Below are 54000 nucleotides of genomic sequence, written 5' to 3'. Positions count from 1 at the left end.
GAGGTCAACAACCGTTTCAATAAAATTGAGTTTCTACGGAAGAGTTAATGCTGCCGCGTTCCTTTTTCGAGACAGACCCCCTGGCGCTGGCCCGCGCGCTGATCGGCGCGCGGCTGCTGGTGGATGGAGTGGGCGGGATCATCACCGAGACGGAATGCTATACGGCGGACGATCCGGCCTCCCACAGCTTTCGCGGCCCCACCCGGCGCAATGCCGCCATGTTTGGCCCCCAGGGCCACGCGTACGTCTACCGCATCATGGGCCTGCATTGGTGCTTCAACGTGGTGTGCGGGCAGCGGCCAGGCGAAGGCAGCGCCGTGCTGATCCGCGCGCTCGAGCCGACGAATGGCCTCGATATCATGGCGCAGCGGCGCGGCCTTGCCGACCCGCGCCGCCTGTGCGCCGGGCCGGGGTGCCTCGCCCAGGCGCTGGGGCTGACGGGCGCGCATGACGGCTTGCCGCTGGATGCCCCACCCTTTCGCTTTGAGGCGCGGGAGACGGAGCCGGAAATTATCGCGGGCCCGCGCATCGGCATCACCAAGGCGGTTGAGCGGCCGTGGCGGTTCGGCCTTCAGGGGTCGAAATTCCTCAGCCGGCCTTTTCGCTGAGGCGGGGCGCGGCAAAAACCCCTCTGTGCGACAGCCTAAGTTGCGCCTATAAGCCGGGCAGCGCGCGGCTTCGACCTTGTCCCTTGTCTACTCAGAGATTGGCTTTCCGGAATTTTTCATGCTCAGCTTCAACAAGGTCACGCTGCGGCGCGGCGCAAAACTCCTGTTCGAGAACGGCACGTTCAACCTTAACGCTGGCGAGAAGATGGGCCTCGTCGGCGGCAACGGCGCGGGCAAGTCGAGCCTGCTCGCGCTCTTGCGCGGGGATATTCTGCCCGAAAGCGGCGACGTGGAGTTCCCCTCCAACTGGCGCGTGGCGCACGTGGCGCAGGAAATCGAGGAGACCGACCGGCTGGCGCTGGAGTTCGCCATCGACGGCGACGTGGAGCTGCGCCAGCTCGAGGCCGAACTGAAAAAGGCCGAAGAGGACGACGACGGCTACGAGATCGGCCGCATCCACGGCGAGCTACTCCGCATCGACGCCTATTCGGTGGAGGCGCGCGCCGCCGAACTGTTGACCGGCCTCGGCTTTTCCGAAGACGCGCAGTATGAGCCCGTGTCCTCCTTCTCGGGCGGCTGGCGCATGCGCCTCAACCTGGCGCGCGCGTTGATGTGCCGCTCGGAATTGCTGCTGCTGGACGAGCCGACCAACCACCTCGACCTCGAGACCGTGATGTGGCTGCAGGACTGGCTGAAGTCCTACGAAGGCACGGTGCTGCTGATCTCCCACGACCGGAATTTCCTCGATGCGGTGGTTGACCGCATTCTTGAAATTCGCGGCCAGCAGCTGACCCTCTACACCGGCACCTACAGCGACTATGAACGCCAGCGGGCCGAGCGGCTGCAACAGCAGCAGGCGATGTTCGAGAAGCAGCAGCGCCAGATCGCCCACATCGAGAGCTTCATCGAGCGCTTCCGCGCCAAGGCCACCAAGGCCCGGCAGGCGCAGAGCCGCATCAAGGCGCTGGCCAAGCTGGAGCGCGTCGCCGCCGCCCACGTGGACAGCCCCTTCACCTTCCAATTCCGCGAGCCGGAGGCGATGTCGCAAACGCTCATCGAAGCCGAAAAGGTGGCAGTGGGTTACGGCGAGAAGACCATTCTCAAGAACATCAGCCTGCGGGTGACGGCGGGCACGCGCGTCGGCCTGTTAGGGCGCAACGGCGCGGGTAAATCAACGCTCATCAAGCTGATCGCCGGCGAGCTGGAGGCCAAGGAGGGGCGGCTGACGCGCGACAAGCGCATCAAGTTCGGCTACTTCGCCCAGCACCAGCTGGAGTTGCTGCGCCCGGAGATGTCTGCCCTGTGGCACATGCAGCAGGTGGCCCCGACGACTCGCGATCAGGACCTTCGCACGTTCCTGGGCGGTTTCGGTTTCACCGACCAGAAGGCGTTTCAGGCGACCGGCGAAATGTCGGGCGGCGAGAAATCCCGCCTCGTGCTGGCGACCATCGTGTGGCAGCGGCCGAACCTCTTGCTGCTGGACGAGCCGACCAACCACCTTGACCTCGAAGTGCGCGCGGCGCTGACGCTGGCCTTGCAGGACTTCGAGGGGGCCGTGGTGCTCGTCTCCCACGATACGGCGCTCATCGAGACGGTGGTCGACCGTTACTGGCTGGTGGACAAGGGCAAGGTTTCTGTCTTCGACGGCGACCTTGCTGACTACAAGGCCTATCGCGCCCAGGCGGACCGGGAAAAATAGGCCGGGAGAAGTAAACCCCTCCCCCGGCCCGGCGGCGCATCAGGCGGCGGCCTTTCCCGCGGCCGTGAGCACCGCCTCGGTCGTCACGATGGTGGCGAACTCCTCGCTCAAGTCGCTGAGCGCGGCGTCGTGAACGTCTTGCGCCGAGCGGAGGCGACCATCCAGATTTTTGCGGGCATGGGTGGCGGTGGCGTCCGAGACCACATAGGTCTCAAAGCCAAGGTTGCCCGCCATGCGCGCGGTCGTCGAGACGCAGTGGTTGGTGGTCAGGCCGACGATCACCAGCGTTTCGATACCGCCTTCGCGCAAATGCTCCTCCAGCTTCGTGCCGATGAAGCCGCTGTTGACGCGCTTGTGATAGACCGGCTCGCCCGGCAGCGGCTGCGCCTCCGTCTTGGGCAGATTGCCCGGCGTGCCGGGGCGAAAGCACCCCGTCGGCGACTGGCTGTCGTGGTGCACATGGAAGATGGGGCGCTTCGCCTGCCGCCATGCGGCGAGCAGGCGGGCGATGTTGGCCTCGGCCTGCGGGTTGTTGCGCTCGCCCCAGCTGGGATCGAAAAAGCCCTGCTGCACGTCGATGAGCACGAGGGCGGCGTTCAGCGGCAGGGCCAGGGTCGAGGATTGCATGGTCTTCATCCTTTCGGGCGGTTGTGATGTCTGGACGCGTACAATCGCCTCGGGCACAACCGGTTGCGAGCCGTAAGGATGACGGTTTAAGGGCGTGAAAATGACGGAACGAGACTTGCAACCGGCCGATGCGCTCGACCCGAAGGACCGGGTGCTGATCGCGGCGCTCAAGGACAACGCGCGGGAGAGCATCGTCGCGCTTGCCCGGCGGGTCGGCCTCTCACGCAGCGCGACGCAGGACCGCCTGAACCGGCTGGAGAAGCGAGGCGTCATTCGCGGCTATACGGTGCGGCTGGAGGCAGGCGGCCCACAGCAGACGCGGGCGCTGATGGCCCTTGCCTTCAAGCCCGGCTTCCAATGCGAACATGTGCTGCCGCACCTAAAGGCCTACCCGGAGATCCGCTCCTGCCTGGCGCTGGCCGGGCCCACCGACCTGATGCTGACGGTGGAGGCCCCTTCGACCGCCGCCATGGAGGCGATACGCGCCGGCATTGCCGCCATTCCCGGCATTGCGACGGTGAGCACGCATTTCATATTGAAGGCGCACTGGACGGAAGGCTGACGCCCCCGCCCTATCCGCCGAACCGGCCGATCAGAACGACTTGCGGATCTTGCCCATGAAGGTGGTGCCGAGGTAGCGCTCCACGCTCTCGGTGTTGGTGACATAGCCGTTCGAACCGACGATCTTGGGCGTGGTGCTGGTGATGTTCTCCGCCTCCAGCGAGAGCATGACGCCGTTCAGGATCGTGCCCTCCCAGTCGCGCGGATTGAAGAACTTGAACACGCGGACATCGACCGAATAGTAGCTCTTGATCCGGGCGAAGCTGCCGGTGGTCAGGTCGCGGTTGATCGTCTGGGCGGAGTTCCACGTGCCCTTCAGCCGGATGCCGGCGCCCGCCTTGAAGTAACCCAGCTGCGCCTCGATGGTGTGGGGCGAGGTGCCGCTGCGCGAGCCCGCGCCCTCGCCGTTGAGCAGGTCCAGCGTCTGCCCGCCTTTGTAAAGCTGAAGTTCCTGCTTCAAATTCCAAGTGTGGTAGAGCCCGAAGCGGATGCGCCCTGGCGGGGTGCGCCGCTGTCCCATCCCCGGAATGTTCGGCGGCGGACCGGCGTTGCCCCCGCCCGGTGGCCGGTTGCCGGCGGATGCATCGCGCCCCATGGTCTCGCCGCGCGTCTGCACCTCTCCCCTGCTCCTGCGGAAACCACCCGGCGGGCCGCCGCGGGAGGTATCGGCGGTGATGCCCTCCTCCGTCACGCGCCAGGTCGCGTTGAAACCGAAGCGCAGGCGCGCGGTGGTGTTGCGGTAGGCGTTGACCGGGCGGCTGTCGAACGCGATCAGCTCGCCCGCCGCGTTGCGGATGAACCGATCGGGAAACTGGGCCTCCAGCGCCGCCGTCGGATCGGGGAAGCGGGTGATGCCGTTGTGCAGCGTGCTCTGGGTCCAGTTGGCGGTGAAGGTGTAGCTCTTGCCCGTGATCGGCCTGACGGAGAGGTCTGCCTTCAGCGTGTCCCGCCGGCCGGGGCGGAGTTCGGTATTACCGCCCGAGATTTCCGTGGCGCTGACCATGCGGCCAAGCATTGGATCGTACACAAGCTCGCCGGGCAGCTGGAACTCGATGCCATAAAGGTTCGACATGGTGGGGAAGACGGCATCGTCGCTGTAATTGAACGAGAGGGACACGTTGCCGTGCGGCGTCCACATGACGCCGCCGCCCCAGGACAGTTTGGTACCGAACTTGCCGGAGGCATCGAACCCCACATAGGGCGAGACGCTGACGCCGCCGATGGGCGAGCCCACGTCTTCATCCCCCGACAGGAGGGGCACATTGATGTTGGCCGTGCCGCTGGCGTTGAACAGCTCTCCGGTGCGGGTCATGTCATCCCCGCCTTCGGTGACCTCATTCTTCAGCCGGTTGTGCGTGGCCCCGAGCGTGAGGGAGGTGGAAATCTCCCCCGCCTCCGTGCGGCCGAGAACGCGGGTGGCCAGCAGGCTGGCCTCCATGACCCGCGATGTCTCGACCGATACATCGTAGGCGGCAAAACGGCTGAGGTCATAGGACGCCAGATCAAACGGATTGATGGCCTCCGGATCATCTTCCATCGCGGCAGTGAGCGCATCCTCATCAACGCCGCGATCAGCGCGCAGCCGCTGCCGATCATAGGTAAGACCTGCGTCGAAATCCCAGGTCCAGCCGTCGTAGGCACCGCTGGCGGAGGTATTGGCCTCAACGCTGGTGCTTTTGGACACGCGCTCCAGCGGCCCGCCGCCGGTATATTGATAGACCCTCACGTCGTCGTTGAAGGGGGTGTAGGGATTGGCGGCGGCAACCGGCAGGGACACGCTCCCCAGCCCCACCAGATTGCTCTTGCGGATCTGCTCCAGATCCAGGCTGAAACTGGCGTCGATGGTCTCCCGGATCTTGCCGGTGAGCGAGCCCGAGGCCTCGATCGCCCGCATGGAGGGCAGCAGCGTGCGATAGTCGTTCAGGTCCGTCACGCTCTGCCGGTTGGCGGTGGCAGCGAAATCATCGAGCCCCGGCGTGCCCCCCGCCCGGCAATGCCGCGATGTCGACCGGTTCGCCCACGAGGGCGGACAGCGCCGGGTCGATCTCGCTGCGCCCTTCCCCCGGCCCCACGTTGCCCTGCAGCGAATAGGGCTGGCGGTCGTAGCGGCCTTCGTCCAACCGGTCAGAGGCCATCAGCTTGTCGCTGCGGGTGTACTGGGCGGTCAGGAAAATACGCCGCTCGCGGTTGATGAGCAGCGAATTGGCTTCCATCTCCTGGCTGCTGTAATCGAACTTGCTGGCGGCCGTGACCTCCAGCTCCAGCGATTCCTCGCGGAAGCGCGGCCGCAGCACAATGTTCACCACCTTCTGTGTCGGCGCGTAGCCATAGCGCACCGCCACCTCCGGCGAGAAGACATCGACCCGCATGATGGCGCGGGAGGGATAGCGGCGGATCTCCCGCATGTTCTTGAGCCGCTTGCCATTGAGGAGAAAAACCGGCTCCTGGCTGCCGCCATCCACCTGCGGGCTCAGCTCCTCCAGCAGCTCGCCGATGGAGGTGACGCCGTAGGACATCACGTCCCCCGCATTGAGGCGCAGCTCCGGCTTGGCATCGCCCAGCACCGCGCCGTATTCGCGGCTGTTCGCCTCAACGACGATCTCATCGCTCTCGCGGGCCTCAAGATCGGCCTCATAGCCCGATGGCGCTTCCGGCCCGACCGGGTCATCGACCGATTGCGCCAGCACCGGCGACTGAATGCAAACAACGGAAAGCGCAAAAACAACAGGTTTGACGTGCGACATGGCAAACTCTGAGCAAGAACCGGCCGAAAGGAGCACCAGAACCATCCCCCCCTCCGGAGAGCCCCCGAAGCCCCCCGGCGAGCGCGTAAAGACCGGCGCTGCAAACCACTACGAGCGCAAGGCGGAAAAACCCTCAGTCTATTTGTATGAGTTTCTTGGCCTCCGCCGTCGCGGCCCGCCGCCCGCCCGCGCTGTACGAAGCGCGCCAGAGCAATCGCCTGCCGCGCAAGCGGCGCCTTTGGTTCGAACTGGCACCGGCCCAACCCGGAGTTTCGTGACACTCTGGGCCGCCCCTCGGCAAAGTGTCGTAAATGACACTAAAGGCATTTCCCTTGATTTTTCGGCTTTCCAAGCCAGTTCGTATGTGTTTTGTTCTGGCCCAGGCACAGCTTGGATCGAGGGAGAGATGGGATCGAGCGCTCTCAGCGTTGGCCGCATCGTCAGCACATTGGCGGAGGTCTCCCGCCGGCCGCGCTACGCCTTCATGGTGCTGAACCTGATTTCGGAGGTCGCCGGGCCCGACGGCAAGGCAGGGCCGTTCGTGAAGACCGCCAGCGGCGCCGTCGCGCTGCGGGACTGGCTGAGCGACAACCTCGCCCCCCTCGCCCATGATGAGCGCCGCCGGGCAGACCTGCGCCGCCGCCTGATGGCCGCGATGAAAAACGAGCTGCCGGATGACCCCGAGGAGGCCGAGCGGCTGGTGGAGACAGCCATGCGGGAGCGCATCCGCGCCAGCGGCAAGACGAATGTGTCCCACGCGGTCTCCGACCTGGTGCGCGCCGGACTGGTAAAGCGGCACTACGAAGGCTGGGTTCGCAACCACGTCAACCGGGGCGCACAGCGCCACGCGGTCTACGTGATCGATGGTGACGTACTGGCGGCGCTGCGCCGGGGCACCCAGCTGCTTTAGGACAGGTGTTTTTGCAGGAGGGACTTACCCCTTCTGCACCTCCCGGAGTTTATTTCGGATCGCACCCGATCAAACGGCTGTGCGGATATTGGCAATCCGGCACATTCAGCAGCCTGTGCAGGGCGCGGCCCGTCAAAAGCAGGGAGTGCAGAGGGTCCGCGACCCTCTGCAAAATTTGAAAACCGCCGCTCAGGCCGCCTTGGCGGCAGCCGGGCGGGGCCTCCAGAACAGATTGACGGCCAACCCGCCGAGCACGATGGCGGCGGCGGCCAGCTTCCATGCCGGCAGGCTCTCGCCCAGCCACCAGGCCGAAGCGCCCATGCCGAATACAGGAACGAGCAGGCTCATGGGCGCGACGGTGGCGGCCGGATAACGGGAGAGCAGCCAGCCGAAAGCGGCATAGCCGAACAGGCTGTTGCCGATCGTCTGCCACAGCACCGCGCCCCACGTTGCGGCATCGGCCTGGGTGAGGCCGGTCATGATGGCCTGCGGCCCTTCAAAAACCAGAGACAGGATGACGAGAGGCGGAATGGCGAACAGGCTGCTCCACACCACATAGGCGACCATGTTGACGCCCGGCGTCGAGCGGGCGATCAGGTTGCCGGCCGCCCAGCTGAGCCCGGCCAGCAGCACCAGCGCAAGGCCCAGCAGCGTGGCGTCGCCCCCGCCCATCCAGGCGATGAGCCCGATGCCGCTGGCAGCCATGCCAACCGCGACCCACTGGTGGGCCCGCAGCCGCTCCCCGATCAAGAGGATGGCGAGGCCGATGGTAAAGAAGGCCTGGCTTTGCACCACGAGCGAAGCAAGGCCGGGGGAGATGTAGCCCTTCATCGCAATGAACAGCAGGCCGAACTGCCCCGCGCCGATGGCAAGGCCATAAGCGGCCAGCTTGCCCAGCGGCACCTTGGGCCGCCGCACGAACAGGGCTGTCGGAAAAAAGGCAAAGGCGAAGCGAAGCGCAGCGAACAGCAGCGGCGGCAGGTGGTTGAGCCCGAAGCGGATCACCACGAAATTGGTGCCCCAGACCGCCACGATGGCCAGCGCGAGCAGAAAGTGGGGAAACGACAGGGACGCGCGTGACATGGCTTGCTGCTCCTCGATGGTTCGGCCTGTCCCAAAGATCCACCGGACATATGGGCCGCCCAGGTATGATGTGTTGCACGTCCGCCCCATAGCGGGAAGGGGGGGCAGGCGCATAGCTGCCATGTGCGCGGCGCATCGACACCCATCCACATGGCCTACTCCAGATTTCTGCCATCGCGCGGGAGAGGAACGGTCGCGGTGGCGCATCGTTTGTTCCCTCGTTCGACCATTCCCGCAGCCGGCGCCACGCCTTGCCGGCCTGCGGCCTGGTCACTCATATCCTGGAGGGAGGCGCCGCCATGGACCGCGCGACCAACGACTCTGTGATAGCCGACAGCGCCGCGCCGGCCGGCGCGCAGCGCAGCCCGCGCCAGCCGCTGGGCGGCGGCGAACGCGCGGTCTCCGTTGCCGCCGGCGGATTGCTCGCAGGCTGGGGCATCCGGCGCGGCGGCGCGCTCGGCTGGGCCGCGGGGCTGGCTGGCGGCCTGCTGGTGGCGCGCGGTCTTGCCGGCATGGCCCCGGTGCGCCGCGCCTTCGCACCCAGCCGGCTGGAGGAGGAGGAAGCCCGCAAGCGCGGATGGAGCAGCGCGGCGGCGGCCTCGTGGTCGGTGACGATCAACCGGCCCCGGCAAGAGCTTTATGATTTCTGGCGCAACTTCGCCAACCTCGCCGAAATCATGGAATATGTGGAAAAGGTGGAGGTGACGGACGAGACCCGCTCCGAATGGTCGGTGAAGGGACCGGCGGGCGTCACCCTCAAATGGACCGCGCTGGTGACGGAAGACGTGCCCGGCCAGCGCATCGCCTGGTCGTCGGAGGAAAAGGCCATGGTGAAGAACACGGGCTGGGTGGAGTTTCGCGATGCGCCCGCAGGCCAGGGCACGGAAGTGCATGCGGTCATCCTCTACAAGCCGCCGGCGGGCCAGACAGGCCGCATGCTGGCCAAGCTGCTGCACCGCGAGCCGACAATCCAGCTCCGGCGCGACTTACGTCGCTTCAAGCAACTGATGGAAGCGGGGGAAATCACGGTCAACATGCCCCAGAGCCTGGTGAACGGCTGACCGGAGAAGCCCCCTCGCCATTTTTTTCGGAACGGTTTTTTCCGCGGCGCTTCGGGAAGCGGAGGCAAGGAGGAGTTCATGCGCGCGCTCGTCTGGCACGGCAAACGGGACGTTCGGGTGGAGACAGTGCCCGACCCCAAGATCGTCAAACCCCGCGACGCCATCGTCAAGGTGACATCCACCGCCATCTGCGGCTCGGACCTGCACATCTACGACGGGTACATTCCCACCATGAAGTCCGGCGATATCCTGGGCCATGAGTTCATGGGCGAGGTGGTGGAGACGGGCCAGGAAGTCACCCGGCTGAAGGTGGGCGACCGGGTGGTCATCCCCTTCCCCATCGCCTGCGGCAACTGTTTCTTCTGCAAGAATGAATACTGGTCGCTGTGCGATAATTCCAACACCGTCGACGGCGCGGAAATCGCCTCCACCCTCTTCGGCTACACGCCCTCGGCCATCTTCGGCTACTCGCACATGCTGGGCGGCTATGCGGGCGGACAGGCGGAATATGTGCGCGTGCCCTTCGCCGACGTGGGCTGCATGAAGGTGCCCGACAGCCTGTCCGACGACAAGGTGCTGTTCCTCACCGACATCTTCCCCACCGGCTACATGGCCGCCGAAAATTGCGACGTGAAGCCCGGCGACACGGTGGCGGTGTGGGGCTGCGGGCCGGTGGGGCAGTTCGCCATCCGCTCGCTGTTCATGCTGGGGGCCGGCCGGGTGATCGCCATTGACCACCACCCGACGCGCCTTGCCATGGCCGCCGAGGCAGGAGCCGAGACGCTCGACTTCGAGGAGACCAACATCCTCGATGCCCTGCGCGAGATGACCGGCGGGCGCGGGCCGGATGCCTGCCTCGACTCGGTGGGCATGGAAGCCCACGGCCTGACGCCGGACAACCTGATGGACCGGGCCAAGGCCGCCGTGATGCTGGTGACCGACAGGCCCCACGCCCTGCGCCAGATGGTAATGGCCTGCCGCAAGGGCGGCACCGTTTCCATTGCCGGCGTTTACGGCGGCATGATGGACAAGATGCCGATCGGCGCGGCCTTCAACAAAGGCCTGACCTTCCGCATGGGCCAGACCCACGTGCACAAGTATCTCCGGCCGCTGTTGCAGCGGATCGAGGCCGGGGAGATCGACCCCTCCTTCGTCATCAGCCACCGCCTGTCGCTGGAGGAAGCCCCCAAGGGCTACGACATCTTCGCCAACCGGCAGAACGAGGTGACCAAGGTGGTGCTGCGCCCCTGAGCCACACGCCACCGGCCGATGCCGCCACCAAGGCAGACGCGACTTGACACGATGAATATGTTCACGTTATGTTCTCATTGTTCGTGGCGTTCGAGTCTCGGTTGGAACAGCTTCGGTTGAAGCAGGGGATGAGGAGACGGGGACCGCCATGGCCATCAGCATCGCAATCGCCGTGTTGACTCTGACCCTCGCCGTCGCGCTGGCCGCGTATGCCGTCCGTCTCAGGCCGTCACGCCCCGCAATCGCAAGCGCAGCAGGCGTGCGCCTGCGGCCGGGGATGGAACGCGCTCATGCCAAGGTCGCGCTGCGCGCCGAAGGGAATGTGCGCCGCCGTGCGGCAGCAGCCAGCCAGAGCCTTGACCATGCGGGTGAGGATGCCCCCGGCAAGAGCGGGAAGCTGGAAGAGGGGATTCATGCTGGCTCCTTTCATTTCGATAACATTCGAAATAATAGCCGCTCCCCGATTTCGCAAGGTGAATTTGCATTATTCCGCAACAATCGAATTATTCGGCAGCCCATTGCCCGATGGACACATCTGGCGCGGGCGGCCGGCCATGCCTCCCCGTTGCCCCCCGCCGTGCCCGGCGTGGCTGCCTGCGATGATGCGGCGGCCCGCCGGGCGGCCCCCGCGCCGCAGATGCACGGGCCTCCCTGACAAGGGAGTTTCCCTTGCCGGCTCCTGCATTGAATATGCGTGTGAACCGCACATAATGGGCGCAGCGAACAGCGCAGCATGTGCGGGCGCGCACTTCACGGGAGCAAGCAATGGCCAAGGTTCGCATGAGCATCGAACTGAGCCAGGAGGTCGCCGCGTTTCTTGAGACACTGGCGCAGGAGCAGTGCACCACCCGGACCGAGATCATCCGCCGCGCCCTGTCGGTGATGAAAGCCTATCGCCAGCAGCAGGAGCGGGGACGCAGGCACATCGGTTTCGTGGAGGACCCGAGCAGGCTGGACGTGGAGATCGTCGGCATTCTGGGGTGAGGCCACGGCATCGGGTGGCACAAGGCTGTTACCGGCCGAAGCTGAACCGCGCCCGCGCCTCTGTGGCCGGCCCCACAGGAGGAAGAACTGCCCAGCCAGCCGGTTGCGCGCCAACGCTCCGCCAGCCCGATGGCGGCGCGGCGCCGGTGTCGCGCCGGATGCGCCCGCCCATCGCTGCAGGAGTTCCATCAGGAGCCTCATCGCCACGCTTTCCGCCGCCAAGGGCCTGATGGCCGCTGGAGAGGATGCATGACCCGGATCATTCAATCGGAAGAGGTCATCAAGCCCGACGGCGTGACGGAGGACCGGGGCGAGCTGATCCGGGTGAAGGCAGGCGCGCTCATCGCCGGCGGGGCGCTGGCCATTGGCACCGCCTTTCTCATCATCGCCCTTTATCTCGGCGATACGGAGCTGCGCGCCTGGGCTACGGGACTGATCTCCCTCGTGGTCGGCACCGCCATCGGCTTCGTCTTTTCCAACGCCCAGCGGCGGCCATGATGCGCCCACCCGGCGTGGGGACGCAAACTCAAGACGATGAAAGGGGGCCGCTCAGCCAGTGGCTTTGCCCCCCCTTTCGATCTTCCGTTCGTTTTTCGGAACGCATTCGATCAAAACCGGCGTGCAGGCCCTGCAGGGCCCAGCCGGCTCCTGCCGGTTCAGGCCTTGGCGGGGCCGCCCGCTGTCTGCCCGAACAGGATTTTGCGCGCTTCCTCGGTCATCGGCTTGTCCTGAAATTCCTCGGCCTTGGCGTAGGCGCGAATGGTCGCCGGGCGCGCCTTCACCCGCTCGAACCACGCCTTCAGGTTGGGGAAGTCATTCAGGTTCTGGCCCTGCCGCTCGTGGGGGACAATCCATGGATAGGCCGCCATGTCGGCAACCGAATAGTCATCGCCCGCGATATAGGCGCGCCCTTCCAGCCGCCGGTCGAGCACGCCATAGAGGCGGTTGGTTTCCTTGACGTAGCGATCGATGGCGTAGGGAATCTTCTCGGGCGCGTACATGTTGAAGTGGTGGTTCTGGCCCGCCATCGGCCCCAGACCGCCCATCTGCCAGAACAGCCACTCCAGCGCCGTCTTGCGCTCGCGAATGTCCTGGGGGAGGAAGGCGCCAGTCTTCTCTCCCAGATAGACGAGAATGGCGCCAGACTCGAACACGCTCACCGGCTCGCCGCCGTCCAGCGGCGCATGGTCGATGATAGCCGGCATCCGGTTGTTGGGCGAAATGGCCAGGAATTCCGGCTTGAACTGGTCGCCGGCGCGAATGTCCACCGGAAGGATGCGGTATTCCAGGCCCGCCTCCTCCAGGAACATCGTAATCTTGTGCCCGTTGGGCGTGGGCCAATAGAACAGGTCAATCATGGCTGGCTCCTTGAAACAAAAGGCAGAAAAGCGCTTCGGCCCTAACATTCGCATGGGCAGGCCCGAGAACAAGCCCCTGCCGGACGAACGGTTCGACCGTTGGGCCGCAACAATATGATGACTATTGAGTCGGTGCCTCCACGACCTTTGGATACCATTTTGCATGCCGCCGTGGCGGCACCCCAAAATTTTTCGCAAATGGAGAACACCCATGTTGAAATTTGGTCGTGTGACTTCGGAAACCAAACAGCTGATGCCGGCTGGCAAGATTTGGGATCCGGCGATGATGGCGTACATGTACATGTAAGCTGACGACGGCTGTGCAGGCCTTCCTCCGGACTGCACAGCCGGCTGCTCCGAGCCTGGCGGCAATATCGGAACTATAGATTTCGGCCCTCCCCGCCCGTCCATTAGACTTTCAACCGACGCGCCGGAAATTCGCCTTTCGAATAAAGACGGTGGAGACAGCCATGCTGGCGTTTGGACGCATAACCGCAACAACCAAAGGGGGCTTCCCTTGGGCCAGGCGTGGGGCGCCATGCTGAAAGCCCCTTGCCATCCGTAGGGCCATGACGGCGGTGGAAAATCGCGCCCGCTTCGCCCAGCCGCCCCGCATGCGCGCCGGCGGGCCGGAGCATATGCGGACCCATGGCCGTTGACCGCCCCTTCGGCGATAACAGATGCGCCGCCGCCTGCGGGCAGGACGCTGCGCCCAATGTCTATTACCTGCGGAGCCGGCGCCCCGCGCCCGCCCCGGTGATGCAGCTCTCCCGCCATTGCCACGCCTGCCTCGCCGACGGCTATCTGGTTTTCCTCGACCTGCGGCACGGCGCCTATTGCGGCCTGCCTCCCCATCAAGCGCGCGCGGCCCTGGCGCTGATCGACTGCGACGCGGCGTTGCAGGCAGAGTGCCTGCCTGCCGGGCGGCTTGAGCCGGAAGTTGTGCAGGAATTGCTGGACAACGGCGTGGTGACGACGGACCCCCGCCGCGGCAAGCAGATGGTGACGCTGCAGACCGTGCGCGCCACCCACGAGGCTATGGGAAGCGGGGATCTTCGCCCGCCACGCGTTTCTCTCCGCGAGGCCTGGCATTTTCTGATGGCGCTGACCTCAAGCGCCGTTCTGTTCGTCTTGCTGCCATTGCGCGCGCTTGCCTGGCTGGAGCGGCAACGCCCGCGCCGCCGCGCCCGCCGCGCTGATGTGCCAGCGGCCGAGCTGAACCGGCTGGCGGATCTGTTTTTCTACCTCGCCCCCCTGTTCTACAGCCAGAAGGACCGCTGCCTGTTCAACAGCCTGGTGCTGAAGCGCTTCCTGCGCCGCCATGGCATCGAGGCGCGCTGGGTGTTCGGCGTGGCGGCGGACCCGTTCGAGGCCCATTGCTGGATACAGGCGGGCGACACGGCGGTGGGCGACAGCCTGACGCGCATCTGGCGCCTGACGCCGATCATGGTCCTGTGAAGGCAGGGCCATGTATCGCTATTGCGCCTTTATTCCCAAACCCGGCAAGGCAGAGGCCGCCGCCCGGTTGATCGGCGCCTGCGCCGCACGGCTGGCGCAGCGGAGGCCGGCCTATACCCCGGTCGTGACGACAGCCGCGCTGACCGTGCTGGAAGCGCCGGGCGAAGGCACCGCCCTCAGCGCCCATGTTCTTCCCGCCGGCGGGGCTGTGCTGGGCACCCTGTTCGAGAACGCAGCGGCGACACCGGTCGGCATCCTCAATGAGGCGACCGCAAAACACCTGGCCGAAGCCGGGCCGGAGAAACTGCACCGCCTGGTCTGGGGCCGGTATGTGGCTTTTCTTCCCGGCCCGGAGGGCGTTGCGGTGGCGCGCGACCCCACCGGCGGGCTGGACTGCTTCCATGTGGAGCACCATGACTTTCATTGTTTTTTCAACGATGCGGCGGACATTGTCTCCCTCGGGCTGGCGCCGCCGGATATCAACTGGCCACATGTGGCGCGGCACCTGCAAATGCCCGCAAAGGAGTTGCCGGACACCGGGCTGAAACATGTGCGCTCTCTGCGCGGGGGCGACTGGCTCAGCATCACGCGCGCCGGCGTTGAGACGCGCACCTTCTGGCGGCCGGAAGAAATTGCCGCGCGCGACATACCCACAAGCGTAGAGGCAGCGGCCGACATGCTGCGCGCCGCCGTAGTGCAGGCGGTGCGCGGCTGGGGCATGATTTACGGTCGCATTCTCTTGCTGCTTTCAGGCGGGCTGGACAGCGCCATCGTGCTGGCCGCGCTCGACGGCGCGATATCGCCGGACGACGTGCTGTGCCTCAATTACCAATCGGGCACGGCGGATTCTGACGAGCGTTTCTACGCCCGGCTATCGTGCGCGCGCTTCAAGGCGGACCTGATGGAGCTGGAAGAGCGGCCCGAGGCCGTATCGCTGCGGGAGGCCTCAAAAATTCATTTTTCCGCCCAGCCGATGCTGATCCTGGCGCAGCTGGCCCGCAGCGCCCGGCAAGCAAAAATGGCCCGGGCCTTTGAAGCCCGCGCCGTGTTCGATGGCAACGGCGGGGACGAAATTTTCGGCAGCCTGCTCCACCTGGCCAGCGCGACTGACTATCTGTGGATGCATGGGTTCAACCCCGCCTTCCTCAAGATGGCGCACGAGGCGGCGCAACTGGAGCGGGTTTCGGTGTGGCAGGTGGCCCGCCGCGCCGTGGCCGGCGTGCGGGCACACAGGGCCCCTCTCCCATCCCCCACGATGGACGCGCATTTCATCGCCCACATGCGGGCGATCTTTCCCCGGTTCGAACATGACCTTGCGGACATGCTGACCCGCCCCTTGCCGGCAAACGTGCCCCCGGCCAAGCAAATGCAGATCAATGCCACCGCCCTGGCCAATCGACATTGGTATCCGAGCCGGCCCCACCACGATATCGAGACCGTGCATCCCCTGATCTCCCAGCCGGTGCTGGAGGCGATCTACCGCATCCCCGCCTACATGTTTGGCCTGGGCGGGCGCCCGCGCGGGCTGGCGCGCCACGCCTTTCGCGACATGGTGCCGCCGCAGATTCTCTGCCGGCTCACCAAGGGCGGCATCAATAATTTCACCGACCAGATCGTCACCCGCAATTTCGGCTTTCTGCGCGGCTATTTCCTGGACGGCGCGCTGGTGCGGGAGGGGCTGCTGAACCGGCAGGCGGTGGAGCAGGCCTTCCAGAGGGAAGGCCACCAAAGCCGCCTGATGCGAACCACGATACTCAGCGCGCTGGGGGCCGAGAGCTGGGCGCGCCAGTGGTCGGCCATGCCGCCGGCCGAGCCCCTGCCCGCCGCCTGATCTTACCCCGCAAGCGCCGCCTCGACGAAGCTGGCGAACTGGCGGGCCTTGGCGCTGGCGAGCCGGCCGGTGGGAAAAACCGCCCACAGGTCGATCGGCGGCAGAGACCACGGCTCCAGCACGCGCCGGACAAGCCCATTTTCCAGCTCGGGCGCGAACATCCAGTCCGAGGCGATGGTCAGGCCCATGTCCGCCAGCACGGCAGCCCGGATGCCCTCGGCCGCGCTCACCCGCACACGGCCCCGCACCGCCACCGATACTTCCGAACTGTCGCGCCGGAAGCTCCAGGTGCTTGCCGCCTGGCTGTAGATGATCGCCTGGTGGTTGGGGAGATCAGCCGGCGTCTGCGGCTCACCCGCCCGCGCCAGATAGGCGGGCGTTGCCAGCACCGAGCGGCGCGATGCCGCAAGCTTGCGCGCAACGGCGTTGGAATCCAGCAGCGTTCCCATGCGAAGGGAAATATCAATACCCTCCGCGACCAGATCGATGATGCGGTCATCAAGGATGACATCGACCTCCAGATCAGGGTGCCGAGCAAGAAACGCCGGCAGGCGTGGGATGATATGCAACCGCGCGAACGTGGTTGCCGCCGACACGCGCAACCGCCCAGACAGGCCTGCGCCCGCGCCGCGGGCCGCCAGCTCGGCTTCCTCCACCTCCCGGAGGGCGAGCAGGGCGCGTTCGTAGAAGCGCTGGCCGGCCTCGGTGGGCGCAAGGCCGTGCGTTGAGCGCAGCAGCAGACGCACCTGCAACCGGCCCTCCAGCTGCGCGATGGTCTTGGAGACGGCCGGCTGGCCCACATTCAACTGCCGCGCCGCGCCGGAGAAGGAGCCGTTTTCCACCACCCGGATGAAGGTGGTCATCGCCTGAAGCCGGTCCATGCCATTCCCCATAGGAATAACCATTATTGCCTGAACGTTTCTGCCACCGTTCCCCGGAATAGCCAATACTTCGCCGCATCGCTGATGGGCAGCGATGGGGACAAGCCTGATTTTGAGACCAAGGAGACTGGACATGACCCTGCAGGCCAAGCTCGACGCCTTCAAGGCCGATTTCGAGGCGGGCAAGCCGCCGTATAACGTGCCGCCGTCGGTTATCGAGACGATGCACCGCGCAACCGCCGAACTGATTGCCTCGGGCGCGGCCCAGCGCGCGCTGAAGGCCGGCGACAAGGCTCCCGACTTCACGCTCGGGGACCCCGATGGAAACCCGGTGTCCTCCGCCACTCTTCTGGCTGCCGGCCCGCTGGTGGTAAGCTTTTATCGCGGCGTGTGGTGCCCCTACTGCAACATGGAGTTGCAGGCACTGCAGGCAGCGCTGCCGGATTTCAGGGCGCTGGGCGCAAACCTTGTCGCCATTTCTCCCCAAACGCCGGTCAACAGCCGCAAGTCGGTACGCCAGAACGGCCTTGATTTCCCGATCCTCTCGGACCCGCGCAATGATGTGGCCGCGGCCTTCGGCCTGCGCTTCGAGCTGCCCGCCTATCTGATCGAACTTTATCAGGGCTTGAAGAACGACCTGCCCGCCTTCAATGGCGACCCGAGCTGGACGTTGCCGATGCCGGCTCGCTACGTGATCGCGCAGGACGGCACGATCCTCTATGCCGAGGTGAACCCCGACTACACCCGCCGGCCAGAACCCGAGGACATGCTGCCGGCCATTCGCCAGGCCAGCAAAATCGCCGCCTGATCCAGGACGCCCTGTCCCCGCCCTGAAGGGCGGGGCGGGCGGGACCGCCCACCGCAGAAAAACAGGCAATCCTAACGGCCCGCCTGCTGCGTTCGGTTGGCGGCAGAGGCGGAGCCGAGGGCGGACTGACTGCGCTGAACATCGGCCAGGTGCTGCTGGCGCAGCTCGTCCCACCGGGCGTATTGGGCGGCCTTGGCGGGATCGGGGTCGCGTTCCCCCTTCAGCCAATAGGCGTACCAGTCCACCACCATTTTCTGGGCGTGGAGGCGCTGGCCGGGCTTTTTGCGGCGCATGGTCAGAATCGATGTACTGCCACAGCTCCACCGGTTTTCCCTGACGGCGGAGAATGGCGTAGATATCCCACCAGCTGACAACGCCGCCGGGAAGATAGCTGTGCATCAAGAGCGGCGTGTGCACGCGGTCAAGATTGTAGACCGGGCTGTTTTCCACCCACGCATCACGCCGCTCTCCCCACGGCCGCGCGCCGCCCAGCATCTCTTCCTGATAATTCATGCCCGGCGGAATAAACCCGTAAAGGTTGGCATAGTTGACCGTGCCCGTACCCATGGCATCGGCAATGATGGCGGCAGCGAAGGGAGTCTGCGAAAAGGTGATGGCATGCTGCACCGGCGCGCCGGTGTAGCTCCACCCCGTCACGCCGACGCGAGCGGGGTCCACATCGCCGCGCGCGACAAGGTGAGCGACCGCCGCCTCGATGCCGCGCTGGGTCGACACAAAATCATCGCGCATATTGAACGGCGGAGCCTGATAGGATCTGGCCGGCATTTGCAGCACCATGATCCCCTTGGCCGCCAGCGCCCGCCCGGCAAACGGCGCCGTGAGCCCGGCCTGCCCGCCAAAGACGAAGCGATTGCGGTCATAATTCCGGCATTCAATGACAAGGGGATACCGACGCCCCGGCTGGTAGCCATCCGGCAGGATGAGCGCCCCCTGCCAGGCGTACCCCTTGCTGTCCTTCCACTCGATCTCCGAAACCGGGCTCAGCCGCAGATCGCGCAGCTGCGGGTTGAGATTGGTAATGGGCCGCTCAACACCGCTGGAGGGATCACGCGCCACCACTTCCGGCGGCGTGGCCAGGCTTTCGCGCACCATAAGCTCAACCGGGGCCGGCACAGCCGGGGCGCCGGTTTCTGAAATAGTCCAGTCCTTGCCGCCCCAGGATGCGACCAGCGGGCTGATCTTGCCGCCATCGGCGCGCACGCGCGAGATCACGATGGCGTCGTTACCGAACACCTGAAGAATATGCGGCCACTGGCCATCGACCGGATTTGCCGAATCCCCGGCAAGAGCAAGCACCGGGCGGTAGGTTTTGCTGTCCACGTCATATTCGGCGAGAAACGGCCACTTGCGCCGCAGCGCGCGGGCTTCGGCCGGACCTTCGTCAACCGGCAGGTAGGTGTTGGCGAGCAGGACCTTGCGGCTGTCCGGGCTCCAGATCGCGCCGTTGGTGCCCGGCTGGGTGGGGGCATCCAGGATGGGATGGAAGTCCCCGCTTTCCAGATCGAGAAAATAATATTGGTGGATGGGCCGCATGGAGAAGTTGACATAGAGGTGGGCGAACCGCGAGTCCTCCGGGTCCGGCGAATTGGTGCTGTTCTCCAGCATCCGGCCATAATCCGCATCCCAGTTTTTTTCCGCCGGGGGATAGACGGCAACGACGGCCTTGCGGCCGTCCGGTGACATCCAGAAGGATTGGAAGCGATCGATGCGCGCCTGCTTAGGGCCGACGAGCACGCGCGGCGGGGCCTTGCTCCCCAACTCCTGCACGACAAGCTGGGGCACGCCGGAGCGGACGCCATAGCGGTCGCACCCGATGCAGGCCAGATCCATCATCTGGTGCAGCCCGGCCATGATGGCGATTTTCTCCGCTGCCAGGCCAGCCGCCGGGTTGACCCATTCCGTGGCGACCAGCCGGCGGGCCGCCTCGTTGATCTGAAATGCCAGAATGGGATTTCGGGCATGGGTCAGCTGGGTGAGTTTGCCGGACTCCACACTGACTGAATAAACCTGATCGGGCGCGTCGTCGGTCTTGCCGATGAAATAGAGAGTGCGGCCATCGGCCGACCAGCTGAAGGAATGGAGCATCCGCAACCGCAGATAGATACCATAGTGGTTCAGGTTATCGGTGTTGACCCAGCGCACCAGAACCCGCCCTTCCGGCAGCGGCGCGTGCCCAGGCTTGCGGAGGTATTCCAGAACGTCGCTGACTTCGTAGACCTGAATACGCTCTTCGGACGTGAGGCGCTTGGGGTCCACCGTGCGCGTGCCGAGGAGGAAGCGCCTGCCATCCGGCGAGAAGGTGAATACCTCGGGAATGCTCTGGTAGGCATAGGGCTCGATGATCCGGCGGAAGGCGAGCAGATCCTCCACCGTGACCGGCCGGCCGGCGGGATGGACCGCCTCTCCCGCAGCCGGAGCCTGTAGAGCCGCGCCGCCCTGCGCTGGGGACAGGGCGGCCAGCAGGCCAAGGGCAAGGGCCACGCGCAAGCCCGCCCCTGCCAGCAAGCCGATGGTTTTGATAAAAGCCGGAGTTGACGCAGACATGGCACCGTCTCCTCAGGGCGAAGGCGCAGATTGGCCGGTGGCGGCTACCAGCTCTTGGTGATGGTGAGGGACAGGAAGCGACCCAGCGGATCGAAATTCTCCGGGTCGTAGCCGCCACTCACATCCACAAACGGCGGATCGTTGTCGAACAGGTTGGTGGCGCTGAAACTGACGGCGATGTCTCTCAGCCAGCGGGTCCCCGGCCGGTCGCCGGTCAGGTAGGTGAGCGTCAGATCGAACGTGGTATGGGAGCTGATCTTCTCATCCGTGATCGCCAGGTTGTTGCGGTAGGAGTCGGTGTAGTTGGCAAACAGATGGGCCGAGAGGCCGAAATTGGAGGTCCATGCCACGCCGCCCCGGACCCGCAGCTCGACCGGATTGGAGAAGGTATCGAGAATGGGGATGGCCGGTGCGACGCGGGTGGGAGACTGTTTCAGGTTGAACACATAGTTGGCGTTGGCCATGAGGTTGAACTGGCCGGCAGCATCCGTGTCGATGGTGTAGGATGCGGCCAGGTCCAACCCTTCGGTGGTATAGCGGGCGCGGTTGCCGGTTCGCAGGTCGATGATGACGCCAGCCAGATCCGGCGTCGTGCAGACAACCGGTGGCGTGAAGCCAAGAACAGCCCCGGCGCAGGCCGCCTGCAGCTGCGCCAGGCTGGGGTTGCGCGTGATAAACTCAGCGTACTGGTCCTCGTTCGCGATCATCTCCGTGGGAATGGCCGCGCCCGTAATGCGGTTGGTGAAGCTGATATTATAATAGGTGCCCTGCAGGCGCAGCATGGGAATGGACGGCGGCGCGATGACCGCGCCCAGGGTCCAGGTATCGGCCGTCTCGTTCTCAAGGTCCGGCTGGGTGCCGCTGATAAAGAGAGCCTGCGTCGTGCCTGTTGGCGAGCGCGGGTCGTTCACCGGGCCGAAGGACAGCGATTTCTGTTGGGCCAGCTGGCCAAGGCTGGGAGCACGGAAGGCCGTGCCGTAGGTGGCCTGCAGGATGAGGCCGGGCGTGACTGTCCAATTCATCCCGATCTTGGGGTTAATGGTGTCTGCGTCATCCCGCTTGAAGGCAACAGGCTCCAGTTCCTTGTCGTCATACTTCTCCGCCCGAAGGGAGAAGGAGACGTTGAGCGCCTCGATGCCCGGCATGGCATTGCGGGGACCGACAAACGGCACATAAAGCTCGCCGAAGGCCGCCGCCACGCGGCGGTTGAACCGCGAGGTATCCACGTCCACCACGGAGCGCAGCCGCTCGCGCCGCAACTCGCCGCCAAAGCCCACCTTCATCGGGCCGCCCGGCACCTCGAAAACGGTGCCATCCGCAAACAGGTTGACCGCCCAATAGCGCGAGCGCACCCGATCCTGATAACTGTCGTCGCTGAAAATACGGGCGATGGTTTCAGGGTTGTTCGCGCTCCCGTCGCCAAAGACATTGAGCGCCGTCTCACGGTTAGGATCGATGAGCGCCGCGGCCAGCTCGTCCTGATCCAGCCTCGATCCCAAATCCAGGTGACCGATGCTCTTGGCATAGGTGAAATAGCCGTTGACCCGCCAGTCGCCCGCGACGTCGTAGGTGAGGCCCGCCGTGCTCTGCCAGGTTTTCTGGTTGGCGAACTTGGCCTCCGCCCCTCGATCGTTATAAAAATTATAGGCGACGATGACGGGCTGGCCGGTGCCGAACGCATCGACCCAGAAGGGATTGGCAGGCGTGACCACAACCGGCCAGATCTGCGAGCCATCATGATATTTGGCCTTGCGCTGGGCGAAGAACACCTCAGCGAAGATTTTCAGATCCGGGTTCAGTTCCTGATTGGCCCGACCGAAGACATTATAGCGATTTTGCCGGGGCAAGAGATCAACCCCCTGCCGGGTGTTGAAGAAGTTGGTCTGCCCCGGCAGGAGATCGGCCGCCGTGAGATTGCGCCCATCCTGCCCCGGCGGAATGGCGAAGGCTGGTGTGAAGGTTGCCGGATTAATAATATTGCCGGGAACGGAGTAGAAGTTGCTCCAGTTGGTGCCGCCGCGCGCGGTCAGGTCCGACGTGGCGGCGAAATCGCGGTCGGCGGAATCAAGCCGGTCGCGGTGATAATATTCGCCGGTCAAAAGCAGGTTGCCGCCGTTCCACTTAAACCCGAAGGTCTGCGCCGCCTGATATTCGTCAACCCCGCCCTCGGTTGAGGAGCCATAGCGCAGGGTGGTCTCCGCCCCCTCGTAATCCGAGCGCAGGATGAAATTGACGACGCCGGCCACAGCATCGGACCCGTACACCGCCGATGCGCCATCGGGAAGGATTTCGATGCGCTCAAGCGCGGAGGTGGGGATGAGCGAGATATCGGGAATATCGCCGTTATCGCTGGCCCCGATCATGCGCCGCCCGTTGAGCAGCACAAGCGTGGCGACATTGCCCAGGCCTCTCAGGTTGATGCCCGAGGTGCGCCGCTTCAGCGTAGAGATCGCCTCGGCCCCGCGCGACGTATCCTCCGCCGCGCCGCCGCCGAAATTCTGCGGCAGCAGCTGAAGGATCTGCTGGGTGGTGGCATAGCCGGAGCTTTCAATCTCCGGCCGGCCGATGATGGTGAGCGGAGAGCCGGCGGAAATGCCGATGCCGCGGATGTTCGAGCCGGTGACGACGATCTGCTTGAATTCCAGATAATGGTCCTGCGGGACGGGGCGGGCAGTGTCTGGCCCGATTCCCGCAGCGGGTTCGACATCGTTCGGCGTATCCCCGGCCTGGGAACCGGACTGGGGTATGCCCACATCCTGCGACTGAGCAGAAGCGCGGCCAGACGCCACCGCCGCCAGCAGCATGAGAGCAACGACACCGCGGGAGGCGTGGTTGCGATAAACGGAACGGGAGGAGACGCAGAGAGATATCATTGTTGTTGTTCTCCGCAAGGACCGGGCACATCTGCGTGGAACTATTTAAAAAGCGATCGGCAGCGCCCCGAGCCGGGACAATTTAGAAGAATTAAAAATACAAATTATAAAATATCTAATTGTTTATAAATATTACATCTAAGGATCGCGACTTCATTTCGGGAAGAGACGTAACCAATTCATTGGCCAAGTCAACATCCCGTTCATCCTCACTTAATTTTGATAAAGTTCACTTAGCTGAAACCTGACCGCAGACGGCCGCCCGCCTCCCTTCTCATGGGTGGGCAGCGCCTGGGTTTTCCGCTGACTTTTCGCGCCGCGCCCGCCAGCCGCTAATGCAGCGATCTGCCCTGCCCATAGTGATCGCAGGGGCGGCCCAGAGCCATTGGCTCCCTCCTGTTGTAGGGGCGCCGTGAACAACAGCCCCTGCTTGAGCGCCGGCACCCCATCCCTTCTAATTCTAATTGAATTTCCCGACCTGATTGCCGCCAGCCGAGAGGGACAATGACCGATATCGACATCCCCCATGCCGCCGCTGAAGGCACGGCTCGCCGATCAGGCGCACGCCCCCCGACACCCCGAATAACGGAGAGCCGAGCCCATGCCACTGATGCTGACCGCGACCCAAGGAGACACCCTCGATGCGCTACTTTGGCGGGAAACCGGCCTCGGTGCGGACGCTCTGCCTGTTGTGCTGGATGCCAACCCCGGACTTGCCGACCTTGGCCCTGTTCTTCCCGTCGGAATTGGCGTTGCCGTGCCGGACCTCCGCCCCGGACCGTCCAGCCTCCCCCTGATCCAGCTGTGGGATTAGCGTGATGACCTTCTCTGAGTTTTCGAGCGAGTTGTGGGAGTCGGCGCAAACCGCCGTGGCGGCCCTCGCCCCCCGCCGCCCTGGGCTCTGCCGTGGGCCAGGCGTGGCGACCGGGACTTTCCTGGCGCCAGCGCCTCGTGCAATGGGTCACCGGCATTTGCGTCAGCTACTATGTAACGCTGGCCGCGGCCGAGTTGTTCGACTTCTCCCCCTTCGTTGCCCAGGCTGTCGGTTTCGTCATCGCCATGGTGGCATTCGAGGCCGCGCCGCGCTTCACCCGCGCGGCCGGCGAACTGGCCGCTGATATTCCGTGCCTTCTGAAAAATCTTCTGGGGAGGAACCGATGATCTCCCGCGACCAGAGTCTCGCCGCGCAGGTCCACCTCACCAAGGCCGGCTACGATCCCGGCCTCATTGACGGCATATGGGGACCCCGAAGTCTTGCCGCCTGGTGCGGCTATGTGGCGGGCCGCCCGCTCGGCGCGCTCGGGCCATTGCTCGGCGCGGCCATGGCCGGCGATTTTCGCCGGTTCAGCATCACGACGCCCCTGCGGATGTCCCACTTCCTGGCACAGGCCGCACACGAGACCGGCGGCTTTCGCTATTTCGTCGAGCTGGGCTCGGGCGATGGGCCAGACCCCGATCCGTGGGATGATTATCTGCAGCGCTACGATTATCGCCGAAGCCTGGGCAACAATGCCGGCGGCGATGGCGAGCGGTTTCGCGGCCGGGGCATTTTCCAGTTGACCGGAAAGGCCAACTACGTGGCTTACGGCGCCCGGCTCGGGATCGATCTCGTGGGGCAGCCCGAGCGCGCGGCCGAGCCGGAATTGGCCGTGCTCATCGCCTGCCTGTTCTGGGCTGACCATGGCCTCAACTCCCTTGCCGATCAGGATGACCTGGAAGCCATCACCCGCCGGATCAACGGCGGGCTGAACGGCCTCGCCAGCCGGCGCGCCTGCCTGGATCGTGCCAAGGCCATCTGGGGTGCAGGCCATGGCCATGTTGCATAGCCTCTTCCGCCTTCTCACCGGCAAGCGGGACTATCTGACCCTGCTCATCGTCGCCGGTACGGCCGCCGGTCTTTACGCCGCCTTCGCCAAGGTCAGGGCCGAACGGGATGACCTCAAGGCCATGGCCGAGCGGATTTGCGCGAGCGCGGGCGCGTCCTTTGAAGCCGATCAGGGCGACCCCGGCGTGGCCTGCGCCCGGACAGTGCGGGAGCTTGCGGCCTTCAGGCGCGACACGCAGGCGGCGACCGCCGAGCGCCTGATCGCCGCCATGCAGGCGCGCGAGCACAAGCAGGCCGCAGACGCCAGGCGACGCGCTGCCGCGCACGAGGCCGCGCGCGCCGCCACCGCCACAATGAACACCGCCGAGGAGCAGATTCATGATGATGAGGTCACCGGCAGCTGGTTTGCTGCTCTCAACGCTCTTGCAGGCCTGCGCGCACCAAGCGCCGGAGACAGCGCCTGCTGCGGTAGCCATTGAGGTGCGCGATACGCCGCCGGCCGAGTTGCTTACCTGCCCTGAACGCCCGGATGGCTTCCCGGTGGGAATAGCTGCCGTCATGCCCAAGGCCGTGCGGGAAGCCACCGTGCGCCTTGCCCAAAGCTATGCCGAGGCAACGAGCCAGCTTGAGCGGCTCATCGCCTGGCATGCGCCCAACAGCTGTAAGGAACCCCCGCAATGAACAAGCCTGACCTACTCCGCCAGCATCTTTTGGAGGCGCTGCCCGACCTGCCCCCCGAACGCCTGACGCTTTCCATCGGCCAGGGGCGGACAGCCATTGTGCAGTCCGCGACCCTCAGCTTTGAGTATCGCTACAGCCTTACCGTCACCATCAACGATTTTTCCGGAGGGCTCGATACGATCATGGTGCCGGTGCTCGCCTGGCTGGAGCGCAACCAGCCCGAGCGGCTGCGCCAGCCGGCCCACGAGGCGCTCACGTTTGAGATAGCAACCTTTGATACCGGCCAAACCAATTTCACAATCGTGCTGGACCTGAGCGAGACCGTGCTGGCCGAGCCCCGTGAAGGCGGCGGGTACACCCTGACCTACGTGCCAGAGCCGGATTATGACCCCGGCTTTGACAATGTGCCCGACACGGCCCGGCTGCAAACGCTGGCGCTTGGCGATGAAACCGTGTTCTGACGTGACGCCTCAGGACTGCGAATATTGAGCAAGCGGGGGAGCAGGGCCGCGCGCCCGCTCCCCCGCATCTTTTTTCTCGGCTCGTTCCGCCCGAAAAAATCTCGCCGTTGTTGTGGCGCCCTTTTCCACAACAACGGCTCCCTTCCGCAGACGGGCCGGTGCTGGTGTCATGCCAGACATGACAGAGCAAACCGAAACCTTCACCGCCGTTGATCTCTCCAAACTGCCCGCGCCGGCTGTGGTTGAGATCTTGTCCTATGAAACCATCTACGCCGCCATGCTGGCACGGCTGCGCGAGCTGCTGCCGGACTTCGACGCGGTTGTTGAATCCGACCCTGCCGTCAAGGTGTTAGAGGTCGCCGCCTACCGGGAGCTGCTGCTGCGCCAGCGCATCAATGAGGCCGCCCGCGCCGTAATGCCCGCCTATGCGGCGGGGGCCGACCTCGACAACCTTGCCGCCCTCCTCGGCATCACGCGCTTAGAACTCGCCCCCGGTAATCCGGACCTCGGCATTTCGCCCACGATGGAAAGCGACACCGACCTGCGCCGGCGCATGGTGCTGGCCCCGGAAGGCTACTCCGTCGCCGGGCCGGAAGGGGCCTATGTTTTCCATGCGCTCTCCGCTGATGGCGACGTGCTCGACGCCTCGGCCACCAGCCCGACGCCAGGCACGGTGGTCGTGACCGTGCTGTCGCGCTCTGGCGATGGCACAGCTTCCGCCGCGCTGCTGGAAGCGGTGGCGGCCAAGGTCTCGGACGAGGCGGTGCGCCCGCTGACCGATCAGGTGATCGTGCAATCGGCCGCGATTATTCCCTATGAGGTTCAGGCCGAGATCACCACCTTCTCCGGCCCCGATGGCAGCGTCGTCCTCGCGGAGAGCCGCCGCCGGCTGGACGATTACATCGCGGCCAGCCACCGGTTGGGGCGCGACGTCACCCTCTCCGGCCTTTACGCCGCCCTGCACGCCGAGGGCGTGCAGAATGTCAGGCTGCTCTCCCCCGCCGGCGATATCATCGTCAGCCGCACGCAGGCGAGCTGGTGCACCAGCGTCAGCGTTATCCACACGGGGGTGGGCGAATGATGGCCCCCCCTCCTGCCCTCCAACGCCACGGAACTGGAGCGCGCACTGGAAATCACCACCGCGCGGCTGGCGGACATTCCCGTTCCGCTGCGCCAGCTGTGGAACCCGGACACCTGCCCCGCCGACCTGCTGCCCTGGCTTGCCTGGGCGCTTTCCATCGACAGCTGGTCCTCGGATTGGCCGGTGGCGGTCAAGCGCGAGCGGGTGCGCCAGGCCATCGCCATTCAGCGCCGCAAAGGCACGGCCGAGAGCGTGCGCCGGGTGGTCGAGAGCTTCGGCGGGTCGGTCGCCATTCGGGAATGGTGGCAGAAAGACCCAGCCGGTGACCCCTACACCTTCGATCTGGTCCTGACGCTCGGCGGCGCAGCAACCCCGGCCGACGCCGCTTTTGTCGACGCGGTGATCGCCGAGGTTTCCCGCACCAAGCCCGCCAGAAGCCACTTCACCTTCACCCAAGGGTTTGCGGGGAGCGCCCACCTTGGGGCCGCCGCCGCGGCCCGCCCCGTCACCTATGCCCGCCTTTCCTTTGCTGCATGAGGAAACAATGAGACAACACTTCTCCCACCCCCCTGAAGCTTCGGCGCAGACTGTCTGTGCCGCATTCTTGGCCTTCGCAATCCGGAGGGCCGAGGCATGAGCGGATTGAGCCTTACCATTACGGACGCCGGCCGCGCCGCCCTCGTCAATGCGGCGAACAACGGCACCGCGCCGGTGCTGATGGCATCCGTTGGCGTCTCTGCCACCGCCATCACGCCGACGCCGAATGCCGCCACCCTGCCGGGCGAGATCAAACGGATATCGACCCTCTCCGGCGAGGCCGTGGCCGACGACACCATTCATGTGACCGTCCGCGACGAAAGCGGGGACACCTATACGGTGCGCTCATTCGCGCTGTACCTTGCCGACGGCACTCTGTTCGCCCTTTATGGGCAGGCAGAGCCGATCATGGAGAAGTCCGCGCAGGCGATGCTACTGCTCAGCATCGATGTGACCTTTGCCGAAGTTGATGCCGCGCAGATCACCTTCGGTGACACCAGCTTCCTCAACCCGCCTGCCACCACCGAACGCCAGGGCGTGGTGGAATTGGCAACATCCGAGGAGACCACGAACGGCGTTGATGCCGTCCGCGCCGTCACGCCGAAGGGGCTGAAGGCCGCCATCACCAACTGGCTCGACAACCGGTTCGGAGCAGGCGCGCCTTCATCCTTCGTTAAATCCCTGCTGACGTCCGCCTCTGCATCGGCCTTCCGTTCCTTGCTCGATATCAAATCCGCCGCACTCAAGGACGAAGGCGCGGGCAATGGGCTGGACGCGGATCTGCTCGATGGCCTGCAAGGCTCGGCCTATGCCAAACTTTCAGGCGCGAACTTCACCGGCAGCATCGGCACCGCAGGCAAAGTCAACCTGACCTACGGCAACACCCTTGGCCTCTTGGGCCTCTCGGTATCCGGAACAGCGATCAATTTCTTCAACAATGTTACAGGGACAACCTCGAACGTCATTTATAACTGGCTCGGCAGCAATGGCGTCTCCAAAATGTCGCTGACCGAAGGGGGCGAGCTAAGCGTTAAGGGCAGTACCGTCTGGCACTCTGGTAACGATGGAGCTGGGTCCGGACTCGATGCGGATATGATCGACGGCCTGCACCGCCCACTGCACTGGGGTTACAATACCACGGGTGTGCCCGCCGACGGAGTGACCGACCCATTTTCTCTGGCCATCGGCGGGACCCTGTTCTCGCTCCACACAAACAACGGCTACAGTGGCACACAGCTTGCGTATCTTGCCTGCCTAGGCGGAGGCGACGTCGGGGCCCGAGGCTTCTATCTTTCATCGCTATACGGCTCGGGGGACCTGATGCTGCTGTCCCGTCCAGCCGGATGGACGAGAGTCTGGACGGCGGGCAATGACGGATCCGGGTCGGGCCTCGACGCTGATCTGCTTGATGGCCTGCACGCCTCTGATTTTGCCAAGCTAGCGGACTTCGTCGCAAGCAAATCTGCATACGGCTACTGCAAATTGCCCAACGGCATGATCATTCAGGCGGGCAGGTTCACGGCGGCCAATGACTCGACCGTCACCCTGACCTTCCCCGTCGCCTTTCCGAGCCTTTGCATGGGTGTCGTCGTCTCGGGCACGGCTCACCTCAGTGCCGATGCACAGGACAATAACCCGGCCGTGCGAAGCGGATCGGTGTACACTACGAGTTTTCAGGTTTTTAACGCCGCGGAGACGACACAGGCGTTTTTCATCGCATTTGGATACTAGACATGGCCAAATTCTACTCTCCCTCAACCGGTGGATTTTACGACAGCACTCTCCACCGCCCCGACAGCATCCCTGTGGATGCGATATCGATAACAGACGAGCACCATAAGACCCTTCTTGAGGCCCAGGCCGAAGGCAAGGTGTTTGCCGTTGTTGATGGCACGGTCGTTGCGCGAACTCCGCCGCCCGCAAGCGCGGAGCAACTGCTCGCCTCCCTGCGACGCAAGCGTGATCGGTTGCTGCGTGAGAGCGACTTTACGCAGATTCCCGATGCGCCATTGAGCGCAGAGCAGCGCGCGGCTTGGCAGGTTTACCGCCAGGCGCTGCGCGACCTGCCCGAAAACTATGCCGCCGCCCCGAGTGAGGCAGTGTGGCCGACGCCCCCTGCACAGCTTTGAGAAAAAAGGAGCACTTTAATGAAAATTAAAATTGGCACCTACGATGAGGCCATGCGCGCCGTCCCGGTGACGTTCCGCCAGGGCGAGATCGTGCACGAACGGCAGGTGAATGCCTGCCACGATGAAAATGGCGCCTATGACGCCGAAGCAACCCGGCAGCGCGTTGAGGAAGTTGCCCGCGGCGTTGCCAATAAAATTGCGCTTGGCGTTATTACGGCCGCCCCTGCACACGCTGAATAATCCCTCCAAATAAATTCTTTCGGCCCCCATGTTGTGACACGCTTTTGCACAACATGGGGGCCGCGCTTTAAGCGAAAAATGCGGGCATTCTACCCGCATGACAGACACCCCAGAAATTCTACGCCTCATCGGAGACCTGATCCGGATTGGCACTGTTGCCGAGGTTGACCTCACGGCCGCACGCTGCACGGTGAAGGTTGGCGAAATTCTCACCCCGCCCCTCCCCTGGCTGGCCCCGCGCGCGGGCAGCGCCCGGAGCTGGTCCCCGCCATCGGTGGGTGAACAGGTGGTCCTCCTCTGCCCCGAAGCCGACACGGCGCTGGGCATTGTGCTGACCGGCCTGTTCTCCGACCACAACGCCGCCCCCGCAAGCGAGGACATGACCCTCCTTGCCTTCAAGGACGGCGCGCAGCTTGCCTATGACCCCGCCGCGCACCGCCTGAGTGCCGTTCTGCCGTCCGGCGGCACGGCGCACGTTGAAGCCCCCGGTGGCGTCGAAATCGAAGGCGACGTGACCATCACCGGCACCGTCACCGTGACCGGCAAGCTGGAAGCCAGCGAGGATGTGACGGCCGCCGGCATCAGCCTCAAAACCCACGTTCACGGCAAGGTGACGGCTGGCACCGCAGTTTCGGGAGCGCCGCAATGAAGGGCATGAGCGCCACCACTGGCAAGGCGATTGAGGGCGAGGCCCACCTGCGCCAATCGATAAACGATATTCTGACAACCCCCATCGGCAGCCGCGTGGCCCGGCGCGACTACGGCTCCCTGCTGCCAGAGCTGATCGACCAGCCCTTCAACCCCACGACCCGCCTGCGGCTCTACGCTGCCGTGGCCCAGGCTTTGATGCGCTGGGAGCCGCGCTTGCGCCTCAGCCGCGTTGCCATCGCGCTGTCGGGCGAGCACGGCGGCTTTGCCCTCACCCTTGAGGGCACCCGCATGGATGCGCCCGCACCCAACAGCCTCACCCGTCTTACCCTGCCGCTGCGCGGCAATTTCACCTGAAGGAGCCCCACCTGATGCATGGAATTAAAGTTACCGAAATCAACGATGGCGCACGCCGCCTGACGACCGTCTCCACGGCGATCATCGGCCTAGTCGCCACCGGCGCATCGGCCGACGTCACCCTGTTTCCGCTCAACCGGCCGGTGCTGATTACCAACCTGAACAATGCCATCGCCAAGGCCGGCACGGACGGCACCCTGCGCCCGACGCTGGAGGCCATCGCCGCGCAGTCTTCCCCGGTTGTCGTCGTGGTGCGGGTGGCCGAGGGCCTCGATGCGGACGAGACCAACAGCAATGTGATCGGTGCCAGCACCGACGGCTCGATGACCGGCCTGCAGGCGCTGCTCGCCGCCGAGAACCAGCTGGGCGTCAAGCCCCGCATCATCGGCGCGCCCGGCCTTGATACCCAGCCGGTGACGACGGCGATGATCACCGTCGCCCAGAAACTGCGGGCCTGCGCCTACGCCGGTTGCGCGGCGGCGACGGTTGAGGAGGCCATTCTCTACCGCAACAACTTCTCGGCGCGCGAGCTGATGCTGATCTGGCCGGACTTCCTCGTGTGGGACACCGCGACCAGCGCCACCGTGACCCGCCCGGCCGCAGCCTATGCCCTTGGCCTGCGCGCCCGCATCGACCAGGAGCAGGGCTGGCACAAGACCCTCTCCAACGTTGCCGTCAATGGCGTCATGGGTCTCTCCCGCGACATTAGCTGGGACCTGCAGGACGACACGACCGACGCAGGGCTCCTCAACAACGCGGGTATCACCACGCTCGCCAACCGCAACGGCTACCGCTTCTGGGGCAATCGCACCTGCTCGGACGAGCCGTTGTTCGCCTTCGAAAGCGCCACCCGCACGGCGCAGGTGCTCTCCGACACCATCGCCGACGGCCTGCTGTGGGCGGTCGACAAGCCGCTGCACAAATCGCTGGTGCGCGACATCGTCGAGACCATCAACGCCTCCTTCCGCGCGCTGAAGAGCCAGGGCTTCATCATCGACGCCAACGCCTGGTTCGACCCCGAGCAGAACCCGGCGAGCGCGCTTTCCGCCGGCAAACTGGTGATCGATTACGACTACACCCCCGTGCCGCCGCTGGAGAGCCTCACCTTACGCCAGCGCATCACCGACCAGTACCTGGCCGACTTCGCAACCGGCCTCTGATTCCGCCGGGGCGGCCGGTGCTGGCCGCCCCCGTTATCCGCCTGAACATTGGAGACTTAATTTATGGGCGCGCCCCGCAAACTGAAGAACTTCATGCTGTTCAACGACGGCAACGCCTATCTTGGCGATGTCGCCACCGTCACCCTGCCGACGCTCACCCGCAAGACCGAGGAATGGCGCGGCGGCGGCATGTCCGGCCCGGTTCTGATCGACCAGGGCCAGGAGGCCATCACGCTTGAGTGGACCTGCGGCGGCCCCATGCGGGGCGTGCTGGCCCAGTATGGCGTCACCACCGCCGACGGCGTTCAGCTGCGCTTCGCCGGCGCTTATCAGAGCGACAGCACCGGCGCGGTCGATGCCATCGAAGTGGTGGTACGCGGCCGCCATACGGAAATCGGCTTCGGCGATACCCAGGCGGGCGAGGACACCGAGTTCAGCGTCACCACCGCCTGCTCCTACTACAAGCTGAGCTGGAACGGCGCGACCGTGATCGAGATCGATCTTCTGAACATGGTCGAGAACGTGGGCGGCAGCGACCGTCTCGCCGCCGTGCGCGAAGCCATCGGCCTTTAACGCCTCCCTGCCACTGGCTCCCGCCCCCGCGGGCGGGAGCGCCTTTTTCCCCATGACTTTTTATCCGGAGCCCTGACCCATGACCGAATTTGCCGAAGCGATGAATGACACCGCAACCCGCACCGTGACGCTCGACCGCCCGCTGGTGCGCGGCGAGCAGACCCTCGAGACCATTCAGGTGCGCCGCCCCAAGGCGGGCGAGCTGCGCGGGTTGAACCTGCGGAGCCTGAGCGAACTGGACTATGCCGCGCTCGAGACGCTGCTGCCGCGCATCACCACGCCGATGCTGACCAAGCAGGATGTGGCGGAGCTCGACCCGTCCGACCTGATGCAGATGGGCACGGAGGTGGTGGATTTTTTGCTGCCGAAGCGGATCAGGGCGGCCTTGCCGCAAGCGTAGACGAGGCCATGGCCGACATCGCCTGTGTCTTTCACTGGAGTCTCTCCGAGATGAGCGCCATGGCCGTCAGCGAGCTGATGGCCTGGCGCGCCCGCGCCGCCGCGCGCGCCACCCCGCCTGCCGAAGGAGCCCGACATGGACCGCGACCTGCGTATTCGCGTGCTGTTTGAAGCGCTGGACAAGACGAACACACCGCTGCGCGAAATCGCCGGCGGCTCGGACCGGGCCACCAAGGCCCTGCGGGAGACGCAGGAACAGCTGCGCGCGCTCAACCGGACGCAGGCGGACATCGGGGAGTTCCGAACGCTCAAGCTGGGCATGAGGCAAACCGAGCAGGCGATGCGCGCGGCCCAGGGGCAGGTTGCCTCGCTTGCCCGCCAGATGCAGACGGCTGGCGCCCCGGCGCAGACGCTTCAGGCCAGGTTCGACGATGCCCGCCGCGCCGCCGCAAGCCTGAAGGCGGAGCATCAGGCGCAGGCCGGGCGGCTGCAGGAGGTTCGCAACCGGCTGTCGGCCGCCGGCATCTCGACGACCCGGCTGGTGGACGGGCAGAAAAAGCTGCGCGCCCAGACGGCGCAGGCCAATGAAACCTTCGCGGAGCAGGCCAGCCGCGCCGAGACGGCAACCAGGCGGAGCCAGCGGCTGGCGGCCGGGCGGGCGGCCTTCGGGAAGGTGCGGCAGGGCGCCTCTGGCCTGGCCGCGGTGGGCGCGGCCTCGCTCCAGACAGGCGTGGCCATCGGCGCGCCCCTCGTGGCTGCTGCAAGCGAGGCCATGACGTTCGAGACCGCCATGGCCGGAGTGCGGCAGGCGGTGAGTTTTCCGACGCCTGATGCCTTCGCCGCCATGTCGCATGATATTCTTGATCTCTCGGCCCGCGTGCCGGTGGCTGGCGATGCCCTTGCCCGGATTGCCGCCTCGGCCGCGCAGGCCGGCGTTGGGCGGGAAGAGTTGCTGGGCCTGACCGAGGATGCGGCGAAGCTGTCCGTTGCGCTGAACATCCCCGCCGAGGCGGCAGGCGCGGCCATGACCCAATGGCGCACCGCCTTCGGCCTTGGGCGCGCGGAGGCGGCGCGCTTCGGCGACCAGATCAACGCCCTGAACAATGCCTACGGCGCAAACGGCCAGGCGATGACGGACATGATCGGCCGCATCGACGGGCTCGACAAGATGGCCGGCAAGACCGCGCCGCAGATCGCGGCCCTCAGCCACGTGCTGAGCGGAGAAGGCGTTGATGCGGATGCGGGCGCGAATGCCATCGAGAACATGATGACCGCCCTGACGCGCGGCGGAGCGGCGACCAGAGCCCAGCAGGAAGGATTTCGCGCGCTCGGCCTCGATGCGGCGACGGTCGGCAAGGGCATGAAAACCGACGCCTCCGGCACCATTCTCGACGTGATGAAGCGCGCGTCGACGCTCGCCCCGGACAAGCAGGCGGCAACCCTGAACAGCCTGTTCGGCCCGGATGCCGCAAAGACCATGACGCCCCTGCTCGCCAACCTCGACCAGCTGGAAAACAGCTTCCGCATCGTGGGCGATGCCAGCGCCTATGCGAGTTCAACCGGCAAGGAATATCAGGACCAGCTCAACACCGCCGGAGGCGCGGTTGCCCAGGCACGGAGCGCATTTGGCGCACTCAGAACCGAACTCGGCGAGCAGCTGCTGCCGACGGTTGAATTTCTCGCGCAGAAGGCGGTTGGGATTATTAACTGGATGCGGCAGTGGGCCGCCGAAAATCCGCGCCTCACCAAGGGCATCCTGCTGGTTGCCGGGGTTCTCGCCGGAGCGATGGTCGTGTTCGGCGGGCTGGCAAACGCCATCGCCGTGCTGCTGGCGCCACTGGCGGCCCTCGCCTTCATCGCCGGAGCGCTCGGGATCGGCCTTCTGCCGCTGATCGGCATCGTTCTTGCCGTAATCGCGGCGATCGCTGCGCTCGCGGCAATTGTTTATCTTCTCTACGACAACTGGGACGGCATTACCGCCTACTTCTCGAATTTATGGGCTCAGGTCACGGCCAGCTTCACCGGGGCGCTGGCCAGCCTGTCCGCGCTGTGGGCGAATTTCCGCACCTTCGGCGCGAACCTCATCCAGGGCGTGATCGACGGCGTTCTCGGCAAGCTGGCAGCGCTGAAGGAAACCCTGCTGGGGGCGGCCAATGGCGCGAAGGACTGGTTCAAGGAAGCGCTCGGCATCCACTCCCCCAGCCGCGTTTTCGCCGAGCTGGGCGGCCAGACCATGGCGGGCCTCACCCAAGGGCTGGCGGCAAGCGAGCAGGGACCGCTCAATCGTGTTTCATCGCTCGCCCAGCGCATGACCGACGCCATGGCCGTTGGCGCCGCCACCGCCGGCCTCGTCGCCACCCCCGCCATGGCGCAACCGGGTGCGGCGGGAATTGGATCTGCCGGACCGGCTGTCACCTACACCATCACCGTCAATGCCCCGGCGGGCGGCAGCGGGCAGGACATCGCCCTGGCCGTGCGCGCCGAGATCGAGCGGCTGGAGCGCGAGCGCGCAGCCCGCGCCCGCTCGGCCTACCGGGACACACTGTAAGGAGACCTGCCATGCTGATGGCACTTGGCCAGTTCGTCTTTTCCCTCTCGACCCTCGCCCATCAGGATCTCAGCCACCGGCTGGGTTGGCGGCATGAGCAATCGTCTCGCGTCGGCACGCGCGATGCCAACCAGTTCCTCGGGCCCGGCGAGGAGACCATTTCCCTCTCCGGCCTGGTTGCGCCCGAGCTGATGGACGGGCGCGCCTCCCTCGACACGCTGCGGAACATGGCGGACCAGGGCGAGGCTTGGCCGCTGGTTGATGGCACGGGGCGCGTGTTCGGCAGCTTCGTCATCACCGGGCTTGATGAGCGCCAGAGCCTGTTCAATCCGGACGGCACGGCCCGGCGCATCGAATTCGGGCTGGAGCTGCGGCGGGTGGACGACACGGACGCCGCCGCCCGCATCGCAGGAGGGCAATAAGCATGGCCGCGCGCAACCCGATCCCCGACTATAAGGTGGTGCTGGATGGCCAGGACCTGACCGACCGCATCCGCCCGCGCCTCATCTCCCTCAAGCTGACGGAGAAACGCGACGACGAGGCCGATCAGCTCGACCTGCAGGTCGATGACAGCGACGGGCGGCTCGCCCTGCCCGCGGAAGGCGCGAGCCTCCAGCTGCTGCTGGGCTGGAAGCAGGGGACGGGCGTTCCCGCCGGTCTGGTCGGCAAGGGCGTCTTCAAGGTGGACGAGGTCGAGCACAGCGGCCCGCCCGATGTGGTGACCGTGCGGGCCCGCTCTGCGGACATGACCGCCCAGCTGCGGCTGCGGCGCGAGCAGAGCTGGCATGACACAACGCTGGACGAGGTCATCAATGACATCGCCGGGCGCAATGGCCTTGCCGCCCGCATTCCGCCCGCGCTTGGCGAGACCGCCCTGCCCAGCATCATCCAGAGCCGGGAGAGCGACATGGCGTTCCTGCAACGGCTTGGCCGCCGCTATGATGCGGTTGCCACCGTCAAGAACGGCAGCCTCCTGTTCCTGCCGATCGGCGCGGGCGAGACCGCCAGCGGCCAGCCCCTGCCTTCAGTTGCCATTACGCGCCAGCAGGGCGACCGTCACCGCTTCAGCCGACGCAAGCGGGAGGACTACACGGGCGTCATCGCCGCGTGGCAGGACGTGAAGGCCTCGAAGCGCCATGACGTGACAGTCGGCAGCGACAAGAATGCCAAGCGCCTGTCCCGCGTCTATGCGACAGAACAGGACGCCCGCACCGCCGCCACCGCCGAATGGGGCCGCCTTCAGCGCGGCATCGTCACCCTGGGCTTCAGCCTGGCGCTCGGCCGGGCCGACCTCTATCCCGAGCAGCAGGTCACCCTCTCTGGCTTCAAGGCGGAGATCGACGCCCACCGCTGGCTCATCACCGAGGTCAGCCACAGCCTCAGCAACCAGGGATTCAGGACGGATTTGAATTTGGAGAATGCCGTGTGACGGCGGGCGATCTGAGCCGGGCGGCTACACAGTGTAATAGTTGGGTTGGTCGAGATCGGCCAGGAGGCCCGGACCGGTCGGCTCCCAGCCGAGAAGCGCACGCGTGCGCGCCGCGGACACGGACATGTCGCCGCCTGCGAAGCCCGCGAACCAGCCGAAATGTTCACGCTCACGCGGCTCAACCGGCAGACCAAGCCGCCGGCCGATCGCCTGGGCGATGGCCCTGAAGGGCACGGCCTCCTCCGCAACCGCGTGGTAGACCGAGTGCGTCGCGCCCGCCTCCAGAACCAGCCTGTAGACGCGCGCAGCGTCCAACCGATGCACGCCGGCCCAGCAGTTCTGGCCGTCTCCGATATACGCCGACACGCCCTTCTCGCGCGCGAGGCGGATCAGCATGGGGACGAACCCATGGTCGCCAAGGCCGTGCACCGATGGCGCAAGGCGGATCGTTGCGACGCGAACGCCGCGCTCTGCCAGCGCGCGCGCAGCCGCTTCCGATTTTCGTGCAGAAGCAGGGTTGGGCAGGTCTGCCTCGGTCGCGCCACGCGGCAACCCGGACAGGCCGGAAGTGACGATCAGAGGTCGGTCGGACCCCTCAAGGACGCTGCCGAGCGCATCGATCACGCGCTGGTCCTGGGCAGCGCTTTCCGCAAATTTCGAGAAGTCATGGTTGAAGGCGGTGTGGATCACCGCATCCGCCGCTGAGGCCGCGCGCCGCAGGACATCAAGGTTTTCAAGCGAACCTTCGACCACGGCTGCGCCTTTGGCCGCAAGGGCCTCGGCCTTGCCCTTGTCGCGGGCGAGGCCCGCGACCCGGTGGCCCGCTTTCAGAAGCTCATCGACAACAGCCGATCCCACCCAGCCGGTGGCGCCTGTCAGGAATACGTGCATGGTTTTGCCCTTCATTATTGCCGCGCGGGGCCCCCTGGCCCGGCTCGATGCGGCTGTTTCAGTCGATCCGCATGGAGAGCTCCACATCCTCGGCGAACGGCGTGGACATGTAGCCTCCGGCAGGCGCGCGCACGCGCTCCAGATATTCGGGGCAATGGTCGGCATTGTCCGCCACGATGAGCGCGCCCGGCCTGAGACGGCTTTCCAGCAGGCCCAGAATATCGAGGTAGAGCGCCTTTGCGCCGTCGAGCAGCAGCAGGTCGATCGCATCGGGAAGATCGACGCTCAGCGTCTTGAGGGCATCGCCTTCCCGAATTTCGACCAGATCGATGAGGCCGCCGTCCACCAGGTTCTGGCGCGCTCGCGCGACCTTTGAGGGCTCGAACTCGCTGGTGATCAGGCGGCCGCCGCCATTATCCCTGAGCGCCGCGGCCAGGTGCAGGGTCGAGATGCCGAACGACGTGCCGAACTCGACGATCGTGCGAGCCTTGGTGCTACGCGCCAGCATGTAGAGCAGCGTGCCGGTCTCGCGCGAGACGGGCAGCCACAGATCCTTCAGGCGGCCGTAGAAATCGAGATATTCGGTCTTGCTCCGCATCAGGCGATCCCGTTCCTCGCGGGAGATCTCGGCCAGCGCGGGGCTTGTCGCGGCCTCGGCTTCCTCAAACAGACGATCCAGAAGAGGCGCGAGCGGTGCCGTATTCAAGGTGCTCATTGATGTCTCCAATCCCAGATGAAAGCGTTCTTGTGCTGGGCTGGAAAATACGAATAATTCGTCGCGTTTCCTATTCGCATTGCCGGAGCGCCGGATGGCCGATCGCCGAACAGCCCGAATTTCCTCGAGAAAACAGCCGAGGCAGGCCCGCTCGACCGAGCTTGTCGCCTCGATTCTGGAAGCCGCTGTTCAGGTTTTGGCGACGGAGGGCGCGCAGCGCTTCACCACGGCGCGGGTGGCCGAGAGGGCCGGCGTCAGCATCGGATCGCTCTACCAGTATTTCCCGAACAAGGCCGCGATCCTGTTCCGGCTTCAGAGCGACGAATGGCGACAGACGACGGAAATGCTCGGCTCGATTCTTGGCGACGCTGCAAAACCACCGCTCGAGCGGCTGCGAACCCTGGTCCACGCCTTTATCCGTTCCGAATGCGATGAGGCTCCGGTTCGTGTGGCGCTCAATGATGCTGCTCCTCTTTATCGGGATGCGCCCGAGGCGCGGGAGGCCCACGCTGCGGGAGAGCGCGCCTTCGCCAGCTTCATGCGGGAGGCGCTGCCCGAAGCCTCGGAGGCAGGCCGCGCATTGGCAGGCGAGATGATCACGAAGACGATGAGCGCCGTTGGGAAGCAGTTTTCAGAATCACCGCGCACGGCCGCGGAGATTGAGGCCTTTGCCGATGCGATGGCCGATATGTTCAGCGCCTACCTCACGAGCTGCGGCAGGGCCGCCTGACTCAAACCTTGCGGATGACCGCCACCACGCGGCCGATGACATGCATTTCGCCATCGACGGCGATTTCGGGCGGAACGCGCTCATTATCGGAGAGGATTTTCACCGAGCCGTCCGGCATGGGCCGCAGACGCTTGATCATGCCGGTCATGCCGTAGGCGATGGCCCAGATCTGGTCGCCTATATGCGGGGTTTTCTGGGTGCAGTCCACCAGCACCATGTCAGAATCCAGGATCGTCGGGGCCATGGAATCGCCGATGCCGCGCGCAAAGAACAGCTGGTCCGGGCTGCTCGTCGTATAGCTGCGGAGCCAGGAAGCCGAGAAGTAGCGGCTCTCCGGCGTCACCGGCACATCGAGGTAGGTTGCCCCCATCCCGAACTTCAGGTCGAGCTCCTTGATCTCGACCAGGTCGAGCTGATCCGCGAGCAGCTCGGGCGTCGGCAGCGGCATGGCCCCTTCGGAGGGGTCGTCCGTCTCGCCGGTGAGATACTGCGGGGTCGTGCCGAGCTCGCGGGCGATCACATGCAGGTGCCGCGAGCCTGCGGCCTCCCCAAGCAACAGCCGGCTGATGGTGGGTTGGCGCACACCCACGCGCCGGGCCAACTCGGACTGCGACAGCCCAAGCTCCTCCATACGCTTCCTGATCCGGTCGCCAACGATCTCGCTCACAGGCTGAACCTCTATACGATAACGAATAGGGTGGGATTATATTTTTACGTATTGAATGTCCATACGAAATGCTATATCGATATAGTAATGAGTATATATTGGCACCATGTGAGACGTTGGCATGCTGCGTATATGGAGAGGCCCTGCGGCGTTTCCGGCGCCTATCCCGCCATTCTCCGCGCCTGCCCGGCAAAGCCTGGGCGGCCTGCCAGACAGCAGCCCACGATCCAGCGACCACACCCCTCTCAAGTCTCGACGACCGGAGTTCAGTTCGATGCAGCAGATGCGTAAAGCCCCCCGGCTCCCGGCCATGCAATGCCCGCATTGCACGGCGCCCGCCGTCGCCCGGACGAGCCGCGCCGTCACGGCTCTTTACCGGGAAATCCATTACCAGTGCTCGGATGTGGAGTGCGGCCATACCTTCGCGGCCAGCCTCAGCGTCATGCGGACCATCTCGCCAAGCGCCAAGCCCAATCCGGGGATTGATCTGCCGCTGAGCGTGAGGCGCAAGCCGGAGCACCTGGCCAATAACGAACAGCCCTGACCAGCACCCGCAGATTAACGCCTGACGCCATGGCTTTCCTGGCCAGCCGCTTGTCGGTCGGTGAGGATCGCGCCTTGCCGAAAAACGTGAGTGACATGTTGCTTGAAACCAATCCGCCTTCAACAGCGCCGCGCAAGATGCGGCGCGAACATGGAACAGCCGGAGCCCGCCATGAATGAGGGCGGCGCTTGGATGTCGCCGTGTATGGCAGACTATCGGACCGAAGCGCGCGCAGAGGCGATCAGAGTACCGGCGGATGCCGGGCACGATGAGCTGGAGCGGATCAGGCGGCCCCTAGGCCTTGAGCGCCGGGGGAGAAAGGCCATGCGCGGCGGAGCAGGCCAGGAATTTGCGTGATGATTTTGCACACTCTTCACTGGCCATCCATGGCCCGCTGCGACGGTTGCCATATCGAGGCGAACATGGTGGTCAAGTTCAACCGCCATGACCAGCTCACCCATGCCTGGCTACCCGATGGCTGGCGCGAGGCCGACGGCTTGCACCTGTGCCCAGAGTGCAAGGAGCATGGAGCACCGGCCTGGAACAGCGCCGCGAAGGACGCGCTGCAGAATGGCTTGGAGAAATTCTGCGCCTAGAGCAGCGGGGCCGCGGTGGCGTTCAGGATGCGGACAATCTCGCGCGGGTCAAGCCGCACCTGAAGGCCGCGCTGGCCGCCGTTGAGAAAAATGAGCGGCAGGCGAAGCGCCCCTTCCTCCAGAAACACCGGCACGGCGCGACGCTGGCCAAAGGGGCTGATGCCGCCGACGCGATAGCCGGTTACCCGTTCGGCATCGGGCACGGGCATCATCTGCGCCGCCTTGCCGCCTGCCGCTGAGGCCAGCCGCTTGAGGCTGATTTCCTGGTCAGACGGAGCAATGGCGCATACCGGCTTGCCATCCACCAGCGCCATCAGCGTCTTGTAGACCTCTGACGGGCTGACCCCCAGCGCCTCGGCCGCCTGGAGGCCGACGCGCTGGTTGCCCGGCGCATAATCATAGGTGTGAAGCGTAAAATCGGCGCCCGCGCGCTGGAGCGTCACAACCGCAGGGGTGGATTTGGCCATGGAGAACCTGTGCCTTGCCTTTAATCCGGCCTGACCGGACACGCCGCCGGCAGGCTGGAGATGAAATGGACGAACGGGCTTTGTAAGCCATTTCAGAGCCATCTCAATCCCCAGGGCGGGATGGAGACACCTCAGGCCGGGCGGAGAAAGGCCTGCCGCGCCGCCTCCACCTGCGCGTGAACAATGCAGCCGGGGGCATGATCGTTGACCAGCCCCATGGCCTGCATGAATGCGTGCATGGTGGTGGGGCCGACGAAACTCCAGCCCTGCTTCTTCAGAGCCTTGGAAAGAGCGGTCGACTCCGGCGTCTCCGCCACCACGCCACGGCGGGCGTGCTCCGCCGGGTCGGGCTCGTAACGCCAGAAAAAGGCCGCGAGCGAGCCTTCCTTCTCCCGCAGCGCCACGGCGCGGCGGGCATTGTTGATGACCGACTGGATCTTGCCGCGATGGCGCACGATACCTGGGTCCTGCAACAGACGCTCCACATCCGCCTCGCCAAAGCGCGCCACCATCTCAAAATCGAAGTTGGCAAAGGCGGCGCGGAAAGCCTCCCGCTTGTTGAGAATGGTGAGCCAGCTGAGACCGCACTGGAAGCCTTCGAGGCTGACCTTCTCAAACAGCAGCCGGTCATCGCCCACCGGAAAACCCCATTCAGTATCGTGGTAGCGCCGATAGGCGGGGGTTGCCAGGCACCAGGCGCAGCGCGGCTGCCCGTCCGGCCCTTCCTCAAGCGCAAATGCGGTCATGATTTTTCTCCTTCCTTCCCTCGGCGCAGGAGGCGGATGCTGGCATGTTCCTTCTTTGTTCTCAAGAGCTTTTGCGTGGGGGCCCTCCCCATCAACAGGCCCCTCCCCCGCCATTGCCTGCTTTGCAGGGGGCAAGGCGCAATTTATGGTGCACCGCAGATGACCCCGGCAAGACGCGGGGGCCCAGAGCAACGCAACCCGAGGGCAAGATGACGGCACGGCCGGCTGCAACCAACCGGTACAACGCGCGCAAGGAGACCGTCCTGGCCGCGGCCGTCGATATTCTCAACCAGCAGGGCGTGCGGGGCGTAACCTTTGCCGAAGTGGCCGGCGCCGTGGGGCTGACCACCACCAGCGTCGCCTATTATTTTCCGCGCAAGGAGGACCTGGTCTCCGCCTGCATGGTGCGCGCCGTCGAACGCTGGGATGCCATGATCGAGGCCGCCAGCGCCGAGCCCACCCCCGCTGCCCGGCTGGAGACGCTGATACGGCTGTACCTGGAGAACCAGTTTCTCATCCGCGCGGGCGAGGCCCCGCCGATGGCGCGGTTCGACGAAGTGCGCGCGCTGCGGCCGCCCCATGCCGGCGTGGTGCGAAATGCGCTTCAGGCCATGGTGCGGCGGCTGCGCGGCCTGATGGAAGGACCGGAAATGGCCTGGGCCGGCCGACGCGGCCTCAACGCCCGCGCCAACCTGGTGCTGGAGCAGCTGCTGTGGTCGGTGGTGTGGATCGAGCACTACGATGCGGAGGACGCCCCGCGCCTCGCCGCGCGCCTGCTGGATGCGCTGCTGGGCGGCATCGCCCGCCCCGGCGCGGCATGGACCCCGCAGATCCTGACACCCGCCCTGCCGGACACGCAGGACAGCGGTGCCGACGCCTTCTTGATGGCCGCCACCCGGCTCATCAACGAGATCGGCTACCGGGGCGCATCGGTGGCGCGGATTTCAGAAAGCCTCAACGTTACCAAGGGCGCGTTCTACCACCACAACGATGCCAAGGATGACCTGGTGATCGCCTGCTTCGAGCGCACCTTCGAGATCACCCGGCAGACTCAGCTGGCCGCCAGCGCCCTTGAGAGCGACGGCTGGACCCGCCTGACGACAGCCGCCGCCAGCCTGGTCGCCTTCCAGCTTTCGGAGCAGGGCCCCTTGATGCGCGCCTCGGCGCTGAGCGTGCTGCCGGACCCGCTGCGGCGAGCGATACTGGCCGACTCCGGCCGCGTCTCGCGCCGCTTCGCCTCGATGATTTCAGACGGAATCGCCGACGGCTCACTGCGCGCCGTGGACCCGCTGGTGGCCTCTGAGATGCTGTACGCGGGCATCAACTCCGTCCTGGAACTGGTGCGCCTGGTGCCGGACATCACGGGGCCCCAGGCCATCGACCTTTACCTCAAGCCCACCCTCTACGGCCTTTTCACCCGGCTCGACTGACCAAGGCGGCAGCGCAAGGCAGAACACGACCGGGCCGGAACCTCCCTGCCCGGCTGATGTTCCTTTGAGAACAGCCGGGCGGAACATTCTCTCTCCCGGCTGGCCCTTTTCTTCCCCCAAGGCCAACGCGAGAGGTGATTTCATGCACGCTGAACAGATGATCCGCACGCACCCCGACGTGCGCGGCAACACCAACGATATTCTCATCCGCTGTATCGAGGAATGTTACGATTGCGCCCAAATTTGCATTTCCTGCGCGGATGCGTGCCTGGCCGAGGAGATGGTGCAGGAGTTGCGCCAGTGCATCCGCCTGAACCTTGACTGCGCGGACCTGTGCGCGACGACCGGCAAGGTGGCCACCCGCCGCACCGGCTCGAATGAAGAGTTGATCCGCATAACCCTGCAGGCCTGCGCCACCGCCTGCCGCCTGTGCGCTGAGGAATGCGAACGCCATGCCCGGCGCCATGAGCACTGCCAGGTATGCGCCGAGGCCTGCCGCCGCTGCGAACAGGCCTGTATGGGGGCGATGAACTCCATCAGCCCCAGCACCCACTGACTGGCCCGGCCAGACCGCCCGACTGGCGGACCGGACCCAAGTTTGACGCACAGGAGGCAGCAGATGGCGAACGAGCAGACAACACGAGGCGGCCTGGATGAAATGTCGGGCCGCACGCGGCAGGCCTTTGGCACCCTGACCGGAGACGAGGTGCTGGAAGAGCGCGGGATGCGCCAGCGGATGCGCGGCCGGGCCCGGCGGGCTTATGGCCAGGCGCGCGAGTCCATGCGGGACGCCGCCGACACCATGGGCCGCACGGTTTCCGACCAGCCCATTTCCGCCGTGCTGATCGCCGCGGCACTTGGTTTTGTGCTCGGCATGGTGGCCTTCCGCCGGGATGACCGGGAGATGCAGTGGTCGGCCCGCCGCCGGGCGATGTAGCGAGGATGCGCCTTCCGGATGCTCCGCACGCGGCGCGGGCGGTGCGCTTCGCCGCCCTGGGCGGAACAGGCCGCGGCCGGCGCCGTTGATCCGCCATCCCGCGCGGGGCGCGCCCGGCCCGGCCGAAGGCCGCGCCGGACGGCGGCGGGATGGCGCTTTGATTTTTTCTTTCCACGGCAATGTCAGGAGTGACGTTATGAATCAGGATCGGGTTGAAGGCACTTTGAGGACCGGCATGGGCAAGGCACAGCAAGGTGCCAGCGACATTACCGGCAGCTCGCGCCAGCAGGGCGAAGGCACCCGCCAGGAACTGATGGGCCGCGCCCAAGAATGGTATGGCAGCGCCCGCCAGTCCGTGCAGAACGCAACGGACCAGGTGAGCCGCAACGTGGCCGAGCACCCGGTGCGCTCGCTGCTGATCGCCGGCGCAGTCGGCTGCGCGGCGGCGCTGCTGACCGGCCGCCGTCGGCGCAACCGGCAGATGTATTCGGAGCGCCAGCACTACTGATAGGCCGCGCGCCCGGCAGGCGTCAGACAAGCGGCGGCAGAGACATGGGATGTTCTTATGGCCTGTCGCCGTTGTCCCGCGAGGCGGTGAGGCGCTCCAGCGCCGCGCGGGCTTCGGGCAGGCCAGTGCGGCCCGGCCCGGTGTCGACGGGAATGACCCGGCCCATGCTCTCCTTTCCAACCGGCGGGGAGTAGACCCAGATCCGCCCCGGCACCGATGCGGCCGCGGCGCGGTAATAGCGCATAGCGGCCTTGCGGTCAGCCGGCACACCCAGCCCGTGCTCATAGGCGATGCCCAGGGCGTACTGGGCAAGCTGGTCGTTGCGTTCAGCCCAGCAGGCAAGATTTTCCATGGATCGCATGTTCAGCAGCGCCAGCGCCCTGATAGGCGCAGATGCGCCAGGAAGCGCGTATGCCGGCGCCTCGCCCTGGCAGACGGGAGGCCTGGCGCAGGCGGCAAGCAGAAGCGCCGGCAACAGCAACGGCCCGATGACGCGCCGGGCGAATTTCCAGGATGGCAAGGCGCGCGCAGCTATGCCAGCAGCCATGGTCTCTCCCCTTCCAGGCTGAATGTCTCACGCCGATTTTACGCCAGCGCGCACGAAGGGCCACTCGCCCGTGCGGGTGGGGAAAACCGCCCGAATTTTTTCCGCTGACTTTTCGCGCAGACGGGTGAAGGCGATGGAGTTGCTGCCGCGAAAACTCCAGAGCCTTTTGGTGGTCGCGTTTTCTTCAACCGCAGGATGGTCCACCCTGCTCGAAAGCTGCGCTAGGCCGCATAGACGCCTTGCAGCAGATTTTCGGCGGCCATGGCGGCGGCGGGGCGGCCGAGAAAATAGCCCTGCCCCACGTCGCACTGGTGCGCCAGCAGGAAATCCGCCTGCGCCTGGGTCTCGATGCCCTCGGCCACGACGCAGATGCCAAGGCTCTGCCCCAGGCTGATGACCGCCCGAATGATGGCCCCGCCGAAGGGGTCGTTCTCCAGGTCGCGCACGAAGCTCTGGTCGATCTTGATGGTATCAACCGGAAAGCGCTTCAAATGTGACAGGGAGGCAAAGCCGGTGCCGAAATCATCAAGCGCAATCCGCACGCCCGCGTTGCTCAGCGTCCGCAAAATGCGATCGGACCGGTCGGACTGGTGACCGAGCAGAACCGACTCCGTGACTTCCAGTTCGAGATAGCGGGGCGGCACCCCCGCTTCCTGCAACTGGCCGAGCACGCGTTCGGCAAAGTTGTCGCGCAGAAACTCTACAGCCGAGGCGTTGACGGCCACATGGCCGAACTCATAGCCCGCATCCAGCCAGGCGCGCATCTGCGCCGCCACCAGGGCGAACATGCGTTCGCTGATGGCCACGGCCAGATCCTGGTCCTCAAGGGCGGCGGCGATCTGGGCCGGCCCCTGGATGCCCCGGCGCGGATGCCGCCAGCGCAGCAGCGCTTCGAAGCCGACGAGCTTGCCGGTATCCAGCGCGATCTTGGGCTGGAAGTAGGGCACGATATTTCCTGTATCCAGCGCCTGCCGCGCCATGGACAGCATGGAGGTGTGCAGCTGGAGTTCCGAGCGCATTTCCGGCTCGAACACCACCAGACGGCACCGCCCCTGCGCCTTGGCCCGGTAGAGCGCCACATCGGCGTTGCGCTGGAGGTTGTTGGCGTCGCGGCCGTGCTCGGGATAAAGGCTGGCCCCGATGCTGGCCCGGCATTCGATGGCGTGGCCCTCGAAGGTGAGCCGCTCGCGCATCTGCTCGAGCACCGTTTGGGCGAGATCGAGCATCTGCTGGCTGCCCGACAGGTTGGGCATGATGAGCGCGAACTCATCGCCCCCCAGCCGCGCCAGCGTATCCTCTTCCCGCCGCAGCCCTTGAAGCCGCTCAACGAACGTCCGCAGCAGGAAGTCGCCCGCCTCGTGCCCCAGCGTGTCGTTGGTCTGCTTCAGCTTATCGAGATCGAACAGCAGAAGACCCACATGGCTGCGCTCCGTCTCCGCCTGCTGAACCGCCGCGCTCAGCCGCTTGAGGAACAGGCGGCGATTGGCAAGACCGGTCAGCGGGTCATGCTCGGACGCCCAGAGGACGCGTTCCTCGGAATTCTTCTCCTCGGTGACGTCGCGGGTGGTGAGCACCAGCCGGCCGGACTCGCCGTCATCGGCGGCAGAAGCCCACACGCGCACCTCCAGCCAGCGCAGCGCGCCGTTATCGAGACGGCGGATGCGAATATAATGCGCGCCCTCGCGCAGGGGCACGTTCGGGTCCGGCTTCAGCAGCCAGTTCCGCACCGTCCGCCGCGCCTCCGGCTCAAGAACCGCCAGCGCCAGGCGCAGGCTGGGCTTTGTGCCCTCCGGCGCGCCAACCATCGCCCGCAACTCGTCCGACCAGCTGAACGCGCCGGTGGGCAGGTGGTAGTCCGCAACGCCCAGACGCGCGGCCTTGGTCGCCAGCCGGAACCGCTCCTCGCTGCTGTTCAGCGCAGCCTTGGCCTTCTTGTACCAGGTTATGTCATGCATGAAGGCGACAAGCGAAACCGGCTTCCCGGTCTCGTCGCGCACGAAGGAGACATCGACCGCGCACCAGAGCATCGATCCATCCGGGCGGGCCCAGCGGACCTCGGTGGAGAAGGGCTGACCGGTCGGCCGGTTCATATCGAACAGCTCACGGAGCTTGCGCCAGTCGCGCAGATGCATCAGCCGCTCGAGCGGCACGCGGCGCAACACCTTGGCGCTGCGGCCGGCAAGCGCGCAGAACCGCTCGTTGACCATGAGAATGCGGCCGTTGAAATCCTGATGGAGAATGCCGACCAGAGCCTGGCTGGAGATCGCCTCAAGGCAGCGCCGGGCCTCCTGCAGCGCCCGCTCCGTCTCGCGGCCGCGGCCCTGCGCGGCAAGACACGCCAGCAGCAGGCTCGCCAGCCCTTGCAGCATTTGCGCCTGCGTTTCCGTCGGCCCCTCAAGGTGGGGCGCCGTATCGAGCCCGGCCACGAAGCCGAACACCCGGCCATCGCTTCCCGCCAGCGGCACGGCCGCCGCAAACCGCAGCGCCGGCGCGCCGGCAACGAGCGGATGGGCGCTGAAGCGGGCGTCGCGGGACATGTCGAGCACGGTCAGCGGCTGCCCGGCGCGAAAGTGAGGCATGAGGAGCGAAGCCGAAAGCGGCGTCTCCGTAATTCCGAAGCCAATCTCACCGAGAAACCGCAGGCGCTCGCCATCCGCCACCGCGACGGCGGCCAGGGGAACGCCCATACAATCCGCCGCCATGCGCGCGAAGGTGGTGAAGACCTCCGCATCCGTCGGCATCGCATCCAACGCAGAAGCGCCCAGCCTGGGATTAAACAAACCCGACACACTCTCCAGGGTATTCGACATTACAACCTACTCGTACCCATACGCACAGGCATATAGGCCCTTGATTGCTCGAGACACGCAACATGCCACGCGGCGCTCCCTCCCCGGGAGTCCCCGCCCCCTATGCTAACAGCCGGTTGTGTAAATAACCAAGATCAAAGCCTCCCCGTCACCCTGCCTGCTTTATGTTCTTGCGCGGGACAGCGCGCTCCCCAACCCGGCGCGCAGCGCTGCCCCGATCGACCGGGCTGGAGATGCTAGTGCCCGGCTCTGGATAAGAAAGACATCATCGGCCATTTCGGCCCAGTTGCAAAGCACAGCATGAACACATGCTGGCGTTGAATGGGGTCGCAAATCAAGCCGCGAGGCGCAACCCGGCTTGCGACGGACGCCAATTGAGTGCGCCAGACCGTGAAACCGTAAGGGAATCAGCGCCCGGAACCCTGGGGAGACGCGCGACGAACCGAGCGCAGGGCAAAGCCGCCGGCAGGCTGACGCGGCGTGGCCGCAATTTCCAGCGTTGTGCCCGCAAGCAGGCGATCAAGCGCTTCCCGCGCCGTTCGTCGCCCCCTGACGCCCGGCGACAGCTCCCCAGGCGGAATGGGCGGATGCAGAACGGCAAGGCCTGTCTGACGGGCGAACAGGCTAAGGGCATCGCCCAGCGGCTGCGGCGGGATGGCAAAGTCGTAAAGCGCCGCGCCCGCATCTCTCGTCGGCGCAGCGGTCACCAGCGCCGGGCCTCCAAGGCCGAGGGTCAGGGCCAGGCCAATGGCCCGGCATCGTGATTGCAATATTGTCATATTCTGCCGCCCCACTCTGGTGGTTCGCCCGGTGCTTGCAGCTACGTCTCGGCTGCAACCAATTGTGAAAAGCGGCGGCGTGGGATTCAATCTTGTCAATTAAATGGAGGTATCACCTAAGTCATACGCATTAATCTTCGCTCGACACAGGCAGGTGCTGCGACGGGCGGATCAGTTTTCATCCAGGGCCAGAGCCGCCGTGCCCTTGAGCCCGATGAGTCGTTGGGTCATCGCCAGAGAGGGCACCCTGGCCATGGCATCGGCAAAGCGGCCCTTGTCCTCGAAACGCTGGCGGAAGCGGCTGGCCTGCAAGGCAGGCAGCAGCACGGAGGTGAGATTGCCGGCAAGAAACAGGCCGTCCCATGCGCCGAAAGCCAGAACGAAATCTCCCGCGACCGCGCCATAAAGATCGCAGAACAGCTGGACCGTCTGCGCCTCCGGCCCATCGGGCGCCTGGGCGGCGGCTTCCGTAATGGCCTCGGGCCGGGACAGGGCGGTGGGCCTGCCCTCGATCTCGCACAGGACTTCATGCAGAGCAACGAGGCCGGGGCCGGAGAGAAGCCGCTCGTTGGAGACCCGCCCGTAACGCAGCTGCAAGAGGCGCAGCACCTCGACCTCGCGCGCGTCCGACGGGGCGAAGGCCGTATGCCCGGCCTCGGACGGCAGGACCAGCGGCACGCCGCGTTGCAATCGCACCATGCAAACGCCAAGGCCGGTGCCAGGGCCGACGACGGCAAGGGTCATGTCCGCGCGCCAGTCAGGCGCGGGCAAGGGGCCGATGAGGGCGAGATCCTGCCGCTCCATCAGCGGCACCGCCCGGCCGATGGCCTGGAAGTCGTTGACCAGCCTCAGGCTTTCCAGGCCGAACAGCCGGCAGGCCTCGGGCGCGGAGACGACCCAGGGACTGTTGGTCAGCCGCACCGTATCGCCGAGCACCGCCGTTGCGACCGCGAACACCGCCCGGCGCACGCCTCTTGCAAGCTCCGCCGCTTCTTCCAGATAGCGGCGCACCGCATCCGTGAACGACGGAAAGTCAGCGGACTTGTATTTACGCGTCTCCGCCATCATCGGCTGCCCGGCCGGGCCCCTTCGGGCCAACGCGAAGCGGGCATTGGTGCCGCCGATATCTCCAACGAGCACGGGCACTTCGTCTGCCACGATCGACCGCCTCTTCCTGACTGATTAGTCTTCTCCTTTCATATGGCGCGACAGGACGGAAGCGGTAGGGCTGGCCCAACCCGCCATAGGCGGACTCACTCCCCAAGGAAGGCAAGCAGCAGGGAATTGAAGGCGGCGGCATCCTCAACGTTGGACAGGTGCGCGGACGGCAGAACCTCCAGCCGGCTGTCCGCGATTTCAGCGTAAAGCATCTCGGCGCAATCCAGCGGCGTCGAGCTATCCTTGCTGCCGCCGATGACGAGCGTGGGTGCGGTAATCCCCGGAAGAATGTCCCGCAGGTCCATCTCGGCAATCGCCGCGGCGCAGCCCGCATAGCCCTGTGGGTTTGTCGCCAGCAGCAGGCGGCGGATGCTCTCCACCGTCTCCGGCGCGCGCTCGTGAAAGGCTGGCGTGAACCAGCGCCCCAGCGTGGCCTCCGCCAGCGCCGCCACACCCTGGGTGGTGACGGCCTCGATCCGGGACAACCAGTTCTCCGGCGGGCCCATGTAGGCGCAGGTATTGGCGAGGATCAGCTTCTCCAGCCGCTCTGGCGCATTGACGCCCAGCCACTGTCCCACGAACCCGCCCATGGAAATGCCGCAGAAGGACGCCTTCTCGATTCCAAGCGCGTCCATAAGGCCAAGGGTATCGCGCCCCAGCCGCTCGATGGAATAGGGGCCGGGCGGCACGTCGGATCCGCCATGGCCGCGGGCATCATAGCGCAGCAGGCGAAGCCGCCCTTGCAGGGCTTCAACCTGCGGCTCCCACATGTCGAGGGACGCCCCGAGGGCATGGGCCAGGATGAGAACCGGCGCTCCCTCTGGCCCGTCCATCCGCCAGGCGATGCGGCAGCCGTCTTCAAGCGTCGCGTAATCCATGGAAGATCACCTCCCCGTTTTTACCAGAGAAGATATAGTCCGCTGACTTTTCGCGCCCGCCTCTTTTCAGCGGCTTACGCCCGGCTGGCACGCCGCTCGGCATAGGAGCGGCAGAAGCCGGCCCAACAACGCAGCAACTCGGCGCCCTTCAATTCACCCGGCCGCTCGCGGATAATCTTGCGGAACTCGTCCGCAATACGGTCCACATCCCAACCGCCGCCCAGATCAAGCGCGACTTCCCGCAGCTTCTGCTCGGCCGGGCCGCCGAAGCTGAGACTTCCCAAGGGAAAGGTAAAACTATTGTCCACGACCGGGCGCGACGCCTCCAGACCCGGCAGCCGGGCCGGGGCCAGGTGGCTGCGGCGGGGCAGGAAGTCTTTCTCCACAGGCGGAGCGGACTCACGCAGCACCACCACGTCCGGCCGGCTGAAGTCGGCCTTGGCCGCGGGGTAAACCGCCTGCACGCGAATCCAGGCGTCGCGGATGGCGCGCTGGAAATCGCGCATCCGGGGCGATTCCAGCCCGAAGTGGGCCTTGCGAACCTTCTCCCACTCGAACGCGATCTCGCCGTCGACATTGGGCAGGCGGAAGGCCAGCCAGGTATAAAGGTCAATGGCGGTGGCGTTGTCGCGCAGCTGGGCCAGCGCCCGCTCGTCCAGCGGCACTGAATGGCGCATCAGGTGATTGAAAAAGGCATCCGAGAAACGGATGCGCTTCACGAAGGCATCGCCCTGGAAAATCTCGTAGGCGTTGGCCAGCGCCACGTCCTGCACGGTTTCGCTGTTGTCATCGCCAACGAAGCGGATGGTCCATTCGCAGCGCAAGAGGCGGCGCAGCTGCTCGCGCACGCCGGTCAGCGCCCCGCCCTTGCCGCCGCCGTCACTGGAATAGCCCATGCGGCGCATGAAATGGGACAGGCTGTTGCCGAGGTAAATTTCCGGGCTGTTGTTCCGCCGCGCCTCGGACATCATATAGACGAGGATGAGCCGCGCCTTGGGGCCGAAAGGCACGCCGTAGCACACCGGCTCGCCATCCTCGCCGGGCACTGATTTGGGCGCGATCAACAATTGATAGCGGCCATCCGTGCGCTGAATCGGTTTATAGGGGTTGGCCGGCTGGCGCGCCGGCAGGCTCATGGTGCAGAAGGCCGAGTCGAGAAAGCTCAGCTTGGGATCGGTCTTCTCCATTTCGCAAATGGAGGTAATGATCTTGCGAGCGCGCGGGTCGCGCGTGGTGGCCATGATCGGCGCGGCATCATAGGAAAACAGCTCCAACTGCTTCCTCAGCCCCTCTACGTCGATTGCATCGTCCATTTCGTCGGCCCCTAGCGACTCTCTACCGCAAGCCTATGGTTACCGGTTGGCCTTTGTCACGCACAAAAGCGAAAAATTTGCAAAGTTATCCGCTGGGTTTTCGCGTTTGCCAGTTCAGACCGGGGTGGCGGGTCGTTTGCGTAGCGACAGGACTGTGGCGGCCGTTTTGCAAAAAAGACAAGCCAAAAATTGAAAAACGATTCGAACCTTCGGGTTGCACCATGGCTGGGGACGGGCTGCCCGCTGACTTTTCGTAATCATATCGGAAGGGATTCAAGTTCGGTCTATAGGAATCAGATTCTGTGCCGCGCGGAAACCCAGCGGAAGAAACACGAGTCGTTGCGGAAAGGCAGCGGAACCCAGGTGGGAAACTCAGCGGAGGGGAAAAGCGAAAACCCAGCGGAAGCGCGAAAAGGCAGCGGAGCTTATCCACAAGGGAGGGTACGCGCGTGGGAGCGCTTTCGGGACACTGTGGCGGTTTCGGAGCGAGGACATAGAGCGACTCGGAATTTGGCGGAATGCGTAAAATCAGCGGAGGGGTTTGCAAATTCTGCGTCAAAGGGGTTCCATTTTGCAAAGCGCTCTGTCTATAAGCGAGGGGTTGCCAGTCCAAGGAGCCTGCTGCACATGGAACCTTTAGAGACGCTGGAGACCATCCTTGCCTTCCGCAACGACACGGAGCTGTCGTTCCAGGCCCTGGAGGATGTGGTCTCGCAGCGCAATCAGCGCCGCACGTTGACGCTGCGCTTCCCGATGGGAAAGGCAGCGGAGATGATTGGCCGCTCCTCCGAATCCATTCGGGAAGCCGAAGCCTCCGGCCGTCTGCCCCAGCCTGAACTGTCCGCCACTAACCGGCGGGTGGGCTATACGCTGCCTGAAATCAACAACATGCGCCGGGTGTTCGGCACCCTGCC

General features: G+C 65.3%; 63 protein-coding genes and 1 pseudogene (1 of these 64 only partly in view). 44 read left to right on the top strand and 20 right to left on the bottom strand.

From position 1 onward, the window contains the following. Positions 1 to 47 precede the first annotated feature (47 nt). Together L0C21_RS14825 and L0C21_RS14820 are read left to right on the top strand one after the other, a co-directional pair. On the top strand, positions 48 to 608 hold the full coding sequence (locus L0C21_RS14825) for a DNA-3-methyladenine glycosylase (RefSeq protein ID WP_259279215.1): 561 nt from the start codon (positions 48 to 50) through the stop codon (positions 606 to 608). A gap of 118 nt (positions 609 to 726) precedes the next feature. After that, positions 727 to 2307, top strand: coding sequence for an ABC-F family ATP-binding cassette domain-containing protein (locus L0C21_RS14820; protein WP_259279214.1), 1581 nt, complete (start codon positions 727 to 729; stop codon positions 2305 to 2307). A gap of 39 nt (positions 2308 to 2346) precedes the next feature. Here L0C21_RS14820 and L0C21_RS14815 read toward each other — a convergent pair whose 3' ends face one another. After that, positions 2347 to 2934, bottom strand: coding sequence for a cysteine hydrolase family protein (locus tag L0C21_RS14815; protein WP_259279213.1), 588 nt, complete (start codon positions 2932 to 2934; stop codon positions 2347 to 2349). Positions 2935 to 3034: 100 nt separating this feature from the next. Here L0C21_RS14815 and L0C21_RS14810 point away from each other — a divergent pair, with 100 nt between their 5' ends. Continuing rightward, the gene (locus tag L0C21_RS14810; RefSeq protein WP_259279212.1) at positions 3035 to 3496 is read left to right on the top strand and encodes an Lrp/AsnC family transcriptional regulator; all 462 of its coding nucleotides are present in this window, start codon (positions 3035 to 3037) and stop codon (positions 3494 to 3496) included. A 30-nt stretch (positions 3497 to 3526) separates the two neighbouring features. On the opposite strand, the gene L0C21_RS14805 is transcribed toward L0C21_RS14810, so the two are convergent. Next, positions 3527 to 5428: a porin family protein gene (locus L0C21_RS14805; RefSeq protein WP_259279211.1), complete on the bottom strand. Its 1902-nt coding sequence runs from the start codon at positions 5426 to 5428 to the stop codon at positions 3527 to 3529. Between the two features lie 28 nt (positions 5429 to 5456). Further along, positions 5457 to 6239, bottom strand: coding sequence for a TonB-dependent receptor (locus L0C21_RS14800; protein WP_259279210.1), 783 nt, complete (start codon positions 6237 to 6239; stop codon positions 5457 to 5459). Positions 6240 to 6645: 406 nt separating this feature from the next. On the opposite strand from L0C21_RS14800, the gene L0C21_RS14795 reads away from it, so the two are divergent. Then, the gene (locus L0C21_RS14795; protein WP_259279209.1) at positions 6646 to 7149 is read left to right on the top strand and encodes a hypothetical protein; all 504 of its coding nucleotides are present in this window, start codon (positions 6646 to 6648) and stop codon (positions 7147 to 7149) included. 189 nt (positions 7150 to 7338) lie between these two features. Here the strand turns inward: L0C21_RS14795 and L0C21_RS14790 are convergent, their stop codons facing one another. After that, a complete protein-coding gene (locus L0C21_RS14790) occupies positions 7339 to 8232 on the bottom strand; it encodes an EamA family transporter (protein ID WP_259279208.1) in 894 nt (297 codons plus the stop codon). 299 nt (positions 8233 to 8531) lie between these two features. Here L0C21_RS14790 and L0C21_RS14785 point away from each other — a divergent pair, with 299 nt between their 5' ends. From L0C21_RS14785 to L0C21_RS14765, 5 genes are all read left to right on the top strand, one after another. Continuing rightward, positions 8532 to 9293 (top strand): SRPBCC family protein, encoded by a 762-nt coding sequence (locus L0C21_RS14785; protein WP_259279207.1) that lies wholly within the window; start codon positions 8532 to 8534, stop codon positions 9291 to 9293. A 78-nt stretch (positions 9294 to 9371) separates the two neighbouring features. Next, positions 9372 to 10544, top strand: a complete 1173-nt coding sequence (locus L0C21_RS14780) for a zinc-dependent alcohol dehydrogenase (protein ID WP_259279206.1) — start codon at positions 9372 to 9374, stop codon at positions 10542 to 10544. Positions 10545 to 10692: 148 nt separating this feature from the next. After that, complete coding sequence (locus L0C21_RS14775; protein ID WP_259279205.1) at positions 10693 to 11199, top strand: hypothetical protein; 507 nt, start codon at positions 10693 to 10695, stop codon at positions 11197 to 11199. 110 nt (positions 11200 to 11309) lie between these two features. Then, positions 11310 to 11528, top strand: coding sequence for a ribbon-helix-helix domain-containing protein (locus L0C21_RS14770; protein ID WP_259279204.1), 219 nt, complete (start codon positions 11310 to 11312; stop codon positions 11526 to 11528). A 249-nt stretch (positions 11529 to 11777) separates the two neighbouring features. Next, positions 11778 to 12026: a hypothetical protein gene (locus L0C21_RS14765; protein ID WP_259279203.1), complete on the top strand. Its 249-nt coding sequence runs from the start codon at positions 11778 to 11780 to the stop codon at positions 12024 to 12026. A 158-nt stretch (positions 12027 to 12184) separates the two neighbouring features. Here L0C21_RS14765 and L0C21_RS14760 read toward each other — a convergent pair whose 3' ends face one another. Next, positions 12185 to 12886, bottom strand: a complete 702-nt coding sequence (locus L0C21_RS14760) for a glutathione binding-like protein (protein WP_259279202.1) — start codon at positions 12884 to 12886, stop codon at positions 12185 to 12187. A 648-nt stretch (positions 12887 to 13534) separates the two neighbouring features. Between L0C21_RS14760 and L0C21_RS14755 the strand changes: the two genes are divergently transcribed. Together L0C21_RS14755 and L0C21_RS14750 are read left to right on the top strand one after the other, a co-directional pair. Then, positions 13535 to 14344, top strand: a complete 810-nt coding sequence (locus tag L0C21_RS14755; protein ID WP_259279201.1) for a lasso peptide biosynthesis B2 protein — start codon at positions 13535 to 13537, stop codon at positions 14342 to 14344. A 10-nt stretch (positions 14345 to 14354) separates the two neighbouring features. Next, positions 14355 to 16175 (top strand): asparagine synthase-related protein, encoded by a 1821-nt coding sequence (locus tag L0C21_RS14750; protein WP_259279200.1) that lies wholly within the window; start codon positions 14355 to 14357, stop codon positions 16173 to 16175. A 2-nt stretch (positions 16176 to 16177) separates the two neighbouring features. Here L0C21_RS14750 and L0C21_RS14745 read toward each other — a convergent pair whose 3' ends face one another. Beyond that, positions 16178 to 17056 (bottom strand): LysR family transcriptional regulator, encoded by an 879-nt coding sequence (locus L0C21_RS14745; protein ID WP_259279199.1) that lies wholly within the window; start codon positions 17054 to 17056, stop codon positions 16178 to 16180. Between the two features lie 133 nt (positions 17057 to 17189). Between L0C21_RS14745 and L0C21_RS14740 the strand changes: the two genes are divergently transcribed. Then, positions 17190 to 17864 carry a peroxiredoxin-like family protein gene (locus tag L0C21_RS14740; protein ID WP_259279198.1) on the top strand — a complete coding sequence of 225 codons (675 nt, stop codon included), beginning with the start codon at positions 17190 to 17192 and terminating at the stop codon, positions 17862 to 17864. A 71-nt stretch (positions 17865 to 17935) separates the two neighbouring features. Here the strand turns inward: L0C21_RS14740 and L0C21_RS14735 are convergent, their stop codons facing one another. Continuing rightward, entirely contained in the window at positions 17936 to 18157 is a 222-nt protein-coding gene (locus L0C21_RS14735) for a hypothetical protein (RefSeq protein WP_259279197.1), read from the bottom strand. 43 nt (positions 18158 to 18200) lie between these two features. Continuing rightward, positions 18201 to 18614: pseudogene (locus L0C21_RS16965) on the bottom strand (alpha/beta hydrolase family protein); the annotation flags it as partial. Between the two features lie 513 nt (positions 18615 to 19127). Between L0C21_RS16965 and L0C21_RS14725 the strand changes: the two are divergent. The 3 genes from L0C21_RS14725 to L0C21_RS14715 all read left to right on the top strand — a co-directional run bounded on the left by L0C21_RS14725 (position 19128) and on the right by L0C21_RS14715 (position 20309). Next, positions 19128 to 19565 (top strand): hypothetical protein, encoded by a 438-nt coding sequence (locus L0C21_RS14725; protein ID WP_259279195.1) that lies wholly within the window; start codon positions 19128 to 19130, stop codon positions 19563 to 19565. A gap of 12 nt (positions 19566 to 19577) precedes the next feature. Beyond that, the gene (locus L0C21_RS14720; RefSeq protein ID WP_259279194.1) at positions 19578 to 19886 is read left to right on the top strand and encodes a hypothetical protein; all 309 of its coding nucleotides are present in this window, start codon (positions 19578 to 19580) and stop codon (positions 19884 to 19886) included. A 108-nt stretch (positions 19887 to 19994) separates the two neighbouring features. Beyond that, positions 19995 to 20309 carry a hypothetical protein gene (locus L0C21_RS14715; RefSeq protein WP_259279193.1) on the top strand — a complete coding sequence of 105 codons (315 nt, stop codon included), beginning with the start codon at positions 19995 to 19997 and terminating at the stop codon, positions 20307 to 20309. 164 nt (positions 20310 to 20473) lie between these two features. On the opposite strand, the gene L0C21_RS14710 is transcribed toward L0C21_RS14715, so the two are convergent. Next, on the bottom strand, positions 20474 to 23302 hold the full coding sequence (locus L0C21_RS14710) for a TonB-dependent receptor plug domain-containing protein (RefSeq protein WP_259279192.1): 2829 nt from the start codon (positions 23300 to 23302) through the stop codon (positions 20474 to 20476). A 601-nt stretch (positions 23303 to 23903) separates the two neighbouring features. Here L0C21_RS14710 and L0C21_RS14705 point away from each other — a divergent pair. The 20 genes from L0C21_RS14705 to L0C21_RS14610 all read left to right on the top strand — a co-directional run bounded on the left by L0C21_RS14705 (position 23904) and on the right by L0C21_RS14610 (position 37370). Further along, on the top strand, positions 23904 to 24116 hold the full coding sequence (locus L0C21_RS14705; RefSeq protein WP_259279191.1) for a tail protein X: 213 nt from the start codon (positions 23904 to 23906) through the stop codon (positions 24114 to 24116). Between the two features lie 137 nt (positions 24117 to 24253). Further along, complete coding sequence (locus L0C21_RS14700; RefSeq protein ID WP_259279190.1) at positions 24254 to 24463, top strand: hypothetical protein; 210 nt, start codon at positions 24254 to 24256, stop codon at positions 24461 to 24463. Next, positions 24460 to 25128: a glycoside hydrolase family 19 protein gene (locus L0C21_RS14695; RefSeq protein WP_259279189.1), complete on the top strand. Its 669-nt coding sequence runs from the start codon at positions 24460 to 24462 to the stop codon at positions 25126 to 25128. Before L0C21_RS14700 ends, L0C21_RS14695 begins: the two co-directional genes overlap by 4 nt. Then, positions 25112 to 25606 carry a hypothetical protein gene (locus L0C21_RS14690; RefSeq protein WP_259279188.1) on the top strand — a complete coding sequence of 165 codons (495 nt, stop codon included), beginning with the start codon at positions 25112 to 25114 and terminating at the stop codon, positions 25604 to 25606. Before L0C21_RS14695 ends, L0C21_RS14690 begins: the two co-directional genes overlap by 17 nt. A gap of 1 nt (position 25607) precedes the next feature. Then, positions 25608 to 25808 carry a hypothetical protein gene (locus L0C21_RS14685; protein ID WP_259279187.1) on the top strand — a complete coding sequence of 67 codons (201 nt, stop codon included), beginning with the start codon at positions 25608 to 25610 and terminating at the stop codon, positions 25806 to 25808. Continuing rightward, positions 25805 to 26269, top strand: a complete 465-nt coding sequence (locus L0C21_RS14680; RefSeq protein WP_259279186.1) for a phage tail protein — start codon at positions 25805 to 25807, stop codon at positions 26267 to 26269. Before L0C21_RS14685 ends, L0C21_RS14680 begins: the two co-directional genes overlap by 4 nt. Positions 26270 to 26447: 178 nt before the next feature. After that, a complete protein-coding gene (locus L0C21_RS14675; protein ID WP_374940285.1) occupies positions 26448 to 27350 on the top strand; it encodes a baseplate assembly protein in 903 nt (300 codons plus the stop codon). Positions 27351 to 27362: 12 nt separating this feature from the next. Beyond that, positions 27363 to 27887: a phage tail protein I gene (locus tag L0C21_RS14670; RefSeq protein ID WP_259279523.1), complete on the top strand. Its 525-nt coding sequence runs from the start codon at positions 27363 to 27365 to the stop codon at positions 27885 to 27887. A gap of 96 nt (positions 27888 to 27983) precedes the next feature. Then, entirely contained in the window at positions 27984 to 29618 is a 1635-nt protein-coding gene (locus L0C21_RS14665) for a gp53-like domain-containing protein (protein ID WP_259279184.1), read from the top strand. Positions 29619 to 29620: 2 nt separating this feature from the next. Then, a complete protein-coding gene (locus L0C21_RS14660; RefSeq protein WP_259279183.1) occupies positions 29621 to 30016 on the top strand; it encodes a phage tail assembly chaperone in 396 nt (131 codons plus the stop codon). Between the two features lie 18 nt (positions 30017 to 30034). Beyond that, a complete protein-coding gene (locus L0C21_RS14655) occupies positions 30035 to 30256 on the top strand; it encodes a hypothetical protein (RefSeq protein WP_259279182.1) in 222 nt (73 codons plus the stop codon). Positions 30257 to 30353: 97 nt separating this feature from the next. Then, on the top strand, positions 30354 to 30905 hold the full coding sequence (locus L0C21_RS14650) for a phage baseplate assembly protein V (protein WP_259279181.1): 552 nt from the start codon (positions 30354 to 30356) through the stop codon (positions 30903 to 30905). Next, positions 30902 to 31261: a GPW/gp25 family protein gene (locus L0C21_RS14645; protein WP_259279180.1), complete on the top strand. Its 360-nt coding sequence runs from the start codon at positions 30902 to 30904 to the stop codon at positions 31259 to 31261. Before L0C21_RS14650 ends, L0C21_RS14645 begins: the two co-directional genes overlap by 4 nt. 14 nt (positions 31262 to 31275) lie before the next feature. After that, positions 31276 to 32421, top strand: a complete 1146-nt coding sequence (locus tag L0C21_RS14640; protein ID WP_259279179.1) for a phage tail sheath protein — start codon at positions 31276 to 31278, stop codon at positions 32419 to 32421. Between the two features lie 63 nt (positions 32422 to 32484). Next, positions 32485 to 32994, top strand: a complete 510-nt coding sequence (locus tag L0C21_RS14635) for a phage major tail tube protein (RefSeq protein WP_259279178.1) — start codon at positions 32485 to 32487, stop codon at positions 32992 to 32994. A gap of 79 nt (positions 32995 to 33073) precedes the next feature. Beyond that, complete coding sequence (locus L0C21_RS14630) at positions 33074 to 33394, top strand: phage tail assembly protein (RefSeq protein ID WP_259279177.1); 321 nt, start codon at positions 33074 to 33076, stop codon at positions 33392 to 33394. 8 nt (positions 33395 to 33402) lie between these two features. Further along, complete coding sequence (locus L0C21_RS14625; RefSeq protein WP_259279176.1) at positions 33403 to 33564, top strand: GpE family phage tail protein; 162 nt, start codon at positions 33403 to 33405, stop codon at positions 33562 to 33564. Continuing rightward, the gene (locus L0C21_RS14620; protein WP_259279175.1) at positions 33530 to 35941 is read left to right on the top strand and encodes a phage tail tape measure protein; all 2412 of its coding nucleotides are present in this window, start codon (positions 33530 to 33532) and stop codon (positions 35939 to 35941) included. The genes L0C21_RS14625 and L0C21_RS14620 overlap by 35 nt, the downstream gene beginning before the upstream one ends. 11 nt (positions 35942 to 35952) lie before the next feature. Beyond that, positions 35953 to 36363: a phage tail protein gene (locus tag L0C21_RS14615; RefSeq protein WP_259279174.1), complete on the top strand. Its 411-nt coding sequence runs from the start codon at positions 35953 to 35955 to the stop codon at positions 36361 to 36363. Positions 36364 to 36365: 2 nt separating this feature from the next. Beyond that, entirely contained in the window at positions 36366 to 37370 is a 1005-nt protein-coding gene (locus L0C21_RS14610; RefSeq protein ID WP_259279173.1) for a contractile injection system protein, VgrG/Pvc8 family, read from the top strand. A gap of 24 nt (positions 37371 to 37394) precedes the next feature. On the opposite strand, the gene L0C21_RS14605 is transcribed toward L0C21_RS14610, so the two are convergent. After that, positions 37395 to 38261, bottom strand: a complete 867-nt coding sequence (locus L0C21_RS14605) for an SDR family oxidoreductase (protein WP_259279172.1) — start codon at positions 38259 to 38261, stop codon at positions 37395 to 37397. Positions 38262 to 38319: 58 nt separating this feature from the next. Then, on the bottom strand, positions 38320 to 38976 hold the full coding sequence (locus tag L0C21_RS14600) for an O-methyltransferase (protein WP_259279171.1): 657 nt from the start codon (positions 38974 to 38976) through the stop codon (positions 38320 to 38322). Between the two features lie 94 nt (positions 38977 to 39070). On the opposite strand from L0C21_RS14600, the gene L0C21_RS14595 reads away from it, so the two are divergent. After that, the gene (locus L0C21_RS14595) at positions 39071 to 39706 is read left to right on the top strand and encodes a TetR/AcrR family transcriptional regulator (RefSeq protein ID WP_259279522.1); all 636 of its coding nucleotides are present in this window, start codon (positions 39071 to 39073) and stop codon (positions 39704 to 39706) included. A 1-nt stretch (position 39707) separates the two neighbouring features. On the opposite strand, the gene L0C21_RS14590 is transcribed toward L0C21_RS14595, so the two are convergent. Next, positions 39708 to 40373, bottom strand: coding sequence for an XRE family transcriptional regulator (locus tag L0C21_RS14590; protein WP_259279170.1), 666 nt, complete (start codon positions 40371 to 40373; stop codon positions 39708 to 39710). Between the two features lie 310 nt (positions 40374 to 40683). Here L0C21_RS14590 and L0C21_RS14585 point away from each other — a divergent pair, with 310 nt between their 5' ends. The 3 genes from L0C21_RS14585 (at position 40684) to L0C21_RS14575 (ending at position 41513) form a co-directional block, all read left to right on the top strand. Beyond that, a complete protein-coding gene (locus tag L0C21_RS14585; protein WP_259279169.1) occupies positions 40684 to 40917 on the top strand; it encodes an Ogr/Delta-like zinc finger protein in 234 nt (77 codons plus the stop codon). 29 nt (positions 40918 to 40946) lie between these two features. Further along, positions 40947 to 41096, top strand: a complete 150-nt coding sequence (locus tag L0C21_RS14580; RefSeq protein ID WP_259279168.1) for a hypothetical protein — start codon at positions 40947 to 40949, stop codon at positions 41094 to 41096. Positions 41097 to 41273: 177 nt separating this feature from the next. Next, entirely contained in the window at positions 41274 to 41513 is a 240-nt protein-coding gene (locus L0C21_RS14575; RefSeq protein WP_259279167.1) for a hypothetical protein, read from the top strand. On the opposite strand, the gene ybaK is transcribed toward L0C21_RS14575, so the two are convergent. Continuing rightward, the gene (gene ybaK / locus L0C21_RS14570; protein WP_259279166.1) at positions 41510 to 41980 is read right to left on the bottom strand and encodes a Cys-tRNA(Pro) deacylase; all 471 of its coding nucleotides are present in this window, start codon (positions 41978 to 41980) and stop codon (positions 41510 to 41512) included. The genes L0C21_RS14575 and ybaK overlap by 4 nt on opposite strands. A 131-nt stretch (positions 41981 to 42111) precedes the next feature. Next, on the bottom strand, positions 42112 to 42726 hold the full coding sequence (locus L0C21_RS14565; protein ID WP_259279165.1) for a DNA-3-methyladenine glycosylase I: 615 nt from the start codon (positions 42724 to 42726) through the stop codon (positions 42112 to 42114). Between the two features lie 209 nt (positions 42727 to 42935). On the opposite strand from L0C21_RS14565, the gene L0C21_RS14560 reads away from it, so the two are divergent. The 4 genes from L0C21_RS14560 (at position 42936) to L0C21_RS14545 (ending at position 45601) form a co-directional block, all read left to right on the top strand. Next, on the top strand, positions 42936 to 44156 hold the full coding sequence (locus L0C21_RS14560; RefSeq protein ID WP_259279164.1) for a TetR/AcrR family transcriptional regulator: 1221 nt from the start codon (positions 42936 to 42938) through the stop codon (positions 44154 to 44156). A gap of 142 nt (positions 44157 to 44298) precedes the next feature. Continuing rightward, positions 44299 to 44712, top strand: a complete 414-nt coding sequence (locus tag L0C21_RS14555) for a four-helix bundle copper-binding protein (RefSeq protein ID WP_259279163.1) — start codon at positions 44299 to 44301, stop codon at positions 44710 to 44712. 63 nt (positions 44713 to 44775) lie between these two features. Beyond that, on the top strand, positions 44776 to 45093 hold the full coding sequence (locus L0C21_RS14550) for a hypothetical protein (RefSeq protein ID WP_259279162.1): 318 nt from the start codon (positions 44776 to 44778) through the stop codon (positions 45091 to 45093). Between the two features lie 196 nt (positions 45094 to 45289). Then, a complete protein-coding gene (locus tag L0C21_RS14545) occupies positions 45290 to 45601 on the top strand; it encodes a CsbD family protein (protein WP_259279161.1) in 312 nt (103 codons plus the stop codon). 55 nt (positions 45602 to 45656) lie between these two features. Here L0C21_RS14545 and L0C21_RS14540 read toward each other — a convergent pair whose 3' ends face one another. From L0C21_RS14540 to L0C21_RS14515, 6 genes are all read right to left on the bottom strand, one after another. Next, on the bottom strand, positions 45657 to 46148 hold the full coding sequence (locus tag L0C21_RS14540; protein ID WP_259279160.1) for an SEL1-like repeat protein: 492 nt from the start codon (positions 46146 to 46148) through the stop codon (positions 45657 to 45659). A 221-nt stretch (positions 46149 to 46369) separates the two neighbouring features. Then, positions 46370 to 48889, bottom strand: a complete 2520-nt coding sequence (locus L0C21_RS14535) for a sensor domain-containing phosphodiesterase (RefSeq protein WP_259279159.1) — start codon at positions 48887 to 48889, stop codon at positions 46370 to 46372. A gap of 476 nt (positions 48890 to 49365) precedes the next feature. Further along, positions 49366 to 49737 (bottom strand): STN domain-containing protein, encoded by a 372-nt coding sequence (locus L0C21_RS14530; RefSeq protein WP_259279158.1) that lies wholly within the window; start codon positions 49735 to 49737, stop codon positions 49366 to 49368. 171 nt (positions 49738 to 49908) lie between these two features. After that, positions 49909 to 50895: a glucokinase gene (gene glk, locus L0C21_RS14525; RefSeq protein WP_259279157.1), complete on the bottom strand. Its 987-nt coding sequence runs from the start codon at positions 50893 to 50895 to the stop codon at positions 49909 to 49911. A 95-nt stretch (positions 50896 to 50990) separates the two neighbouring features. Further along, positions 50991 to 51773 (bottom strand): 3-oxoadipate enol-lactonase, encoded by a 783-nt coding sequence (pcaD, locus tag L0C21_RS14520; RefSeq protein WP_259279156.1) that lies wholly within the window; start codon positions 51771 to 51773, stop codon positions 50991 to 50993. Between the two features lie 74 nt (positions 51774 to 51847). Next, entirely contained in the window at positions 51848 to 53086 is a 1239-nt protein-coding gene (locus L0C21_RS14515; RefSeq protein ID WP_259279155.1) for a replication protein RepA, read from the bottom strand. Between the two features lie 627 nt (positions 53087 to 53713). Here L0C21_RS14515 and L0C21_RS14510 point away from each other — a divergent pair. Next, positions 53714 to 54000, top strand: the beginning of a protein-coding gene (locus L0C21_RS14510) for an AAA family ATPase (protein ID WP_259279154.1). Its footprint extends 892 nt past the window's final position; the window shows 287 of its 1179 coding nt (coding positions 1-287); the start codon lies at positions 53714 to 53716; its stop codon lies beyond the right edge, outside the window.

Source organism: Pedomonas mirosovicensis (assembly GCF_022569295.1).
Taxonomy (GTDB): domain Bacteria; phylum Pseudomonadota; class Alphaproteobacteria; order Sphingomonadales; family Sphingomonadaceae; genus Pedomonas; species Pedomonas mirosovicensis.
The sequence above is the reverse complement of the archived record's forward strand: the minus strand, read 5'-3'. Positions and strand labels throughout refer to the sequence as shown.

Bases quoted from the DNA above. Each gene is read 5' to 3' on its own strand.
- L0C21_RS14825 (WP_259279215.1), top strand. From the start codon at position 48: ATGCTGCCGCGTTCCTTTTTCGAGACAGACCCCCTGGCGCTGGCCCGC.
- L0C21_RS14820 (WP_259279214.1), top strand. From the start codon at position 727: ATGCTCAGCTTCAACAAGGTCACGCTGCGGCGCGGCGCAAAACTCCTG.
- L0C21_RS14815 (WP_259279213.1), bottom strand. From the start codon at position 2,934: ATGCAATCCTCGACCCTGGCCCTGCCGCTGAACGCCGCCCTCGTGCTC.
- L0C21_RS14810 (WP_259279212.1), top strand. From the start codon at position 3,035: ATGACGGAACGAGACTTGCAACCGGCCGATGCGCTCGACCCGAAGGAC.
- L0C21_RS14800 (WP_259279210.1), bottom strand. From the start codon at position 6,239: ATGTCGCACGTCAAACCTGTTGTTTTTGCGCTTTCCGTTGTTTGCATT.
- L0C21_RS14795 (WP_259279209.1), top strand. From the start codon at position 6,646: ATGGGATCGAGCGCTCTCAGCGTTGGCCGCATCGTCAGCACATTGGCG.
- L0C21_RS14790 (WP_259279208.1), bottom strand. From the start codon at position 8,232: ATGTCACGCGCGTCCCTGTCGTTTCCCCACTTTCTGCTCGCGCTGGCC.
- L0C21_RS14785 (WP_259279207.1), top strand. From the start codon at position 8,532: ATGGACCGCGCGACCAACGACTCTGTGATAGCCGACAGCGCCGCGCCG.
- L0C21_RS14780 (WP_259279206.1), top strand. From the start codon at position 9,372: ATGCGCGCGCTCGTCTGGCACGGCAAACGGGACGTTCGGGTGGAGACA.
- L0C21_RS14775 (WP_259279205.1), top strand. From the start codon at position 10,693: ATGGCCATCAGCATCGCAATCGCCGTGTTGACTCTGACCCTCGCCGTC.
- L0C21_RS14770 (WP_259279204.1), top strand. From the start codon at position 11,310: ATGGCCAAGGTTCGCATGAGCATCGAACTGAGCCAGGAGGTCGCCGCG.
- L0C21_RS14765 (WP_259279203.1), top strand. From the start codon at position 11,778: ATGACCCGGATCATTCAATCGGAAGAGGTCATCAAGCCCGACGGCGTG.
- L0C21_RS14760 (WP_259279202.1), bottom strand. From the start codon at position 12,886: ATGATTGACCTGTTCTATTGGCCCACGCCCAACGGGCACAAGATTACG.
- L0C21_RS14755 (WP_259279201.1), top strand. From the start codon at position 13,535: ATGGCCGTTGACCGCCCCTTCGGCGATAACAGATGCGCCGCCGCCTGC.
- L0C21_RS14750 (WP_259279200.1), top strand. From the start codon at position 14,355: ATGTATCGCTATTGCGCCTTTATTCCCAAACCCGGCAAGGCAGAGGCC.
- L0C21_RS14745 (WP_259279199.1), bottom strand. From the start codon at position 17,056: ATGGACCGGCTTCAGGCGATGACCACCTTCATCCGGGTGGTGGAAAAC.
- L0C21_RS14740 (WP_259279198.1), top strand. From the start codon at position 17,190: ATGACCCTGCAGGCCAAGCTCGACGCCTTCAAGGCCGATTTCGAGGCG.
- L0C21_RS14735 (WP_259279197.1), bottom strand. From the start codon at position 18,157: ATGCGCCGCAAAAAGCCCGGCCAGCGCCTCCACGCCCAGAAAATGGTG.
- L0C21_RS14725 (WP_259279195.1), top strand. From the start codon at position 19,128: ATGCGGCCACTGGCCATCGACCGGATTTGCCGAATCCCCGGCAAGAGC.
- L0C21_RS14710 (WP_259279192.1), bottom strand. From the start codon at position 23,302: ATGATATCTCTCTGCGTCTCCTCCCGTTCCGTTTATCGCAACCACGCC.
- L0C21_RS14705 (WP_259279191.1), top strand. From the start codon at position 23,904: ATGCCACTGATGCTGACCGCGACCCAAGGAGACACCCTCGATGCGCTA.
- L0C21_RS14695 (WP_259279189.1), top strand. From the start codon at position 24,460: ATGATCTCCCGCGACCAGAGTCTCGCCGCGCAGGTCCACCTCACCAAG.
- L0C21_RS14690 (WP_259279188.1), top strand. From the start codon at position 25,112: ATGGCCATGTTGCATAGCCTCTTCCGCCTTCTCACCGGCAAGCGGGAC.
- L0C21_RS14680 (WP_259279186.1), top strand. From the start codon at position 25,805: ATGAACAAGCCTGACCTACTCCGCCAGCATCTTTTGGAGGCGCTGCCC.
- L0C21_RS14675 (WP_374940285.1), top strand. From the start codon at position 26,448: ATGACAGAGCAAACCGAAACCTTCACCGCCGTTGATCTCTCCAAACTG.
- L0C21_RS14665 (WP_259279184.1), top strand. From the start codon at position 27,984: ATGAGCGGATTGAGCCTTACCATTACGGACGCCGGCCGCGCCGCCCTC.
- L0C21_RS14660 (WP_259279183.1), top strand. From the start codon at position 29,621: ATGGCCAAATTCTACTCTCCCTCAACCGGTGGATTTTACGACAGCACT.
- L0C21_RS14655 (WP_259279182.1), top strand. From the start codon at position 30,035: ATGAAAATTAAAATTGGCACCTACGATGAGGCCATGCGCGCCGTCCCG.
- L0C21_RS14650 (WP_259279181.1), top strand. From the start codon at position 30,354: ATGACAGACACCCCAGAAATTCTACGCCTCATCGGAGACCTGATCCGG.
- L0C21_RS14645 (WP_259279180.1), top strand. From the start codon at position 30,902: ATGAAGGGCATGAGCGCCACCACTGGCAAGGCGATTGAGGGCGAGGCC.
- L0C21_RS14640 (WP_259279179.1), top strand. From the start codon at position 31,276: ATGCATGGAATTAAAGTTACCGAAATCAACGATGGCGCACGCCGCCTG.
- L0C21_RS14635 (WP_259279178.1), top strand. From the start codon at position 32,485: ATGGGCGCGCCCCGCAAACTGAAGAACTTCATGCTGTTCAACGACGGC.
- L0C21_RS14630 (WP_259279177.1), top strand. From the start codon at position 33,074: ATGACCGAATTTGCCGAAGCGATGAATGACACCGCAACCCGCACCGTG.
- L0C21_RS14625 (WP_259279176.1), top strand. From the start codon at position 33,403: ATGGCCGACATCGCCTGTGTCTTTCACTGGAGTCTCTCCGAGATGAGC.
- L0C21_RS14620 (WP_259279175.1), top strand. From the start codon at position 33,530: ATGGACCGCGACCTGCGTATTCGCGTGCTGTTTGAAGCGCTGGACAAG.
- L0C21_RS14615 (WP_259279174.1), top strand. From the start codon at position 35,953: ATGCTGATGGCACTTGGCCAGTTCGTCTTTTCCCTCTCGACCCTCGCC.
- L0C21_RS14610 (WP_259279173.1), top strand. From the start codon at position 36,366: ATGGCCGCGCGCAACCCGATCCCCGACTATAAGGTGGTGCTGGATGGC.
- L0C21_RS14605 (WP_259279172.1), bottom strand. From the start codon at position 38,261: ATGCACGTATTCCTGACAGGCGCCACCGGCTGGGTGGGATCGGCTGTT.
- L0C21_RS14600 (WP_259279171.1), bottom strand. From the start codon at position 38,976: ATGAGCACCTTGAATACGGCACCGCTCGCGCCTCTTCTGGATCGTCTG.
- L0C21_RS14595 (WP_259279522.1), top strand. From the start codon at position 39,071: ATGGCCGATCGCCGAACAGCCCGAATTTCCTCGAGAAAACAGCCGAGG.
- L0C21_RS14585 (WP_259279169.1), top strand. From the start codon at position 40,684: ATGCAATGCCCGCATTGCACGGCGCCCGCCGTCGCCCGGACGAGCCGC.
- L0C21_RS14580 (WP_259279168.1), top strand. From the start codon at position 40,947: ATGGCTTTCCTGGCCAGCCGCTTGTCGGTCGGTGAGGATCGCGCCTTG.
- L0C21_RS14575 (WP_259279167.1), top strand. From the start codon at position 41,274: ATGATTTTGCACACTCTTCACTGGCCATCCATGGCCCGCTGCGACGGT.
- ybaK (WP_259279166.1), bottom strand. From the start codon at position 41,980: ATGGCCAAATCCACCCCTGCGGTTGTGACGCTCCAGCGCGCGGGCGCC.
- L0C21_RS14565 (WP_259279165.1), bottom strand. From the start codon at position 42,726: ATGACCGCATTTGCGCTTGAGGAAGGGCCGGACGGGCAGCCGCGCTGC.
- L0C21_RS14560 (WP_259279164.1), top strand. From the start codon at position 42,936: ATGACGGCACGGCCGGCTGCAACCAACCGGTACAACGCGCGCAAGGAG.
- L0C21_RS14555 (WP_259279163.1), top strand. From the start codon at position 44,299: ATGCACGCTGAACAGATGATCCGCACGCACCCCGACGTGCGCGGCAAC.
- L0C21_RS14550 (WP_259279162.1), top strand. From the start codon at position 44,776: ATGGCGAACGAGCAGACAACACGAGGCGGCCTGGATGAAATGTCGGGC.
- L0C21_RS14545 (WP_259279161.1), top strand. From the start codon at position 45,290: ATGAATCAGGATCGGGTTGAAGGCACTTTGAGGACCGGCATGGGCAAG.
- L0C21_RS14540 (WP_259279160.1), bottom strand. From the start codon at position 46,148: ATGGCTGCTGGCATAGCTGCGCGCGCCTTGCCATCCTGGAAATTCGCC.
- L0C21_RS14535 (WP_259279159.1), bottom strand. From the start codon at position 48,889: ATGCCGACGGATGCGGAGGTCTTCACCACCTTCGCGCGCATGGCGGCG.
- L0C21_RS14530 (WP_259279158.1), bottom strand. From the start codon at position 49,737: ATGACAATATTGCAATCACGATGCCGGGCCATTGGCCTGGCCCTGACC.
- pcaD (WP_259279156.1), bottom strand. From the start codon at position 51,773: ATGGATTACGCGACGCTTGAAGACGGCTGCCGCATCGCCTGGCGGATG.
- L0C21_RS14515 (WP_259279155.1), bottom strand. From the start codon at position 53,086: ATGGACGATGCAATCGACGTAGAGGGGCTGAGGAAGCAGTTGGAGCTG.